The sequence below is a fragment of the Hydrogenophaga sp. RWCD_12 genome, from assembly GCF_046604225.1.
In the GTDB taxonomy this organism is placed as follows: Bacteria; Pseudomonadota; Gammaproteobacteria; order Burkholderiales; family Burkholderiaceae_C; genus Hydrogenophaga.
Genome location: NZ_JBKIXC010000003.1, coordinates 279,374 through 336,285 on the forward strand (window position 1 = coordinate 279,374; position 56,912 = coordinate 336,285).

The 56,912-nt window shown below is 68.8% G+C and carries 50 protein-coding genes and 1 pseudogene (2 of these 51 running past the window's edge); 24 read left to right on the plus strand and 27 right to left on the minus strand.

Annotated elements, in window-relative coordinates:
• The 9 genes from ACLIJ1_RS13265 to ACLIJ1_RS13305 all read right to left on the minus strand — a co-directional run.
• Positions 1-300: the start of an ABC transporter ATP-binding protein gene (locus tag ACLIJ1_RS13265; protein WP_411366009.1), read on the minus strand. The gene continues 774 nt to the left of window position 1, outside the view; 300 of the gene's 1,074 nt are visible here — the first part of the coding sequence; its start codon is at positions 298-300; the stop codon falls past the left edge of the window.
• 5 nt (positions 301-305) lie between these two features.
• A complete protein-coding gene (locus tag ACLIJ1_RS13270) occupies positions 306-1,166 on the minus strand; it encodes a carbohydrate ABC transporter permease (protein ID WP_411366010.1) in 861 nt (286 codons plus the stop codon).
• The gene (locus tag ACLIJ1_RS13275) at positions 1,156-2,034 is read right to left on the minus strand and encodes a carbohydrate ABC transporter permease (protein WP_411366011.1); all 879 of its coding nucleotides are present in this window, start codon (positions 2,032-2,034) and stop codon (positions 1,156-1,158) included. The genes ACLIJ1_RS13270 and ACLIJ1_RS13275 overlap by 11 nt, the downstream gene beginning before the upstream one ends.
• A 10-nt stretch (positions 2,035-2,044) precedes the next feature.
• A complete protein-coding gene (locus ACLIJ1_RS13280) occupies positions 2,045-3,301 on the minus strand; it encodes an ABC transporter substrate-binding protein (protein WP_411366012.1) in 1,257 nt (418 codons plus the stop codon).
• 106 nt (positions 3,302-3,407) lie between these two features.
• Positions 3,408-4,658 carry an ABC transporter substrate-binding protein gene (locus ACLIJ1_RS13285; protein ID WP_411366013.1) on the minus strand — a complete coding sequence of 417 codons (1,251 nt, stop codon included), beginning with the start codon at positions 4,656-4,658 and terminating at the stop codon, positions 3,408-3,410.
• 149 nt (positions 4,659-4,807) lie between these two features.
• On the minus strand, positions 4,808-5,788 hold the full coding sequence (gene glk / locus ACLIJ1_RS13290; RefSeq protein WP_411366014.1) for a glucokinase: 981 nt from the start codon (positions 5,786-5,788) through the stop codon (positions 4,808-4,810).
• An 82-nt stretch (positions 5,789-5,870) separates the two neighbouring features.
• Positions 5,871-6,317: a thioredoxin TrxC gene (gene trxC / locus ACLIJ1_RS13295; RefSeq protein ID WP_411366015.1), complete on the minus strand. Its 447-nt coding sequence runs from the start codon at positions 6,315-6,317 to the stop codon at positions 5,871-5,873.
• A gap of 69 nt (positions 6,318-6,386) precedes the next feature.
• On the minus strand, positions 6,387-6,581 hold the full coding sequence (locus tag ACLIJ1_RS13300) for a DUF2905 domain-containing protein (protein ID WP_411366016.1): 195 nt from the start codon (positions 6,579-6,581) through the stop codon (positions 6,387-6,389).
• 9 nt (positions 6,582-6,590) lie between these two features.
• The gene (locus tag ACLIJ1_RS13305; protein ID WP_411366017.1) at positions 6,591-7,742 is read right to left on the minus strand and encodes a class I SAM-dependent methyltransferase; all 1,152 of its coding nucleotides are present in this window, start codon (positions 7,740-7,742) and stop codon (positions 6,591-6,593) included.
• Between the two features lie 30 nt (positions 7,743-7,772).
• Here ACLIJ1_RS13305 and ACLIJ1_RS13310 point away from each other — a divergent pair, with 30 nt between their 5' ends.
• Complete coding sequence (locus tag ACLIJ1_RS13310) at positions 7,773-8,564, plus strand: SDR family oxidoreductase (RefSeq protein ID WP_411366018.1); 792 nt, start codon at positions 7,773-7,775, stop codon at positions 8,562-8,564.
• Between the two features lie 12 nt (positions 8,565-8,576).
• Positions 8,577-8,954, plus strand: coding sequence for a dihydroneopterin aldolase (locus ACLIJ1_RS13315; protein WP_411366019.1), 378 nt, complete (start codon positions 8,577-8,579; stop codon positions 8,952-8,954).
• On the opposite strand, the gene ACLIJ1_RS13320 is transcribed toward ACLIJ1_RS13315, so the two are convergent.
• The 10 genes from ACLIJ1_RS13320 to ACLIJ1_RS13365 all read right to left on the minus strand — a co-directional run bounded on the left by ACLIJ1_RS13320 (position 8,955) and on the right by ACLIJ1_RS13365 (position 18,959).
• Positions 8,955-9,794: an alpha/beta fold hydrolase gene (locus ACLIJ1_RS13320; protein ID WP_411366020.1), complete on the minus strand. Its 840-nt coding sequence runs from the start codon at positions 9,792-9,794 to the stop codon at positions 8,955-8,957. It lies immediately after the preceding gene.
• A 10-nt stretch (positions 9,795-9,804) separates the two neighbouring features.
• Positions 9,805-10,695: a transporter gene (locus tag ACLIJ1_RS13325; protein ID WP_411366021.1), complete on the minus strand. Its 891-nt coding sequence runs from the start codon at positions 10,693-10,695 to the stop codon at positions 9,805-9,807.
• A gap of 34 nt (positions 10,696-10,729) precedes the next feature.
• A complete protein-coding gene (locus ACLIJ1_RS13330; RefSeq protein WP_411366022.1) occupies positions 10,730-11,914 on the minus strand; it encodes an ABC transporter substrate-binding protein in 1,185 nt (394 codons plus the stop codon).
• Positions 11,915-11,926: 12 nt separating this feature from the next.
• Complete coding sequence (locus tag ACLIJ1_RS13335) at positions 11,927-12,691, minus strand: coniferyl-alcohol dehydrogenase (protein ID WP_411366023.1); 765 nt, start codon at positions 12,689-12,691, stop codon at positions 11,927-11,929.
• Complete coding sequence (locus tag ACLIJ1_RS13340) at positions 12,688-13,674, minus strand: branched-chain amino acid ABC transporter permease (protein WP_411366024.1); 987 nt, start codon at positions 13,672-13,674, stop codon at positions 12,688-12,690. Before ACLIJ1_RS13340 ends, ACLIJ1_RS13335 begins: the two co-directional genes overlap by 4 nt.
• Entirely contained in the window at positions 13,671-14,606 is a 936-nt protein-coding gene (locus ACLIJ1_RS13345; protein ID WP_411366025.1) for a branched-chain amino acid ABC transporter permease, read from the minus strand. The genes ACLIJ1_RS13340 and ACLIJ1_RS13345 overlap by 4 nt, the downstream gene beginning before the upstream one ends.
• A complete protein-coding gene (locus ACLIJ1_RS13350) occupies positions 14,603-15,352 on the minus strand; it encodes an ABC transporter ATP-binding protein (protein WP_411366026.1) in 750 nt (249 codons plus the stop codon). The genes ACLIJ1_RS13345 and ACLIJ1_RS13350 overlap by 4 nt, the downstream gene beginning before the upstream one ends.
• The gene (locus ACLIJ1_RS13355; RefSeq protein ID WP_411366027.1) at positions 15,349-16,080 is read right to left on the minus strand and encodes an ABC transporter ATP-binding protein; all 732 of its coding nucleotides are present in this window, start codon (positions 16,078-16,080) and stop codon (positions 15,349-15,351) included. Before ACLIJ1_RS13355 ends, ACLIJ1_RS13350 begins: the two co-directional genes overlap by 4 nt.
• A gap of 2 nt (positions 16,081-16,082) precedes the next feature.
• A complete protein-coding gene (locus ACLIJ1_RS13360; protein WP_411366028.1) occupies positions 16,083-17,390 on the minus strand; it encodes an ABC transporter substrate-binding protein in 1,308 nt (435 codons plus the stop codon).
• Positions 17,391-17,483: 93 nt separating this feature from the next.
• Entirely contained in the window at positions 17,484-18,959 is a 1,476-nt protein-coding gene (locus ACLIJ1_RS13365) for a benzaldehyde dehydrogenase (RefSeq protein WP_411366029.1), read from the minus strand.
• Between the two features lie 259 nt (positions 18,960-19,218).
• On the opposite strand from ACLIJ1_RS13365, the gene ACLIJ1_RS13370 reads away from it, so the two are divergent.
• Positions 19,219-21,036: a sigma 54-interacting transcriptional regulator gene (locus ACLIJ1_RS13370; protein WP_411366030.1), complete on the plus strand. Its 1,818-nt coding sequence runs from the start codon at positions 19,219-19,221 to the stop codon at positions 21,034-21,036.
• 69 nt (positions 21,037-21,105) lie between these two features.
• Here ACLIJ1_RS13370 and ACLIJ1_RS13375 read toward each other — a convergent pair whose 3' ends face one another.
• Positions 21,106-22,164 (minus strand): outer membrane beta-barrel protein, encoded by a 1,059-nt coding sequence (locus tag ACLIJ1_RS13375; protein ID WP_411366031.1) that lies wholly within the window; start codon positions 22,162-22,164, stop codon positions 21,106-21,108.
• A 237-nt stretch (positions 22,165-22,401) separates the two neighbouring features.
• Between ACLIJ1_RS13375 and ttcA the strand changes: the two genes are divergently transcribed.
• Positions 22,402-23,331: a tRNA 2-thiocytidine(32) synthetase TtcA gene (gene ttcA / locus ACLIJ1_RS13380; RefSeq protein WP_411366032.1), complete on the plus strand. Its 930-nt coding sequence runs from the start codon at positions 22,402-22,404 to the stop codon at positions 23,329-23,331.
• A 21-nt stretch (positions 23,332-23,352) separates the two neighbouring features.
• Positions 23,353-23,976 (plus strand): DUF4136 domain-containing protein, encoded by a 624-nt coding sequence (locus tag ACLIJ1_RS13385; RefSeq protein ID WP_411366033.1) that lies wholly within the window; start codon positions 23,353-23,355, stop codon positions 23,974-23,976.
• A 25-nt stretch (positions 23,977-24,001) separates the two neighbouring features.
• Here ACLIJ1_RS13385 and ACLIJ1_RS13390 read toward each other — a convergent pair whose 3' ends face one another.
• Positions 24,002-26,362: a PAS domain-containing protein gene (locus ACLIJ1_RS13390; RefSeq protein WP_411366034.1), complete on the minus strand. Its 2,361-nt coding sequence runs from the start codon at positions 26,360-26,362 to the stop codon at positions 24,002-24,004.
• 109 nt (positions 26,363-26,471) lie between these two features.
• Between ACLIJ1_RS13390 and ACLIJ1_RS13395 the strand changes: the two genes are divergently transcribed.
• The 3 genes and pseudogenes from ACLIJ1_RS13395 to ACLIJ1_RS13405 all read left to right on the plus strand — a co-directional run bounded on the left by ACLIJ1_RS13395 (position 26,472) and on the right by ACLIJ1_RS13405 (position 28,704).
• Entirely contained in the window at positions 26,472-27,110 is a 639-nt protein-coding gene (locus tag ACLIJ1_RS13395; RefSeq protein ID WP_411366035.1) for a histidine phosphatase family protein, read from the plus strand.
• Positions 27,111-27,132: 22 nt separating this feature from the next.
• Positions 27,133-28,200: pseudogene (locus ACLIJ1_RS13400) on the plus strand (sterol desaturase family protein); the annotation flags it as partial.
• Positions 28,201-28,242: 42 nt separating this feature from the next.
• On the plus strand, positions 28,243-28,704 hold the full coding sequence (locus tag ACLIJ1_RS13405) for a hypothetical protein (RefSeq protein ID WP_411366036.1): 462 nt from the start codon (positions 28,243-28,245) through the stop codon (positions 28,702-28,704).
• 3 nt (positions 28,705-28,707) lie between these two features.
• On the opposite strand, the gene ACLIJ1_RS13410 is transcribed toward ACLIJ1_RS13405, so the two are convergent.
• Positions 28,708-30,339, minus strand: a complete 1,632-nt coding sequence (locus ACLIJ1_RS13410) for a rhomboid family intramembrane serine protease (RefSeq protein WP_411366037.1) — start codon at positions 30,337-30,339, stop codon at positions 28,708-28,710.
• 19 nt (positions 30,340-30,358) lie between these two features.
• Positions 30,359-31,411, minus strand: coding sequence for a Holliday junction branch migration DNA helicase RuvB (ruvB, locus tag ACLIJ1_RS13415; protein ID WP_411366038.1), 1,053 nt, complete (start codon positions 31,409-31,411; stop codon positions 30,359-30,361).
• 139 nt (positions 31,412-31,550) lie between these two features.
• Between ruvB and ACLIJ1_RS13420 the strand changes: the two genes are divergently transcribed.
• Complete coding sequence (locus ACLIJ1_RS13420) at positions 31,551-32,675, plus strand: carbonic anhydrase (protein ID WP_411366039.1); 1,125 nt, start codon at positions 31,551-31,553, stop codon at positions 32,673-32,675.
• A gap of 33 nt (positions 32,676-32,708) precedes the next feature.
• Here the strand turns inward: ACLIJ1_RS13420 and ruvA are convergent, their stop codons facing one another.
• Positions 32,709-33,287 carry a Holliday junction branch migration protein RuvA gene (gene ruvA / locus ACLIJ1_RS13425; RefSeq protein WP_411366040.1) on the minus strand — a complete coding sequence of 193 codons (579 nt, stop codon included), beginning with the start codon at positions 33,285-33,287 and terminating at the stop codon, positions 32,709-32,711.
• Between the two features lie 37 nt (positions 33,288-33,324).
• On the opposite strand from ruvA, the gene ACLIJ1_RS13430 reads away from it, so the two are divergent.
• The 5 genes from ACLIJ1_RS13430 to ACLIJ1_RS13450 all read left to right on the plus strand — a co-directional run bounded on the left by ACLIJ1_RS13430 (position 33,325) and on the right by ACLIJ1_RS13450 (position 39,933).
• Positions 33,325-34,305, plus strand: coding sequence for a PhoH family protein (locus ACLIJ1_RS13430; protein ID WP_411366041.1), 981 nt, complete (start codon positions 33,325-33,327; stop codon positions 34,303-34,305).
• An 11-nt stretch (positions 34,306-34,316) separates the two neighbouring features.
• On the plus strand, positions 34,317-34,772 hold the full coding sequence (ybeY, locus tag ACLIJ1_RS13435) for an rRNA maturation RNase YbeY (RefSeq protein WP_411366042.1): 456 nt from the start codon (positions 34,317-34,319) through the stop codon (positions 34,770-34,772).
• Between the two features lie 98 nt (positions 34,773-34,870).
• The gene (locus ACLIJ1_RS13440; protein WP_411366043.1) at positions 34,871-37,750 is read left to right on the plus strand and encodes a hypothetical protein; all 2,880 of its coding nucleotides are present in this window, start codon (positions 34,871-34,873) and stop codon (positions 37,748-37,750) included.
• 10 nt (positions 37,751-37,760) lie between these two features.
• The gene (locus ACLIJ1_RS13445) at positions 37,761-38,831 is read left to right on the plus strand and encodes a ComEC/Rec2 family competence protein (RefSeq protein WP_411366044.1); all 1,071 of its coding nucleotides are present in this window, start codon (positions 37,761-37,763) and stop codon (positions 38,829-38,831) included.
• Between the two features lie 16 nt (positions 38,832-38,847).
• Entirely contained in the window at positions 38,848-39,933 is a 1,086-nt protein-coding gene (locus ACLIJ1_RS13450; RefSeq protein WP_411366045.1) for a DUF2235 domain-containing protein, read from the plus strand.
• On the opposite strand, the gene ACLIJ1_RS13455 is transcribed toward ACLIJ1_RS13450, so the two are convergent.
• The 3 genes from ACLIJ1_RS13455 to ACLIJ1_RS13465 are packed head-to-tail and all read right to left on the minus strand — an operon-like array spanning position 39,930 to position 42,347.
• The gene (locus ACLIJ1_RS13455; RefSeq protein WP_411366046.1) at positions 39,930-40,937 is read right to left on the minus strand and encodes a hypothetical protein; all 1,008 of its coding nucleotides are present in this window, start codon (positions 40,935-40,937) and stop codon (positions 39,930-39,932) included. The two genes, ACLIJ1_RS13450 and ACLIJ1_RS13455, sit on opposite strands and share 4 nt — an antisense overlap.
• A 40-nt stretch (positions 40,938-40,977) precedes the next feature.
• Complete coding sequence (gene dtd, locus ACLIJ1_RS13460) at positions 40,978-41,418, minus strand: D-aminoacyl-tRNA deacylase (RefSeq protein ID WP_411366047.1); 441 nt, start codon at positions 41,416-41,418, stop codon at positions 40,978-40,980.
• Positions 41,415-42,347, minus strand: coding sequence for a cation diffusion facilitator family transporter (locus tag ACLIJ1_RS13465; protein ID WP_411366048.1), 933 nt, complete (start codon positions 42,345-42,347; stop codon positions 41,415-41,417). Before ACLIJ1_RS13465 ends, dtd begins: the two co-directional genes overlap by 4 nt.
• Before the next feature lie 109 nt (positions 42,348-42,456).
• Here ACLIJ1_RS13465 and glgB point away from each other — a divergent pair, with 109 nt between their 5' ends.
• The 10 genes from glgB to ACLIJ1_RS13515 all read left to right on the plus strand — a co-directional run.
• Positions 42,457-44,352 carry a 1,4-alpha-glucan branching protein GlgB gene (gene glgB / locus ACLIJ1_RS13470; RefSeq protein ID WP_411366049.1) on the plus strand — a complete coding sequence of 632 codons (1,896 nt, stop codon included), beginning with the start codon at positions 42,457-42,459 and terminating at the stop codon, positions 44,350-44,352.
• Positions 44,349-46,544 carry a glycogen debranching protein GlgX gene (glgX, locus tag ACLIJ1_RS13475; RefSeq protein WP_411366050.1) on the plus strand — a complete coding sequence of 732 codons (2,196 nt, stop codon included), beginning with the start codon at positions 44,349-44,351 and terminating at the stop codon, positions 46,542-46,544. Before glgB ends, glgX begins: the two co-directional genes overlap by 4 nt.
• Positions 46,545-46,552: 8 nt before the next feature.
• The gene (gene malQ, locus ACLIJ1_RS13480) at positions 46,553-48,064 is read left to right on the plus strand and encodes a 4-alpha-glucanotransferase (protein WP_411366051.1); all 1,512 of its coding nucleotides are present in this window, start codon (positions 46,553-46,555) and stop codon (positions 48,062-48,064) included.
• A gap of 30 nt (positions 48,065-48,094) precedes the next feature.
• On the plus strand, positions 48,095-49,354 hold the full coding sequence (glgC, locus tag ACLIJ1_RS13485) for a glucose-1-phosphate adenylyltransferase (RefSeq protein WP_411366052.1): 1,260 nt from the start codon (positions 48,095-48,097) through the stop codon (positions 49,352-49,354).
• On the plus strand, positions 49,351-50,880 hold the full coding sequence (gene glgA, locus ACLIJ1_RS13490) for a glycogen synthase GlgA (protein WP_411366053.1): 1,530 nt from the start codon (positions 49,351-49,353) through the stop codon (positions 50,878-50,880). The genes glgC and glgA overlap by 4 nt, the downstream gene beginning before the upstream one ends.
• A gap of 32 nt (positions 50,881-50,912) precedes the next feature.
• Entirely contained in the window at positions 50,913-53,393 is a 2,481-nt protein-coding gene (locus ACLIJ1_RS13495) for a glycogen/starch/alpha-glucan phosphorylase (RefSeq protein ID WP_411366054.1), read from the plus strand.
• A gap of 132 nt (positions 53,394-53,525) precedes the next feature.
• Positions 53,526-55,016 carry a sensor histidine kinase gene (locus tag ACLIJ1_RS13500; protein WP_411366055.1) on the plus strand — a complete coding sequence of 497 codons (1,491 nt, stop codon included), beginning with the start codon at positions 53,526-53,528 and terminating at the stop codon, positions 55,014-55,016.
• Between the two features lie 10 nt (positions 55,017-55,026).
• The gene (locus tag ACLIJ1_RS13505) at positions 55,027-55,656 is read left to right on the plus strand and encodes a response regulator transcription factor (RefSeq protein WP_411366056.1); all 630 of its coding nucleotides are present in this window, start codon (positions 55,027-55,029) and stop codon (positions 55,654-55,656) included.
• A 135-nt stretch (positions 55,657-55,791) separates the two neighbouring features.
• Positions 55,792-56,283, plus strand: coding sequence for a GlcG/HbpS family heme-binding protein (locus ACLIJ1_RS13510; RefSeq protein ID WP_411366057.1), 492 nt, complete (start codon positions 55,792-55,794; stop codon positions 56,281-56,283).
• On the plus strand, positions 56,280-56,912 hold the 5' portion of the coding sequence (locus ACLIJ1_RS13515) for an ankyrin repeat domain-containing protein (protein WP_411366058.1). 57 nt of this gene lie beyond the right edge of the window; 633 of the gene's 690 nt are visible here — the first part of the coding sequence; it begins with the start codon at positions 56,280-56,282; the stop codon falls past the right edge of the window. Before ACLIJ1_RS13510 ends, ACLIJ1_RS13515 begins: the two co-directional genes overlap by 4 nt.

Sequence of the window (56,912 nt, forward strand, 5' to 3'; positions counted from 1 at the left end):
GTTGTCGGCCACGGTCATGGTCGGGTAGAGCGCGTAGCTCTGGAACACCATGGCGATGTCGCGCTGGGCCGGCGGCATGCCGATCACGTTCTTGCCACCGATGTGCAGTTCGCCTTCGGTCGGCTCTTCGAGGCCGGCGATGATGTTCAGCAGCGTGGACTTGCCGCAGCCCGAGGGCCCGACCAGGATCAGGAATTCGCCAGGAGCGACATCAATGTCGATCTTCTTGAGCACTTCGACCGTCTTGTCGCCCTTGCCGAACGCCTTGCGGATGCCCTTGATGTGGAGTGGTGATGCCATGAATTTCAACCTTTGACGGCACCGGCCGTCAGACCTTTGACGAAGTACTGGCCAGCCAGCACATAGACGAGCATGGTGGGCAGGCCGGCGATGATCGCCGCGGCCATGTCCACGTTGTAGCTTTTGACGCTGCTGGTGGTGTTGGCCATGTTGTTCAGGCCCACGGTCACCGGCTTGCTGTCGGCGCCGCTGAAGGCGACCCCGAACAGGAAGTCGTTCCAGATGTTGGTGAACTGCCAGATCAGCGTGACCATCATGATGGGCGTGGACATCGGCAGCACGATGCGCCAGAAGATGCGCCAGAAGCCCGCGCCGTCGATGCGCGCGGCATTCACCAGCTCGCGCGGCACGGCCGTGTAGTAGTTGCGGAAGAACAGCGTCGTACCCGCCATGCCGGCCAGGCAGTGCACCAGCACCAGACCGCCGATCGAGGAAGACAGGCCCAGCATGCCCAGCACCTGGCTCATCGGCAGCAGCACCACCTGGAACGGCATGAACACGCCGAACAGCAGGAAGCCGAACAGCACTTCCGAACCACGGAACTTCCACATGCTCAGCACGTAGCCGTTGATCGCGCCCCAGGCGGTCGAGATCAGCACCGCCGGCACCGCCATCACCACCGAGTTCATGAAGTAGGGCTTGAGGCCCCGGCAGTCGACGCCGGTACAGGCGGTCGACCAGGCCAGGGCCCAGGCTTCGAAGTTCAGGCCGTGCGGCAGGCTCAGCAGGTTGCCGCTGCGGATCTGCTCGGCATCCTTGAGCGAGGTGACGATCATCACGTACAGCGGCGCCAGGAAGAACAGCGCAGCGACCAGCAGCAGGCCGTAGACAGCCACGCGGGAGAGGGACAGGGGTTTAGCGGTCATGGGGCTTGCTCCGCAGTTCGGAATAGAGATAGGGCACCACGATGGCGGCGACGGTTGCCAGCATCATGGTGGCGCTGGCCGCGCCCAGGCCGATCTGGCCGCGCGTGAAGCTCATCGTGTACATGAAGGTCGCGGGCACGTCGGTCGCGTAACCGGGACCGCCGGCCGTGAGGGCCATCACCAGATCGAAGCTCTTGATCGACAGGTGCGAGAGCACCAGGATGGTCGAGAACACCACCGGGCGCAGGATCGGCAGGATGATGCGCCAATAGATCAGCGGCAGCGAGGCACCGTCGATCTGCGCGGCCTTGATGATGCTGTCGTCGATGCCGCGCAGGCCGGCCAGGAACAGCGCCATCGCAAAGCCCGCCGACTGCCAGATGCCCGCGATCACCACGCAGTAGATCGCGTAGTCGGACTGCACCAGCCAGTCGAAGTTGAAGGTCGCCCAGCCCAGGTCGTGCATCAGCTTCTGCAGGCCGTCGCTGGGGTTGAGGATCCACTTCCAGGCCGTGCCGGTCACGATGAACGACAGCGCCATGGGGTAGAGATAGATCGTGCGCAGCCAGCCTTCGGCGCGGATCTTCTGGTCCAGGAAGATCGCCAGGATCATGCCGACCAGCATCGAACCGCCGACGTACAGGATGCTGAAGATCGCCAGGTTCTTCAGCGCCACGTACCAGCGGTCCATCGACCAGAGCTGCACGTACTGGTCCAGGCCCACGAAGGTGTCGTAGTTGGGCAGCATGCGCGAGCCGGTGACCGACAGCACGCCGTTCCAGATCATGAGCCCGTAGATGAAGGCGAAGCCCAGCACGAAGCTTGGGGTGATCACCAGCTTGGGCAGGAGGTTTTCGAAGGATTTCATCGCGGTGTCTTCAATGCGCCGGCCGCAGGGCCAGCAGTTGTTTCTGTGCGTCGTTCACGGAGAGTTGCGGGTTGTTCCAGAAATCCGAGACCAGCTTGCGCATCGCTGCCTGCTGCCCCGGGGCCAGTGCCATGCCATGCGCCACCGAAGGCACCAGGGTGCCTGCCTTGGCGGCCTTGGAGAAGTCCCCGGAGGAGACTTTGGCGCATTCGTCGAATTTGTCCATCGCCACGTTCTGGCGCACCGGAATCGAGCCCTTGCGGAGGTTGAAGCGCTCCTGGAAGTCCTTGCCCATCAACAGGAAGGCCAGGTAGCCCTGCGCCTTCTGCGCTTCCCAGCCCTTGAGCTGGAACATGGCGAAGGAGTCGACGTTGAAGGTGAAGGCCTCGGCCGTGCCCGGCGCCGGGAAGCAGCGGAAGTCCTTGCCAGGCTGCTGGCCGGCGGCGAGGAACTCGCCCTTGGCCCAGTCGCCCATGAACTGGAAGCCCGCCTTGCCCTGGATCACCAGTTCGGTGGTGACGTTCCAGTCGCGTCCCCGCGAAGCGTCGTCGACATAACCACGCAGGCGCCGGAAGGTGTCCAGCGAACGGCGCATGGTGTCGCTGCCCAGCGCGGCGGGCTCGAGCTTCACCAGCGCACTGTCGTAGAACTTCGGCCCGCCCACGCCCAGCACCACCGATTCGAAGGTGGTGAAGTCCTGCCAGTCCTGGCCGCCATGGGCCAGGGCGATCAGACCGGCCGCCCGCACCTTGTCGGCGGCCTTGAAGAATTCGTCGAAGTTGCGCGGTGCTTCGTTCACGCCGGCCTTGCGCAGCACCTCGGCGTTGGCCCAGAGCCAGTTGACGCGGTGCACATTGACCGGCACCGCCACATAGCGGCCCTTGTATTTCATCTGGTCGGCCACGACCTTGGGCAACACCTCGTCCCAGCGGTCGAAGGACGCCATCGCGTCGAGGTTGCTCAGCACATTGAGCGACGCCCATTCCTGGATCGCCGGCCCCTTGATGTTGGCCGCCGCCGGGGGGTTGCCCGCGAGCACCCGCGCCTTGAGCACGTCCATCGCGTTCTGCCCGCCGCCACCGACCACGGCGAAGTCTTTCCAGCTGTGCCCGCGCTGGGCCATCATGCCCTTGAGCTCGGCCAGCGACTTGGCTTCACCACCGGAAGTCCAGTAGTGCAGCACCTCGACCTCGCCCGCCCAGGCACCCAGGCAGACGCTGGCCAGCAGCGACGCGACGACGCGGCGGAAGCGGTGGGACTGGGGCATGGTGGGCAAGGAAGAAGTGACGTTGTGCATCCGTCCGGCAACAGACCGCCCGCACCCCGCCGCAGGTGCGGGGTGAACAGGCAGGACTGTTGCGGGAGGGAGGGGCTTACTTGGTCGCGGCGGCCTTGGCGATGTTCTTCACACCGTCGGCAACCGAGATCTTGTCGTCGTTCCAGAACTGGCTGACGGCGTCCTTGATGGCGCCTTCGGCGGCGGGGCTGACCGCCATGCCGTGGGCGATCGAGGGCACCAGGCCACCGCTCTTGGCGGTGTCGACGAAGTCCTTGCTGGAGAGCTTGGCGCAGTCGTCGAACTTGTCCATCTTCATGCCCAGGCGGACCGGGATGGAGCCCTTGTTCAGGTTGAAGACTTCCTGGAACTCGGTGCCCATGATGGAGGCAGCCAGATCGCCCTGGGCCTTCTGTGCGGCGGCGTCCTTGAGCTTGAACATCGCGAACGAGTCGACGTTGAAGGTGTAGGCATTGGCCGTGCCAGGAGCGGCGGCGCAGATGTAGTCCTTGCCCGGCACCTTGCCGGCAGCGGTGAACTCGCCCTTGGCCCAGTCACCCATGAACTGGAAGGCGGCCTTTTCCTGGATCACCATGGCCGTGGCCAGGTTCCAGTCGCGGCCGGGAGCGGCGGGGTCGGTGTAGCCCTTGATCTTGCGGAAGGTTTCCAGCGACTTGGTCATGGTCGGGCTGGTCAGGGCCTTCTGGTCCAGCTTGATCAGCGCGTCCTGGTAGAACTTGGCGCCACCGACACCCAGCACCACCGATTCGAAGGTGGTGAAGTCCTGCCAGTTCTGGCCACCGTGGGCGACGGCGATCAGGCCGGCCTTCTTGACCTTGTCGGCAGCGGCGAAGAACTCGTCCCAGGTCTTGGGCGCGCCCGTGACACCGGCCTTCTTCAGCACGGCGCTGTTGGCCCACATCCAGTTGACGCGGTGCACGTTGACCGGCGCGGCGACGTAGTTGCCCTTGTATTTCATGACATCGGCGACCACGCCCGGCAGCAGGCTGTCCCACTTCTCGGCCTTGGCGACGGCGTCCAGGTTGGCCAGCACACCTTCGTTGGCCCATTCCTGGATGCCGGGTCCCTTGATCTGCGCGGCGGCGGGCGGGTTGCCGGCAACGACGCGGCTCTTCAGGACGGTCATGGCGGCATCACCACCACCGCCGGCCACGGCGAAGTCCTTCCAGGTGTGGCCCTTGCCCTGCATGATCTTCTTGAGCTCGCCCACCGACTTGGCTTCACCGCCCGAGGTCCACCAGTGCAGGACCTCCACCTCGCCGGCAAAGGCGGCAGAGCCGGCCATGGCGATAGCAACAGCGGTGGCGAGTTTCGAGAGTTTCATCATCATGTCTCCAGTAAAGAAGGGACGCCGGACCCGCATCTGGGCGCGGCGCGGTTCGATCCGGAGCGGCACCATGCCGCCGGATTCATTAATTTTTCATTAATTAATGAATCCGGGCATCAGGAGTAACCCTGACCCGCTGTGACAAAGTTTCAGTGGCGGCCGTCGAGCGCCCGCGCCGCACCCAGCAGGGCGGGCGACTGCGGTGACGTGATGACCCAGACCGGCATGCCTTGCAGCAGGCCGGTGAAGCGGCCCTTCTGCTCGAACCGGGCCCGGAACGGCGAGGTGTCGAACCAGGCGCCCAGGCGAGGCACGATGCCGCCGCCGACGTAGACGCCCCCGCGCGCGCCCAGCGTGAGCGCCAGGTTGCCGGCCACCGAGCCGAGCATGGCGCAGAAGAGGTTCATGGCTTCCAGCGCCTGCGGATGGCCGGCCTGCAGGGCGGCCTCGCTTACGGCTTTGGCACTGTCCAGACCGTGCGCGGTGACGCCGTCGGCCTCGCACAGGATCGCGCAGGTGTCGACCAGCCCCTGGCCGCAACACACGCGTTCGGCGGAGGCGTGGCCATAGCGCCGGATCAGGCCGTCCATGACGGTCCGTTCGCGCGCCGTGGTCGCCGGCAAGGTGACGTGACCGCCCTCCCCTTCGAGCGGCACCCAGCCACCAAAACCGTCGGGCAGCAGACCCGAAACCCCCAGGCCCGTGCCCGCGCCGACCAGGCCCATGGCCACGCCCGGCACGGCCTCGCCACCGCCGACCTGGCGCAATTCGTCGGCCGGCAGGTCGGGCAAAGCCAGGGCCAGGGCGGTGAAGTCGTTGAGCAGGCGCAGGTTGTGCAGACCGAACTCGGCCTTGACCGCCGACTGCGAGAACGCCCAGTCGTGGTTGGTCATGCGGACCATGTCACCGGTGATCGGGTTGGCGATCGCGATCGCCACCGAGGCCGGTGCGCCGCGCCCCAGTCCGTCGAGATAAGCGTGCATGGCCGCCTGCAGCGTCGGGTACTGCGCGCCGGGCAGCACGCGCACGTCGGTGATCGGTGCGCCGGGTGCCGCCTGCCAGGCAAAACGGGCATTGGTTCCACCAATGTCGGCCAGCAGGCGGGTGGTGTCGGGAGAGGTCTGGAGCATGGCATCGGGTCCGGGGAAGGTCCCGGAATTATGCCGGAGCCGTAACCAAATTACAGCCCTGGCACCGCCAGACGCGAGGTCTTCAACCCAGGTGAGACCGGGTCCAGCGCACGATGTCGGCAGCCCCCATGGCGCCGGGCTGGCGCGCCACCTCACGCCCGTTCACGAACAGCGCCAGCGTCGGAATGCTGCGGATGTTCAGCCGCGTCGCCAGCGCCTGCGCCTCCTCGGTGTTGACCTTGGCCAGGCGCACGCCAGGCTCCAGTTCGCGGGCCGCGGCCTCGAATTGCGGCGCCATCGTGCGGCAGGGGCCGCACCACGGCGCCCAGAAATCGACCAGCACCGGCAACTGGGAACGCCCGACATGCTTGTCGAAGGCCGCTTCACCGAGTTCGACCGGATGGCCGCCGAACAGCGGGCGGTGGCACTTGCCGCAATCGGGCGCCTGGCGCAGATCGTCCGCCGCGACGCGGTTGGTGGTGTGGCAGTGCGGGCAGACGACGTGCAGGGATTCGGTGGTGGTGTTCACGGGTGACTCCATGGATTCCCCTGTAGATGGGGTTGCCCGTCGACGCTTCAAGAGACACCCTGCGGGGTATCAGATGACCTGGCCGATCAGGCTCGCGATGAAGCTCAGCAGGATGGTCGTCGTCAGCGGGATGAACCACTCGCGACCGAAGGCGCGAAAGCGCAGGTCGCCCGGCAGCTTGCCGAAACCCAGCTTGTGCAGCAGCGGCGTGAACCAGCTGATCAGCAGCAGGGCCAGAAAGATGACGATCATCCAGCGGATCATGGTTCTGTCCTACAGCCGGTGGGTGCGGTCGCCGCTGGAGAACCCGATCGGATCCCAGCCCTGCGCGCTCGCTCCGGGGGCCAGACCGATCACCTTGAACAGCTCGCCCATCTCGTGTTCGTTCACCAGCTTGCCCAGCATCGCGTTCTCCTTCGGAGCGGCGTGTTTCGCGGCATCCAGCAGGCCGGCGTTGATCAGGAAACGGCCCTGCGAGGTGTAGCCCAGCACGGACAGACCCGCATCCTGCGCGGCCAGCGCGATGCCGGTGAAGTTCACGTGCGCCGTGATGTCCTTGAGGCCGAGGTCGGCCAGCGGATCGTCGTCGCTCTTGTGCGCGCGGTGGCAGATCAGCGTGCCCATGTGGCGCTGCGGGTGGTAATACTCGGCCTCGGGGAACCCGTAGTCGATGAAGAACCCTGCGCCGCGGGTCCAGCGTTCGGCCAGGGTCCGGATGAAGGCCTCACCCTGCGCATGGATTTCGGTCAGGTAGTCGTGAGGACCTTCGATGTCCAGCGGTGGCCGCAGGTCCGTTGGCCGGTCGCCCCAGGCCAGCCGGCCATCGTCGGCCAGCACCACACCCCGCTCGTGCCACACACCGTCGGACTGCCCGCCCACGCGGCGCAGCAGTTGCACCGGCATCGCGTCCAGCACCTCGTTGCCCAGCACCACCCCCTCGAAGGCCTCGGGCAGGCGGTCGGCCCAGTGCACGCGGCCTGCGTGGCGCGCCAGGGTGGCCTGCTGCCGCTCGCGCAGCGTGCCCGAGAGGTCGACGATGGTGTAGCGGCGCGGCAGTTGCCCCAATGCGTCCAGCGCATCGAGCACCTGCAGCGCCAGCGCCCCGGTGCCGGCGCCGAACTCCCAGACCTCGTCGGTTCCCGTCGCCGCCAGGGCCTGCGCGACCTGCCGGGCCAGCGTCTGTCCGAACAGCGGCGACAGTTCGGGCGCGGTCACGAAGTCGCTGCCCTGCCCCGCCACGCCCTGCGGCATCTGGCCGAACTTCGGGCTGCGGTTGGCGTAGTAGCCCAGGCCCGGCTCGTACAGGGCCATGGCCATGAAGCGGTCGAACGACAGCCAGCCGCCGGCCGCGCGGATGGCCTCGGCCACCCGGGCCCGCAGGGTGCTCGTTAAACTGGAAGACTCATTCACGGTGTCGGTACTCACCCGCCCATTGTCCTAGATCGGTCGTCCGCCATGCCCGGCACCTCCCCGCCCACCGCGTCTCCCCACCCCACCGCCCTGGTCACCGGCGCGGGCCGCCGCCTCGGGCGCGAGATCGCGCTGTCGCTGGCGCGCGCCGGCTGGAACGTGGCCGTGCACCACCGCCACTCGGTCGCCGAGGCACAAGCCACGGCCGGTGAATGCGACGCGCTCACGGGCCGCCCGGGCAGCGCGCAGCCGTTCTACGCCGACCTCAGCGACGAAGCCGGCGTGCGCGCCCTGCTGCCGGCGGTGGCGCAACACTTCGGCGCGGTCGACGCGGTGGTCAACAGCGCCTCGCTGTTTGAACACGACGACGCGACCAGCTTCGGCTTTGCCGCCATGGAATCCCACCTGCGCAGCAACACCGGTGCGCCGATCCTGCTCGCGCAGGCGCTGCACGCGCACCTGGTCGCGCGCGAGGCCGAAGGGGCGGTGGTCAACCTGCTGGACCAGAAGCTCTGGAACCTCAACCCCGACTTCCTGAGCTACACGCTGTCCAAGGCGGCCCTGGAAACGGCCACCGGCATGCTGGCCATGGCGCTGGCACCGCGGGTGCGCGTGGTCGGCGTGGCGCCCGGCCTGACCCTGACCAGCCACATGCTGTCCGACGAGAAGTTCCAGGCGCTGCACCGGCAGTCGCCGCTGGGCCGCTCGTCCACCCCCGAAGACGTGGCCGCCACGGTGGTCTTTGCGCTGACCAACCGCTCGATCACCGGCACCACGCTGCTGGTCGACGGCGGCCAGCACCTGATGCGCTTTGCGCGCGATTTTTCGATGATGTGAGGCGACACCGGCATGAACACCACGAACCACACCGGCACCCAGATCCTCACGCTGACCGGACTGCGCTTCGACGCCAGCCTGGGCATCCTGGAGCACGAGAAGACCGCGCCGCAGCCGATCCAGGTCGACGCCGAACTCAACCAGGGCACACAACCGCTGCTGCCGCACGACGACGACATCAGCCATGTGCTGGACTACCGCAAGGTGCGCCAGATCATCATCGACGAGTGCACTGCCGAGCACATCAACCTGCTGGAGAGCCTGATCGGCAAACTCACGCGGCGCCTGATGCAGTTGCCCGGCGTCATCGGCGTGCGGGTGAAGATCGCCAAGCTGGAAATCTTCGCCGACTGCGAGGTCGCGATTCGCATGGAAAGCGGTCAGTGGTGATCAGGCCGGGCTGCGCTCGACCAGTTCCCGCAGCAGGCGGTTGAACCGCTCGGGCTTTTCCAGCTGGGGCGTGTGCCCGCAGTCATCGAACACCACCAGATCCGAGCCGCGCGCGATGGCGTGGGCGCGGCGGGAATGATCGACCGGCAGCACCGTGTCGTGTTCGCCGTGAATCACCAGCACCGGCAGGCCCTGCAGCTGGCGCAGGATCTCGTGCGAACGCTGCCACACACCGGGGCGCTGACCCTTCAGGGTGGTGAGCCCGCGCAACAAGGCCAGAAAGTGCTTTCCCCCGCCTGGCCGGTGGATGTTGCGCTCGATTGCGGTCCGGACCTCGGGTGTGATCGCCGTGGGGCGGTGCACGATGGCCTTGATCTGCTGCGCCACGGCCATCGGGCCCGGCCGGTTCATCAGCTCGCCCAGCAGCGGCAGCGTCATGAGGCGGAACGCCCCGAACACCTCGGGCCCCAAGGCCGCCGAATTGGCCAGCAGCAGCGACCGGACACGGCCCGGCGCCTGCGCGGCCATGCGCAGGGACATCGCCGCGCCCAGCGAGTTGCCCACCAGGTGCGCCTGTTCGACCCCCAACTGGTCCAGCAGCTTCCAGGCCACGGCCGCCAGGCCTTCGAGATCCAGGGCGTCTGCCCGCTCATCCGACAGGCCGTGGCCGGGCATGTCCCAGGCGATCAGCCGCACCGATGAGCCGAGGACCTCGAACTGGCGGTGCCAGAACTCCAGCGACTCGCCAATGCCGTGTGTCATGAGCACCACCGGCCCGGAAGCACCGCTGTCCCGGTAGCGGATCCTCGCGCCATCCATCGATGCGAACTGATCGGTCATCGTGCTTCCTTCAGAAAGGGATGGTGGTCTTGATCCAGAACGAGGTGCCTTCGCTGCGCGAACGCACCGAGAACTCCTTGCTCAGCTTCGCGGTGATGAACCAGCCCTTGCCGCTGTCGTACTTCACGTTGGGTCCGACCGAATAGGCGCGCCCCTTGGAGCCCGGCACCGACTGCCCGTTGCGCTTGTCTTCCGACAGCTGCTGGTAGAGGTTGCCGCCCACGCCCACCACCCAGCCATTGCCCAGTCCCCAGCCCAGCGCGTAGTCGATGTTGAGTTCGCTGCCGGAGCGGTAGCCGGTGTCCTTGTTGGTGCGGTTGAAGCTCATGCCGATCTTGGTGTCGGCATTCAGTCCGTTCGGATCGATCCAGGAGACCAGGTAGGCCGGCTGGATCGACGCGTAGTTGCGGCCGATGTTGACCGGCCGCAACGCGTCGTAGCCGCCCACCGGCAGCACCACGTCCACGGCCGCGACACTGTGCAACTGGGGCGAGTGGTGCCAGGCAACGCCGGTGCCCAGACTCACATCCCCCAGACCGGAACGCGACGACGACTGGCCAGCGGCGCTGACCTTGACGTTGACCAGCGGCAGGATGGCGTGGGCCACCAGCTGACCGCCCATCACCGGCGTGTCCGTCACCCAGGCAATGCGCGTCGCGGCCGCGGTGGCCTTCACCTTGAAGCCGGGCACCGGCACGGCGTTGCCCTGACCGTCGTTGAGGCGATCGGCGCTGTAGACGTTGACGTACTCCAGCACATAGACGCCCGGAGGCGGCGCCGCGCCGGCCAGGTGGTTCTCGGCGCCGATCGGATAGCTCGATCCGCCGCCTTCGGTGGCGAAGCTCGCCGACGTGGCGCCCAGCAGGGCCAGGGCGGTCAGGGACACGGTGGTCTTTTTCATGAAGTCTCCTCTTGTGGTTGAAAAAAATGGGTGTTCAGGGTGGGCCTGCGGTCAGGGGTGGTGCCTGTATCCAGACCGGGGCGGCGATCTTCCAGAGCCCGTTGCGCCAGGCAACGGGCAGGCTGGCGCGGTTGGGCGCATGGGCCGGGGCCTGCCCGACGTGGAAGGGCATGCCCAGGAAAGAAAGTTCGGTCGGCGGCAGCTCGCGCAGGGCGCGGGCGAACGAGGCGCGGGTGACGGGCCCGGGAATCTGGCGCGCCACGCGCACGAAGAGCTGCGCCGACACGTAGCCGCCCTGCGACAGGGCGCTCAGCGGCAGGCCGCCCTCGCGCATCACGCGTTTCCAGTCCAGCATCGCCAGCGAGGCGCTCTGCCAGGGCTCGAACTCGGCCATGGCGTGCACGCGCGCCTTCGGATCGCGGATGGCCCGGGCCACCTGGTCGGTGTAGGCCGGGGTCAGAAAGATCCAGTCGGTCTCGCCCAGGCCCTGCTTCTGGGCCTCGGCGAGCCAGCGCAGCACCGTGGGCTCATGGCCGGTGAACACGATGGCATCGCAGCGCCGCGCCAGGCGCTCGCGGATGGCGCCAGCGAAGTCGGCATCGGGCGGCATGAATGCCACGTCGTCCAGGGCGGCCTTCATCGAGGGCTTGAGCCGCTCCAGCGAGCGCTGGTAGCCGGCCGCCATGCCGGGCAAGTCCAGGATCGTCACGCAGACCCGCGCCTTCTTCAGGTGCTCGACCGCAAACGCGATCGCGTTCTCCAGGCCCAGGTAGGGCCCGTTGTTCATGGGCACGATGTGCGACGAGGCAAAACACTCGGGCGCCACCGATGCCCCCTGCAGCGACACCAGCCCGGCGGTCGCGTAGGCGGCGGCGTTGACCGGGCAGTCGAACAGGCCCGAGCCGCCCACCAGGGCCACCACTTCCGGGTCGGCGATCAGCTTCCGGGCAGCACCGGCCGCGGTCTGGGGGCTGGGGCCTTCGTCCAGCGACAGGTACTCGATGCGCCGGCCGTTCACGCCGCCCGCGGCGTTGACGGCGTCGAAGTAGCGGCGCGCCGCCTGCGAGGACTCGGGGAAGCCCGCCTGCACGCCCAGCGCGCTCACGGCGCCGACGCGGATCGGGCGCTCGTTCTGGGCCGGCGCCGCCGTGGCCAGGGCGGCCAGCAGCGCACCCGCCACCCACCGCCAGGCCGAACGTACGGAAAGCAGCGACCGCACAGCCGTCTCCGCTCAGAGGTAGGTGGAAGCCAGCCCGCCGTCCACCGGCAGGTTGACACCGCTGACCCAGCGCGACGCGTCGCTGCACAGGAAGGCGATCACCGGCGCCACCTCGTCGCTGAAGGCGGGGCGCTTCATGCGGTGGGCGTCTTTCTCCACGCGCTCGCTGCCCAGCATCTGCACGAAGTCGCCCAGGATGGGCGTGAACACCGGGCCGGGCGCCACGCAGTTCATGCGCACGTTGTGCTGCATGAAGAGCTTCTGCGACTGGGTGTACGTCCAGACGATCAGCGCTTCCTTGAAGTACTGGTAGCAGGTCTCCTGCGCCACCGGATGCTGGTCCAGCCAGGCCTGGCCTTCGGCGAACGATGCGGTCTGCCCCAGCGCGCGGTGCGGCTCCAAGCGGGCCGGCCATTCGGCGCCCAGGATGGAAGCGATGTTGACCACGCTGCCACCGTCCATGCGGTCCAGCAGGTCCAGCGTGAGGTGGCGCAGGCCAAGGTAGTTGACCTTGGCCACCAGGTCCACGGGCGCGGTGCCCGGCACACCGGCGATGTTGCACAGCGCGTCGATGCGCCCGGGCAGCTGGGCGATGGCGGCGTCGATGGCCTCGGGGGTGGACAGGTCGGCCTTGACGAAGCCGTCCAGGGTCAGCAGGGGGTCGTTGCGGTCGACGCCGATGACGCGGGCGCCCTGCAGGCGCAGCAGCTTGGCGGTGTCGCTGCCGATGCCCGAGCTGACGCCGGTGATGACGATGGTTTTGCCTTGCACGCTCATGGTGTGGAACTCCTTGGGAGGTTGGTGATGGAAAGGGAGGGATCGGTTGGTTGGTGCCGGCGGGCGCGCCAGGCGTCCCAGACACCGGCCAGGCCGCGCGGCAACCAGAGCGCGAACACCATGGCGACGGCACCGAGGCCCGCGAGGTACCAGGCGCCCAGGTGGCCCAGGCTTTCCTGCAGCACGAACAGCAGCAAGGCACCGACCAGCGGGCCCCACTGGCTGCGCAGGCCGCCGACCAGGGCCATGAACAGCATCAGCACCGACCACTGCACGCCGAAGTTGGTGCGCGGCAGAAAAGTGATGGCCGACGCCAGCCAGGCCACGCCGGCCAGCGCCGCGCCGAAGGACGCCAGCACATAGACCCGGCGCCGCGTGGGCGTGACGCGCACGCCGAGCGAGGCGGCGGCCTCGTCGTCTTCGCCGATGGCGCGGGTGGCGGTGCCGACCGCGCTGCGCAGCAGCCAGGCGGTCACACCCAGCATGAACACCAGCGAGCCCAGCGCCATCCAGAAACCGAGGTTGCGGCGCAGCTCGGGATCCACCTGGTTCAGCGCCAGCAGCGAGGTACCGGTCTCGCCCTGCACGATCGGATCGAGCATCACCAGAATGCGGATCACCTCGGCCACCACCCAGGTGGCGATGGCGAACTCACCTTCCTTCAGGCGCAGCACGAAGAAGGACAGAACCCAGGCCACCACCGCGGCGCCCACGGCACCGGCGAACAAGGCTGGGTAAGCCGACCAGCCGCCGTCGACGAGGCGCAGCGCGAAGTAGGCGCCGAGACCGAAGAACGCCTGTTGGCCGACAGAGACCAGACCGGCCTGCCCCGCCAGCAGACCCCAGGTGGTCGCCAGCAGCATGAAGATGAACAGCGTCGTGAGCTTGTCAATGGTGTTGGCACCCAGCATCAGGGGCAGCGAGGCCAGCACCAGGGCCAGCGCCAGCATCCAGAGAATGGGTTGATGTGTGGAGCGCTTCATGGCTGTGCCTCCAGCGCTGTTGTCACCGCAGCGGGCGGCGTCTTCCGACGGGGCACGGGCCAGACCGACAGCCCCAGGCCGTGGCGGTACTGGCCCCACAGCCGGCCGCCCAGCACCGCCAGGAACAGCAGATGCCCGCCGAGCTGAAAGCCCTGCGGCGAGACCAGCGCGCCGAAGCTCTGCGCCAGGCCCAGCAGGATGCCGCCCAGCAGCGTGCCCCAGAGCGAGCCGATGCCGCCGATGACCACCGCCTCGAAGGCCATGATCAGCAGCAGGGGACCGGCGTAGGGTTCGATGGTGGCGCGGGTGGCCAGCATGGCGCCGGCCAGCGCCGCCAGCCCGACCGAGATCGCGGCGGCGGCCCGGTGCACGCCGGCCGCATCCACGCCGCACAGCGCGGCGGCCTCCGGGTCGGACGCCGCAGCGCGGATGGAGCGGCCCAGGCGCGTCCAGCCCAGCAGGGCCTGCAGCCCGGCCAGCACCGCCACGCCCAGCACCAGGGTCAGCACCGGCAGCTGGCCGACCACGATGTCGCCCGGCAGCGTCCAGCTGGCCCAGGACAGCTCGCCCAGCGCGTCGGCCAGCGAGCGCGCCTCGGAACCGAACACGCCGTACAGACCGTTCTGGATCAGGGCACCCAGCCCCATGGTCACCAGCAGCGGCAGCAGCACACCCGAGCACAGCGTGCGCGCCAGCACCCACTGCTGCAGCAGCATGCCGACCGCGCCCATCACGGGCACGGTCACGAGCACCGCCAGCCAGGGCGACCAGCCCAGGCCGACCAACCAGAGCACGAGAAAGGCGCCCAGCATGGCCAGGTCGCCGTGCGCCAGGTTGATGATGCGCATGACGCCGAACATCAGCGAGAGTCCGGCCGCCAGCACGGCGTAGTAGCCCCCCAGCAGGGTGCCTTGAATGAGGGCGTCGATCATGCAGCGTGCTCCATGCCGAAATAGGCGTCGGTGACGGTCTGGCGATCCAGGTCGGCGGCGGGCGCGGCGAGCACGATGCGGCCCTCGCGCAGGCACAGCACCCGGTCGGCGAAGGCCATGGCGCGCGCAAGGTCCTGCTCCACCAGCAGCAGGGTGGTGCCGGCTTCGCGCCGCAGTTCGGCCAGGTGGGTGTAGACCTCGTCCACCGCGCGCGGCGACAGGCCCAGCGAAACCTCGTCGATCAGCAGCACGGCGGGGTTGGTCATCAGCGCGCGGGCGATGGCGGCGGCCTGCCGCTGCCCGCCCGAGAGCGCGCCGGCGGGCCGGTTCATCAGCGGCGCCAGCGCGGGCAGGGCCTGCACCACACGCTCGATGGTCCAACCGGCATCGCCCTCGCGGAGCCGTCCGCGGTGCTCGCGGGCCAGCAGCAGGTTCTCGCGCACCGTCATGTCGGCAAACAGGCGCCGACCCTCGGGCACCAGGGCCAGCCCCTGCTGCACCCGGCGGTGCGCCGGCAACGCGGTCACCTCGGCGCCGGCCAGGAGGACACTGCCCCCGCCGGCGGGATGCACGCCCGCCAGGGTGCGCAGCAGGGTGGTCTTGCCCGCGCCGTTGGAGCCCACCAGGGCGACGGTTTCACCGGCCTTCAGCTGCAGCGACACCTCGCGCACGGCCATCAGCTGGCCGTGGCTGGCGCACAGGTTGCGCGCTTCGAGCAGCACGCTGCGGGACTCATTCGGGTTCATGCAGGCACCCCACCGAGATAAGCCTCGACCACACGCGAGTCGTTCATGACCGTTTGAGGATCGCCTTGCGCCAGCACCGTGCCGGCGTCCATGCAGACCAGCCGGTCCACCACCTTGAGCAGGGCGTGCAGCACATGCTCGATCCAGACCACGGTCAGCCCTTCGTCGCGCAGCGAGGCCACCAGGGCAGACAGCGTGACGAGTTCGGCTTCGGTCAGGCCGCCGCCGATCTCGTCGAGCAGCAGCACGCGCGGCTTCGTGGCCAGGGCGCGCGCCAGTTCCAGCCGCTTGCGGTCCATCAGTCCCAGGCTGGCCGCGGTGCGCTGGCTCAGGCCCGCCAGCCCGCAGCGCGACAGGCTGTGCCGCACCGCCGCCTCGGCCTCGTGCCCGCGCAGGCCGGCGCCATGCTGCGCCGCGACCAGGGTGTTCTCATACACGCTCAGGCCCAGGAAGGGCCGCGGCACCTGGTGCGTGCGCGCGATACCGGCGCGGCAGCGGCGCGCGGCATCCCAGGCGTCGATGGGCTGGCCATCGAAGGCGACGCGGCCGCTGCTGGCCGGCAGCGTGCCGGCCAGCACGCCGAACAGCGTGGTCTTGCCGGCGCCGTTGGGGCCGACCACACCCAGCGCTTCGCCGCGGCGCAGGCGCAGGTCCACACCGTGCAGCACCTGCAGGCGGCCGAAGTGCTTGCACACGCCTTCGGCTTCGAGGATGGCGGTCTCCGACACGTTCAGGCCCCGAGCTGATAAGGCTTCATCGCAGCGGTCAACGGCACCTTGGGGTGGTCGGCGTTGGAGACGATCTCCAGCCCGAACTTGTTGGCCCCGCCCTTGCCGCGCAGCCACTGCACGCCCACCAGACCGGTGGTTGCGCAGTTGGGCACCGGGCCGGCCGTGAAGTCCACCGGGCCGACCGCGGTGTCGGCCTTCAGGCGCGACATGGCCTGCGCCAGCGAGGCGCGGTCCTTGGGGTCGGCCGCGCTGCGCAGCGTGGCGACGGCGGCGTCGAACAGCGAGGCGGTGGCGCCGATCTGCTGGTTCCAGGCCTTGCCGCTGGCCTTTTCGTAGGCGTCCGCCAGCTGCGTGCTGGTCATGCCCGTGGCCGGCGACGCGAAGGGGAAGCTGCGGTGCCAGTAGGCGCCCGCGTGCAGCCCATTGCCCAGCTGGCCCAGCGCTTCCAGCTCGGCCGCGAACAGGCCGGCCTTGGCCATCTGCACCACCTTGACCTGTTTGGCCAAGCCGCGCTGGGCGGCCTGGCGCCAGAACACGGCGAAGTCGGGCGGAAACGGGAAGGTGTTGAAGATCTCCACGCCTTCCTTGCGGAACAGCGCGATCTGGGCCGAGAAGTCGGTCAGGCCGTTCTGGTACGGGCCGGCGTCGACCACGGTGAAGCCGGCCTTCTGCAGCGCGGGAATCAGCATGCCGCGGATGGCGTTGCCATCGGCATCGGCGGGCAGCAGCATGCCCACCTTCCGGTTGGTCGGCACCTTGCTCCACTGGTCGGTGTAGAGCTTGGCGAAGTTGCCCACGCCGAAGCAGAAGTGGTAGGTCCACTTGAACGGCGAGGGCTCGCCCGGCTTGGCGCCACGGCCGAAGTAGAAGGCCTCCCAGGGGCTGGTGGTCGAGAGCGCGGGCACACCCGCGGCCTCGCAGGCGTCGGCCACCGGGTTCACCGTCTCGGGCGTGGAGGTGGACAGCACGAAGTCGACCTTGTCGCTGTTGATCAGCTCCTTGGCCATGGCGGCGGCGCGCACCGGGTTGCTCTGCGTGTCCTTGGCGATGAACTCGACGCTGTAGCGCTTGCCACCGGCCTCGATGCCACCGGCCAGCTGCTTGCGCACCTGGTCGAGCACGAAACCGTCGCCTTCGCCGAACAGGGCCAGCGGGCCCGAGCGCGGGCTGACCACACCGATGCGCAGGGTGTTGCCCTGGGCCCGGGCGAGCATGGGGAAAGCGCCCAGGCCGGCGGCGGCCAAGCCGGCGGAAAGAACATGGCGGCGCGAAGCGCCACCCTCGGTACGGGGTGTCTGGAAAGTCATGTGTGTCTCCTGGCCGGTGCTTCGGGGCACCGGTCCGTGTTGTGGGAAAAGCCGGATGTCACCGCCCGGCGCGGAACCGGGCGGTGGTCAATGTCAGAACGGGAACTGCGGTACGGCCGCCTTGACCGTGACCCACTGCCAGCGCGTGTACTCGTCGATGTCGGCCGGTCCGCCAACGGCGCTGCCGTTGCCGCCCAGGCCCGGGCCGCCGAAGGGGTTCGTGCAGTCGTCGTTGACGGTCTGGTCGTTGATGTGGACCATGCCGGCGTTCAGCCGCTCGCCGATGGCCATGGCGCGGCCCACATCGCGGCTGATCACGGCGGCCGACAGCCCGCCCTGGCTGTTGTTGGCCAGGGCCACCGCCTCGTCGTCGGAGCCAAACGTCACCAGGTTCACCAGTGGACCGAAGGGTTCGTCGTCGAAGCTGCGCATGCCCGGCTTCACGCCGGAGAGCACGGTGGGCTTGTAGCAGAGGCCCTCGTGCGTGCCTCCGGCCTCCAGCGTCGCGCCCTGTTTCACCGTCTCCTGCACCAGCGCGTCAAAGCGCGCCAGTTGCCGGCTGTCGATCATCGGCCCCAGGGCGACCTGACCGCTGGCGCCATCGCCCACGGGCAGGTGCGTGGCCTTGCCGACCAGCCGGGCCTTGAGGCCTTCGGCGACAGACGCGTGCACCAGCACCCGGTTGCTGGCCATGCAGATCTGGCCCTGGTGGAACCAGGCGCCGAACGCGGCGGCGCTGGCGGCCGCGTCCAGGTCGGCGTCTTCCAGGATGATCAGGTTGTTCGCGCCGCCCAGCTCCAGCGACACCTTCTTGAGGTGCTTGCCAGCCAGCTCGCCGATGCGCCGTCCCACGTTGGGCGAGCCGGTGAAGGCGATCATGGGCACGCGCGGGTCCGTCACGAGCGCCTCGCCCGCCTCGGCGTTGCCCGGCAGCACCTGCAGAACGCCGGCCGGCAGGCCCGCTTCCTGGAACACCCGCGCGATGATGAAGCCGCCGCTGGCGGGCGTGCGCACGTCGGGCTTGAGCACCACTGCATTGCCCAGCGCCAGGGCCGGCGCCACCGAGCGCAGGCTCAGGATCAGCGGGAAGTTGAAGGGCGAGATCACGCCCACCACGCCGTGGGGCACGCGGCGCGCGATCGACAGGCGGCCGCTCGTGCTGGGCAGCACATGGCCCTGCGACTGCATGGGCATGGCGGCGGCCAGACGGCACAGCACCACCGCCTCGCGCACCTCGTGCTGGCCCTTGGGGATGATGCCGCCGGTCTCACGGGCAATCATCAGCGCCAGCTCGTCGAAATGCTGCTCGAACAGGGCGGCGGCACGCAGCAGGAGAGCGGCACGGTCGCGCGGCGGCGTGGCGGCCCAGGCGGCCTGCGCGGCGTGGGCGCGGCCGACGGCCGCCTGCATGTCGGCGGCGCTGGCCACCCCGGTGCGCCACAGTGGCTGACCGGTCGCCGGCTCCATCACGTCCTGGCTGCTGGCCAGGTGCGTGTTCCAGCCGCCGTCGAAGGCCGTGCCGTTCCAGCAGGCCGCGTCGGCCCAGTCGATGTGTTCCGAAACACCCATGTCTGTCTCCTTGTGGTTGAGGTTGGTGTGCCGGGTGTTCCCCGGCTGTGCCCTGCGTGCTTTGCAACGGGCGTACCAGTCGCGGACCGCCCCAGCGCCGCGCCCCGCCCCCAGGGCCTTCGCTTCATAGGGGAAGCTCCGGACAAACCCTGACCGGTCTCAGAAGGGTCATTGGGGCCCATTCACCGGGAAAACATCACTACAAAGAACCACAAATGAATGCCAACATTGAATGTCTACGTTCATTTCTGGTGATTTCATGCCCGGTCCCCGCATCTCACTGGCCCAGCTCCACCGCGCCACCGGCGCCACCCGACCGGCGCCGCCCACCCAGGTCCCGTTCTCCGGCCAGTGGCGCTTCGACCTACAGCAGGTCGACGGCAGCAGCCACCCGACCGTGGCCGACCTGAGCGAATGCCTGTTCTTCTCGCCCGGCGACGGCCGCATCTGGCTGCAGGACCAGCGCATGGTGCTGATGCACGCCGAGGCCCTGGGCGGGCTGCGACGCGAGCTGATCGAGACCATGGGGCTGGACAAGGCGCGCGGTCTGCTCACCCGCATGGGTTACCTCAGCGGCGCGCGCGACGCCGAGCTGGTGCGTCGCCAGTGGCCGGACGCCGAACCGCCCGTGGCCGCCGTGGCCGGCACCCGCCTGCACGCGCTGGAAGGCGTGGTGAAGGTGGAAGTGGTGCGCGTGAGCTACGACGCCGCCACCGGCGACTACCAGGGCGAGTTCCTGTGGCACAACTCCAGCGAGGACGACGAGCACATCGCGGTCTATGGCGTCGGCGGTTCGCCCGCCTGCTGGATGCAGACCGGTTACGCCACCGGCTATGTGAGCACGCTGTTCGGCAGGCTGATCCTGTTCCGCGAGGTGGCCTGCCGCTCGGCCGGCGATGCCCAGTGCCGGGTCATCGGCAAATCCGTGGAGCTGTGGGACGACCCGCAGGAAGACCTGCGCCATCTGCAGCTGGGCGACGATGGCGCCGACGCCGAACCCGCCGCAGCGCCGCTGGGGCCCTGGGCAGACCCGGGCAACAGCGGCGGTCAGGACCCCACCCTGGTCGGCGCATCGTCCGCCTTCAACGCCGCGTTCCACATGGTGCGCCGCGTCGCGCCCACACCCGCCACCGTGCTGTTCACCGGCGAGTCCGGCGTCGGCAAGGAGATGTTCGCGCGCAGCCTGCACCGCAGCAGCGACCGCGCCAGCAAGCCTTTTGTCGCCATCAACTGCGCCGCCATTCCCGAGACCCTGATCGAGTCCGAACTGTTCGGCGTCGAGCGCGGCGCCTACACCGGGGCTGGCGCTTCCCGCCCGGGTCGCTTCGAACGCGCCGACGGCGGCACGCTGTTCCTGGACGAGATCGGCACCCTCAGCCTGGTGGCGCAGGGCAAGCTGCTGCGCGCCCTGCAGGAAGGCGAGATCGAACGGGTGGGCGGCACCAAGACCCTGCGCGTGGACGTGCGGCTGGTGGCGGCCACCAACGAGAACCTGCGCGAGGCGGTGCGCCAGGGCCGCTTCCGGGAAGACCTGTTCTACCGGCTCAACGTCTTCCCCATCCACCTGCCGCCGCTGCGCGAACGGCGCGACGACATCCCGCTGCTGATGCAGCACTTCCTGCACCACTACCGCGAGCGCTACCAGCGCGACGTGCCCGGCTTCAGCCAGCGGGCGGTCAAGGCCCTCTTCAACTACGGCTTTCCCGGCAACATCCGGGAGCTGCAAAACCTGATCGAACGGGCGGTGATCATGGTGAACGACGGCGAGCTGATCGACGTGCACCAGCTCTTCCGGGGCGGAGAAGACCTCGGGGAAGGCGTGCTGTCGCTGCAGTCACCCGCCCCCGGCGACAGCGGAGGACGCCTGGTCGGTGCCCCGAACCGTGCCCCGGCCGACACCACCGCCGTCCCCGGCCAGACACTGGAAGAGGCCGAACGCCAGTGGATCGCCGCCGCGTTGCGGCGCACCGGCGGCAACATGGCCGCTGCAGCACGTCAGCTGGGCATCACCCGCGCCACCCTGCTGCACCGCGCCCGCCGCCATGGCCTGCCCATTGGCCGCAGCGCCAGGGCCTGATCATTCTTCATGGAACAAAGAAAAAGGCCCCTTGCGGGGCCTTTTTGCTTCAGGACGCCGGAAACGGCATCACTTGAAGTTGTACTGCACGCCAACGCCCAGATAGACCAGGTCCTTCCAGTGACGCGAGTCGTCGGAGCTCTTCTTCAGGAACATGTCCAGATCGCTGCGCAGCGCCAAGTTCTTGCTGAAGGCATGGGTCAGGCCCAGGCCCAGGATCGGGCGGGTCTGCGAACCTTCGACATCACCGGTGTGCTTCACGCTGGCCACACCCAGCTTGCCGAACACACGGGTGGCTTCACCCAGGTTCGTGCCGGCGGTGGCGCGCAGCCCCAGGGCGCGGACCTTGGACTCGACACCGTTTTCGAAGTCGTGGCCACGGCCGAACTGGGCAAACGCTTCAGCGCCCCAGATCTTGTTGATCTGGTAACCCACGCCGCCTTGCAGGGCCAGCTTCGTGTCGTGGTCGTCGTGTTGGGCGATGCCGGCGATCGGGCCGTTGCTGATCAGGTCGCGCTGGGCACCCAGGGTACCGAACACGTACGGGAAGGACACCACTTCGGCGGCCTTCAGGACCGGAGCGGGTGCCGGAGCCGGTGCCACCACGGGAGCGGGGGCCGGCGCGGGAGCCGGAGCCACCACCGGAGCGGGAGCCGGTGCCGGAGCCACGGCGACCGGGGTCGGGCGCGGCAGCAGGTCGGAGAAGTGGTTGTCGCACTGACGCATGGTCACGCGAACGATCTTGCCGTCCTTGTCCTTGTAGGCGTTGATTTCCATGGCCGGGCTGAACGGGATCCACTTGCCCTGCAGAGCCTTGCTCACGCCGCCGCGGCCGCGGGCCGTGGCCACGCCCTTGTCGCAGGCACCCTTGGAGTAGTTGGGGCTCAGGTCCTTCAGCAGGATCGAGGACACCGACACTTCGCCCTCGCCCAGCTTCGGCTTCTGTTTGGTCTGGGGCTTGTAGAACTTGGCCTTGCCGCTCTGAATGGCCGCATCGCAGGCTTCAGGAGAGGCGTAACCCGTGTTGCCGTCACGGTCGGTGGTCATACCGGCGGTCTGGGCGGTGGCGACAGAGGCCAGGGAAGCCAGCGCAGCGGCAACAGCAACCCGGTGAAGAACGTAGGACATAAAGACTCCAAATAAAATCAATGGCTTTCCCGCGGTCAAGCACGGATCAAGCGGATCGTGCGGCGCCCTCAAAGATGCCGCCCTCCGTCCGGAAGTGTACCTTTCGACTTATTCCGAACCTTGACCCGACACAATTTTGTGCTGCAGTGCGGCAGATTGTGCATTGCAACACGCCACCGCGCGACAAGCTGTTGCGTTTGACGCAACGCCGGCCCACCCAACCCGAGGCCCCGAACCATGACCCCAGAAAAACTCGCTTTCGAAAACAAGAAGCTCGAAAAGCGCCTCTGCCGCGAGGTCGGCCGCGCCATCGTCGACTACAACATGATCGAGGAAGGCGACCGCGTGATGGTCTGTCTCTCGGGCGGCAAGGACAGCTACGGCCTGCTCGACATCCTGATGAAGCTGCAGAAGCGCGCGCCGGTGAACTTCGAGCTGATCGCGGTCAACCTCGACCAGAAGCAGCCCGGCTTCCCGGCCCACATCCTGCCCGAGTACCTGAGCCAGCTGGGGATCAAGTACCACATCGAAACGCAGGACACCTACTCCATCGTCAAGGAGAAGATCGAGCCTGGCAAGACCATGTGCAGCCTGTGCTCGCGCCTGCGCCGCGGCATCCTCTACCGTGTGGCGCGCGAACTCGGCGCGACCAAGATCGCGCTGGGCCACCACCGCGACGACATGCTGCAGACGCTGTTCCTGAACATGTTCTTCGGCGGCAAGCTCAAGGGCATGCCGGCCAAGCTGGTCAGCGACAACGGCGAGTTCATGGTGATCCGCCCGCTGGCCTACGTGCCGGAGAAAGACCTGATCCGCTGGGCCGAGGCGCGGCAGTTCCCCATCATTCCCTGCACGCTGTGTGGCAGCCAGGAGAACCTGCAGCGCAAGCAGGTGGGCAACCTGCTGCGCGACTGGGACAAGCAGTTCCCCGGCCGGCTGGAGAACATGCTGCACGCCCTGCAGCACGTGGTGCCCAGCCACCTGATGGATCGGGCGCTCTACCCGTTCCAGACCATCAAGACCACCGGTGCACCGGTGGAAGACGGCGACCTGGCCTTCGACGAAGAACCGCTGCAGGCACCGCCCCGCGCCGTGGACGAAGACGCGGCCGAAGGGAACATTGCCGCCCCGCGCACGGTCATACCGATTGCGGCGGTCGAATCCTGACCGCCAGACACCGGGAACTCCATGCTTCGACAACTGTTCACGCTGATGCTGGTCTTGTCGCTGGCGGCCTGCGCCGGCCCGCAGCGCGTGGACAACACGGTGCAGAGCTTTGCACGCTGGGAGCAGCCGACCGGCGGAGCGACTCCCGTGGTGCCGCAAGGACCTCAGCGCTACCGCTTCGAGCGCCTGCCGTCGCAGGGCGACGGTGCTGCCGCGCAGGAACAAAGCACCCTGGAAGCGATGGCCCGTCAGTCGCTGGAGGCCCACGGCTGGACCCTGGCCGAGAAAGACGCCGACGCACGCTGGACGGTCCAGCTGTCGACCAGCACCACCCGCACGCGCGATCCCTGGGACGACCGGCGCAGCGGCTGGTCGGTGCATGGCCAGATCCTGGCGGGCAACGGGCATTTCTTCTGGGCGCCGATGTTCATGTTCCCGGCCGACCCGCCGGACACTCTGCGGCAGGTATCGCTGCTGGTGCGCGCCGCGCCGGGTGGTCAGGTGGTCTATGAAACCCGGGCCGAACACGACAGCCGCTGGAACTCGACGCCGGCACTGTGGCAGGCCATGGTGAATGCTGCGCTGAAGGATTTTCCCAAGCCCCCGGCCGGTCCGCGCCGGGTGGAGGTCGATCTCCAGCGCTGACCCGGCGCCCGCGGGCCTGGCGCCGTCAGCGCGAGGGCTTCTCCATCAGGGCGCGGACGGCCTCGGCCAGCGCGTCCATGCTGTCCTGTTTGCCCAGCACGTCGGACACGCCAGCGGCGGTTGCCGCCGTGATGAGCTGCTCGTTGACATGCCCCGAGACGATGGCCACGCGCTGCCCCGGCCGCAGGCTCCGCACCGCCTGCGCCAGCTCGACACCGCTCAGCCCCGGCATGTTCTGGTCGGTCACCAGCAGGTCGACCGGGTCCGGGTTCGCCTGCAACCAGGCCAGCGCCTCTTCGCCGGAGACGAAGGTGGTGACGCGGTAACCGTGCTTGCGCAGCAGCCGGCCGGCGAGGAACGACAGCGCTTCGTAGTCGTCGACATAGACGATGTGGTGGTGCGTCGCGGCTGGCGCCGGGGCCGGCTCGACGGCCTTCACCGGTGCGTGGACGGTCTCTTCCGCCGCCGCCAGCGGCAGGTAGACATCAAAGCGGGCCCCTTCGCCCGGCGCGCTGCGGATCGCGATCGCGCCGCGGTGCGCCTTGACGATGCCGTGCACGACCGACAGCCCGAGACCGGTGCCTGCACCGGGTGCCTTGGTGGTGAAAAACGGTTCGAAGATCCGGCGCTGGGTTTCCAGGCTCATGCCCGGACCATCGTCACTCACGCTGATGCGCACGTGCTCGCCCGGTGTCAGCCCTTCCAGCCCCATGGCCGCCGGGTCGTCCAGCCGCACCGCGTCCAGCCCGACGGCGACCTGGCCCGGGCTCTTGCCCATGGCCTGCCAGGCGTTGGTGCAAAGGTTCATGAGCACCTGCTGCACCTGCGTCGCGTCGGCCATCACGGTCAGCGGTGCGTCCTCCAGATGGGTGACCAATTGCACGCCGGCCGGCAGCAGCGACCGCATCAGCGCCAGCGTCTCTTCCACCAGCGGCCGCAACGGCTGGTGCCGCAACTCCTGCGACTGGCGCCGGCTGAAGGCCAGGATCTGCTGCACCAGCTGCCGGGCGCGGATGGCGGCGCGGCTGATTTCGGCCAGGCTCTCCTGGGCCAGGTGCTCGGGCCCCACGTCTTCGCGCGCCAGCGCGAGGTTGCCCAGGATCGCGGCCAGCAGGTTGTTGAAATCGTGCGCCACACCGCCCGCCAGCGTGCCAATGGCTTCCATCTTCTGCGACTCGCGCAGCTGGGTTTCAAGCAGCCGCTGCTGGGCTTCGGCCTGCTTGAGGTCGGAGATGTCGGTGTGCGTGCCCACCATGCGCAGCGGTTTGCCCAGTTCGTCGCGCTCGATCACCATGCCGCGCGAGAGCACCCATTTCCAGCTGCCATCCTTGCAGCGGATCCGGTGTTCGTTGCGGTACAGCGGCGCCCGACCCTCGAAATGGGCCTGCCGGTCAACCCGCATCTGGGCCACGTCGTCCGGGTGGGTGCGTTGGTCCAGATCCAGCGGATGGCTGGCAATTTCACCGTCGGTGAAACCGTACATCGCCTTGATGCGCGGGGAGACATATTCCTCACCGGTGAGCATGTTCCAGTCCCACACGCCATCGCCCGCACTGTCCAGCGCCAGCTTCCACAGCGCCTCGCTCTCGCGCAGCGCCAGCTCGGCCTCCTTGCGGGCGGTGATGTCCAGCAGGATGCCGACCCGGATCTGTGCGCCCGGCTCCCGGGCCACGGTGTCCGAGCGCCGGTACAGCCATCGGATGCTGCCATCGGGCAGCACGATGCGGAACTCCAGGCCGTGGTCTTTTTCTCCGGCATGGATGCGTCGGATGTGGTCGGCAAAGCGCTGGGCGTCGTCCGGATGCCGGTAGCGCGCCAAGATGCCCGTTTCAGCCAGCACCTCTTCCGGCGAGAGCCCGTAAATCTGCCGCACGCCTTCGCTGACAAAGCGGTAGCGGGCCTCGCCGTCGTCGGTGACGCGAATCACGAAGGCCATGCCGGGGAGCTGCCCGGTCAGCAGGCGCAGCTGCGCCTCGCTGTCCTGTTGCGCCTGCTGGGCCGCCATGCGGTCGGTGATGTCTTCGACCGTCCCTTCGTAATAGATCAGCGCGCCCGCCGCGTCGAACACACCGTGCGCGTTCTCGCTGACCCAGCGGTGTTCTCCGTCCTGGTGCCGAACGACTTCGGAGATGAACCCCCGCACGAAGCCGTCGCGCTCCAGCAGCGCCCGAAACGCGGCCCGCCGCCCCGGCTCGACATACCAGTCGCTGTCGGCGTGATTGACGTCGGCCAGCATGGCCGGTTCGTCCTCGTAGCCGTTGAGCTGCACCAGCGCCGGATTGGCACGCAGCATCAGCCCCTGGGGCGAACTGCGGTACGCACCCATGGGCAGGAACTGGAAGAGCGAGGAAAAATCCGCAGCCAGCGCCGCGTTGAGCTCGTTCATTCCGGCATTGTCCCGCCCTGCGCCGAAAGCCGATCCCCGGAACTGCCCGTGGTCAGCCCGCCAATCCGGCGCTACAGTGACTTATTGCCAGTTTCCGAGGTCCATTGCCTTGCACATCACCCGCATCCTCGCCGTGCGCCACGGCGAAACCGACTGGAACCGCGACACCCGCATCCAGGGCCACACCGACATCGCGTTGTCCGACAAGGGCCGCTGGCAGGCCGAGCGCCTGGCCCAGGCGCTGCGCGACGAGCCGATTGCCGCCTTCTACGCCAGCGACCTCTCGCGTGCCTTCGAAACCGCCGCCACCACCGCGCGCGCGCATGGCAAGCCGGTACAGGCGCACAAGGGCCTGCGCGAGCGCGCCTTTGGCCACTTCGAAGGCCTGACCTGGGCCGAGATCGAGGCGCACCACCCGCAGGACGCGCTGGCCTGGCGCAAGCGCGTGCCCGACTTCGCGCCGCCCGGCGGCGAATCGCTGCTGCAACTGCGTGAGCGCGTGGTGGCCGCCGTCGACGAGATCGCGGCGCGGCACCCGGGCGAGCAGCTGATGCTGGTGGCCCACGGTGGCGTGCTGGACATCCTGTACCGCGCCGCGACCCGGCTGGAGCTGCAGGCGGCGCGCACCTGGGACCTGACCAACACCGCCGTCAACCGCCTGCTCTGGACGCCCGAGGGCCTGAGCCTGGTCGGCTGGGCCGACACCAGCCACCTGCAGGACGCAGCGCTGGACGAGAGCACGGCCTGAGCCCATCCCTGATCGAGCGTCCATGAGTCCGAACCAGGTCATCGTGCTCGCCATGCCTGTGTTCCTGCTGCTGATCGCGGTCGAGTTCGCCGTCGGCCTGCGGCGTGGCCGCAACACCTACGCGCTGGCCGACACGCTTTCCAGCATTGGCCTGGGCATGCTCAGCCGGGTCGCTGACGTGTTCACGCTCGCGCTGCGGCTAGGCATCTATGTCTGGGTGCAGGACCACACGGCGCTGTGGAGCGACGACGGCTTCTGGACCTCCCCCGCCGGCTGGCTGCTGGCGCTGGTCGTCTACGACTTCCTCTACTACTGGAACCACCGCATCGGTCACGAAGTCGGGGTGTTCTGGGCGGCGCACGTGGTGCACCACCAGAGCCAGCACTACAACCTCTCCACCGCGCTGCGCCAGCCCGCCAGTTACGCGCTGCTGGGCTGGGTGTTCTACCTGCCGATGGCCCTGACGGGCGTGCCGCCACTGGTGTTCGCCGTGGTGGGCCTGGTCGACCTGCTCTACCAGTTCTGGATCCACACCGAGCAGATCGGTTCGATGGGCCGCTTCGACCGCTGGTTCGCCTCGCCCTCGAACCACCGAGTGCACCACGCCGTCAACGACCGCTACCTCGACAAAAACTACGGGGGCATCCTGATGCTCTGGGACCACCTGTTCGGCACCTTCGAACCCGAAGACCCGGCCGAACCCTGCGTGTACGGCACCCGAAAGCCGCTGCAGAGCTGGGACCCGGTCTGGGCCAACGCCGAGGTCTACGCCGGGCTGGCCCGCGACAGCGCCCGGGCGAAACGGTGGCGCGACAAGCTGCAGGCCTGGCTCAGGCCGCCCGGCTGGCGACCGGCCGACGTGGCGGCGCGCTGGCCGGTGGCGCCGTTCGAGATCGCGGCGGTGCAGCGCTTCGACCCACCGGCCTCCCGGGCCGCACAAGGCGTCGCCGTCGTCCTGTTCGTGGCGCTGCTGGGCGGCATTGCGTACTTTCTCTGGACCGCCGACACGCTGGGCCTGCGCGCCCAGATCGCCTGGGCCGCCGGCCTGACCACCGCCCTCTGGGTGCAAGGCGCCCTGCTGCAAGGCCGGTTCTCAGACCGCCCACACGTCTGAGCCCGCACCCGAATCGCCATGCTGCACTACATCGTCCACACCGGCAGCGTGCCCTGGCAGGAACAGCTGCGCTGGATCGCCGGCATCCTGCTGGTCATCGCCGCCGTGTTCCTGTTCTTCTGGTGGCGCCGCCGGGCAGGTCGGCCTGCCCGGGGTGACTTTGCCGCCCTGGCGCAGGCGCCAGAGATACAGGCCGCACTCGCCGCCCAGCAGACCACCGCGGGCCAGGACGCCGCCGCGGCCTGGCAACAGACACAGACCACCCTGCAGACGGTGCGCCGCGGCACCGAACGCGGCCTGGCCCTGGTGTTCTGCCTGCTGGCCGCGATGGCCTGTTTCTTCACCGGACTGATGGCCGCGATGTCGCTCACCGACGGCTGGAGCGGCCTGGGCTGGGGGACCTTGATGCTCTGGGGCCTTTGCGTGCTCTGCGGCTGGTTCGCGCGCGTGCAGTGGCGGGAGTTCCGCGGCCAGGCCTGACGGTCAGGGGGCGGCGCCCTGCGCGCGGTTGAGTTCGTTCAGGCGCCGGTTCAGCGCCGCCACGCGCTCGCGGACGTGCTGCGGATCGACCGTGCCGCGCGCCCGGCCCACTTCCAGCTCCATCATTTCCAGCACCGCGCCTTGCCGCTCGCGCAGGTTGTCCAGCGGCGGGATGGGGGGCTCGGGACGCAGGCCCTGCAGCGTCTGCCCCACCGCGCGGTAGGCCGGGATGTGGCGCTGCTCCAGCGCGACGATGAACTGGTCGCCGGTCAACCGGCCTTCCTTCTGCCCCTTGGCGTCCTCGTGCAGGGCCTGCTCGGCCGCGCGCATCGCTGGCAGCACGGTGCGCAGGGCGGCCTGGGTGCGGAACAGTTCGCGGTGGTCGACCCCGGGTCGGGCGGTCCACACCAGCGCGGCCACCGCCATCGCGGCAACCCCGGTCGCCAGGAGGCGGCGCTGGCGCCGGTGCGCCGCGCTCGCCTGGGTTTCCACCCGTTCGACCAGCAGCCAGGCCATCACCGCGCCCGCCAGCAGGCCACCGACGTGGGCCGCGTTGTCGATGCCTTCGCGCGCGAAGCCCTGCCCGAGCATGATCACCACGAACACCGCCTGGCTGGTCATCAGCCGCGAGAACACGCCCTTGGGCACCCGGTGGCGGTGCTGGTACACGCCCGTGACCAGCGCGCCGAGCACGCCAAACACCGCGCCCGACGCCCCGACCGAGACCGCCTGCTGCGACGAAAAGTGCAGGCTCAGCGCGCTGCCCGCCAGCGCCGAGACCCCGTAGATGAGCAGGAACTGCCCGTTGCCGTACCAGCGGCCGACCTGCCGCCCGGCGTCCCACAGCGCCCACATGTTCAGCGCCAGGTGCAGCACGCCCGCGTGCAGCACGGTCGCAGTCAGCAGACGCCAGAGTTCGCCGTCGCGCACCACCGCCGTGGCCGAATTGGCCCCCCAGGCAAACAGGTCGGCCGACAGCGGCTTCATCGGGCTCAGTCCACCCATGACGGTCGCCAGCCAGACCGCGCCGTTGAGCGCCATCACCGCGTAGAGCGCCCAGAGCGAGGGCGTGACGGCCTGCAGTTGCTCCTCGAACGCCTCCTCGGCCACCGCATCGTCCATCAGCGCGCGTCCGGCCGCCTGCGCCTGCGGGCCTGCATGCCGACGGAATCCCTGCATGGCCGCGCCGATGGCTCGCTCGCGGTCCGCCGTGCGCAGAGCGCCCAGGCTCAGGTTGCGCTTGAGGCCGAAGCCGAGCATCGGCCGGGTGCGCGCCAGCCAGGGCGAGCCAGGCCGCAGGACAAAGGTCAGGATGTGCTGCCCCTGCACGCTGCCGTACTGCACGTCGGAGATCTCGGTCCAGGGAATGGTGTGGCCGTTGAACAGCCGGGCCGTGACGCCCGCCGGCCCGACAACCAGCAGCGGCGCCGGGCCGACGAGCTGGCGCAGAAGCACGGCACCCACAAAGCCGAAAAACGCGGCCATCCCCCCCAGCAGCAAGGCCTTGGTGCCCATCGACATCGCAGCCGCGCCCATCAGCGCCGCCATGCCGATCGACAGCAGCCCCAGATTCAACGACCCGCTGCGCCAGGAGGCGTGGAATGCCTCGGCTCCAGATTGGGTTTCCGACGCCATGCCGAACCGCCCGTGCGGCTTATTCGCTGAACAGCGCGCCGTCGTTGGCTGGCGGCGCCACACCCAGATGGCGGTAGGCCGCCAATGTGGCGATGCGCCCGCGCGGCGTGCGCTGCAGGTAGCCCTGCTGGATCAGGTAGGGCTCGATCACGTCTTCGATCGTGTCGCGCTCCTCACCGATGCTGGCCGCGATGTTGTCCAGCCCGACCGGCCCGCCGTCGAAGCGGTGGATCACGGCTTCGAGCAGCTTGCGGTCCATCAGGTCGAAGCCCTGCGGATCGACGTCGAGCATGGCCAGCGCGCGGTTGGCGATATCGCTGGTGATACGACCGTTGCCCTTCACGTCCGCGTAGTCGCGCACGCGGCGCAGCAGGCGGTTGGCGATGCGCGGCGTGCCGCGCGAGCGGCGCGCAATCTCGAAACCGCCGGCCTCGTCCATCGGCGCATTCAGCAGGCCGGCGCTGCGCTTGACGATGCGCGCCAGCTCTTCGGCGGTGTAGAACTCCAGCCGCGCGACGATGCCGAAGCGGTCGCGCAGCGGGTTGGTCAACATGCCGGCGCGTGTGGTGGCACCCACCAGGGTGAAGGGCTGCAGGTCGAGCTTGATCGAGCGCGCCGCCGGGCCTTCCCCGATCATGATGTCGATCTGGTAGTCCTCCAGCGCGGGGTAGAGGATTTCCTCGACCACCGGGCTGAGCCGGTGGATCTCGTCGATGAACAGGACGTCGTTGGGTTCGAGGTTGGTCAGCAGCGCCGCCAGGTCCTTGGGCTTTTCCAGCACCGGGCCACTGGTCTGGCGCAGGTTCACGCCCAGCTCCTGCGCAATGATGTGAGAGAGCGTGGTCTTGCCCAGGCCGGGCGGGCCGAACAGCAGCACGTGGTCCAGCGCCTCACTGCGCTTCTTGGCCGCGCCGATGAAGATCTCCAGCTGCTCGCGCACCTTCTGCTGGCCCACATATTCGTCCAGCAGCTTGGGGCGCAGCGCGCGCTCGATCGCCTCTTCCTTGGGCGAAACGGCGGCGGCCGACACCACACGGGGTGCGGGGGCGAAATCGTCGGTCTGGATGCTCACGGCGGTGGGTTCGGTCGGGGGTCTCAGGGGTGCCTGGAAGGGTCGCACGACTATACCCGCCGATGCGCGGCCTCAAGTCCGGCGCGGACGGGTCCGATATGGCAGACAGGCCCTTTCTGCAGCTCCCCGAAGAACCGCCATGAACACCCGTCCGACACCCGCTCTCCTGCCCTCGTTGACCCTGCTGGCCAGCCTGATGCTGACCGCCATGCCCGCCAGTGCGAACAGTGGTCACGAGGCCCCTGCCGCACCAGCGCCTCGCGCGGCAGCGCCAGCCGCCGCAGCCCATGGGGCCCCGGCCGCCGCTCCGGCAGCACCCGTCGCCGCCGAAGCCGCACGGCCGACCTCCTCGCTGGCACAACAGGTCCGCGCCGCCGTGACCGCACACCAGGCGGGCCAGGTGAAACAGGTCTCGCTGGTCATCAACCCGGCCGACGCCGCCCGCACCGCGCCCCACGCGGCCCGCGTCGCGGCGGCCCAGAGCGGCCACGGTGCCGCCTCCGGCAGCAGCCGCGAGTACATCCGCGCCAAGGCCGCCGCCCTGGCCGGCCATGGCGCGGCAGCCGGCGGCGGTGGCCATGAGGCCCACTGGGACTACGCCGGCGAAAACGGGCCCGAGCGCTGGGGCCAGATGAAGCCCGATTTCAATGTCTGCGCCATCGGCAACCGCCAGTCGCCGATCCACATCCAGACCACCGACGCCGTGCCCGGCCCGGCCGAACCGATCGAGTTCCGCTACGGCCCCAGTGGTGGCAGCGTGGTCAACAACGGCCACACCATCCAGGTCGACGTGACGGGCCACAACTACATCAAGGTGCGCGGCACGCCCTACAAACTGGTGCAGTTCCACTTCCACCACCCGGCGGAAGAAAAGGTGAACTACAAGGGCTTCGCCATGGTGGCGCACCTGGTGCACAAGAACGAAGCCGGCCAGCTCGCCGTGGTTGCGGTGCTGCTGGACGTGGGCGCCAACAACCCGTTCATCCAGAAGGTCTGGACCCGCATGCCGCTGGACACCAACGACCGCGTGCAGCTGCCCGACGACCTGCTCAACCTCAACGAGTTGCTGCCGACCGACCAGCGCTATTACCAGTTCATGGGTTCGCTGACCACGCCGCCCTGCACCGAAGGCGTGCTCTGGCAGGTGCTCAAGCAACCCGTCACGCTCGGCCCCGACCAGCTCAAGCTGTTCACCAAGCTGTTCCCGATGAATGCCCGCCCGGTGCAGGCGGTCAACGGGCGACTGGTTCGGGAGGGCACGTAACCTCCCGCGCCGCCGCTGCGCGGGTCGGGGCGCCTATTTCGCCAGCGACTTCAGCGCCAGCTTGATCCCCTCGCTCACCCCCACGCCCGCCGGCAGGGCCTTCAGGGCGGCGGCGGCGTCCTTCTCGTTGTAGCCCAGCGCCATCAGTGCCTGCTGGATGTCGCTCGCGGCGTCACCCACAGCAGCGGCACCGCCGGCCAGAGGCAGGTCGGCGCCCAGCTTGCCCTTGAGTTCGAGCAGCAGGCGCTCGGCGGTCTTCTTGCCGATGCCCGGCACCTTGACGATGCGACCAGCTTCCTGCGCCGTCACCGCCTGCGCCAGTTCGGCCACCGACAGGCCCGACAGCACCGAGAGCGCGGTGCGCGGCCCGATGCCGCTGATCTTGACGAGCTGGCGGAAGGCCTCGCGCTCGCTGGCGGTGCCAAAGCCGTAGAGGATCTGCGCGTCCTCGCGCACCACGAAGTGCGTCAGAAGCGACACTTTTTCACCCGCCGCCGGCAGGTTGTAGAAGGTGCTCATGGGCACATCCACCTCGTAGCCGACGCCGTGGCAGTCGATCAGGATCTGGGGCGGGTTCTTTTCCAGCAGCGTGCCGGTCAGCTTGCCTATCATTGAGGACCTTTCTGCAATCAGCCCGGGATTATCCGTTTTGCTCCTCCGCCACACCTTCTCTCCGCCCGACAACACCCGCATGGCCCACCTGTGCGGCCCGATGGACGGTCACATCCGCAGCATCGAGGCGGCGCTGCAGGTCAAGATCGCGCACCGCTTCGAGCAGTTCCGCATCGAGGGGCCCAAAGCCAAGGCCAACCAGGCGCTGGAGGTGCTGCAGGCGCTGTACGAGATGGCCAAGAAGCCCATCGCCGAAGAGAAGGTGCAGCTGATGCTGGCCGGCGACACGGCGCTGCCGACCGTTCCCGGTGAAGCGGCGGGCGTGCAGACCAAGCGCGGCGAGGTGCGCGGGCGCACCACCAACCAGGCGCGTTACCTGGAGAACATGTCCACCCACGACATCACCTTCGGCATCGGCCCGGCCGGCACCGGCAAGACCTACCTGGCCGTGGCCTGCGCGGTGGATTCGCTGGAGCGCAGCGCGGTGCAGAAAATCGTGCTGACGCGCCCCGCCGTCGAGGCCGGCGAAAAACTGGGTTTCCTGCCCGGCGACCTCGGCCAGAAGGTCGACCCCTACCTGCGCCCACTGTACGACGCGCTGTACGACCTGATGGGTTACGACAAGGTGATGAAAGCCTTCGAGCGACAGCAGATCGAGATCGCGCCGCTGGCGTTCATGCGCGGTCGCACGCTCAACCACGCCTTCGTGATCCTGGACGAGGCGCAGAACACCACGCCCGAGCAGATGAAGATGTTCCTCACCCGCATCGGCTTCGGCAGCAAGGCCGTGGTGACCGGCGACGTGAGCCAGATCGACCTGCCGGCCACGCAGCTCTCGGGCCTGATCGACGCCGAACGCGTGCTCAAGCGCGTGACCGGCATCGCCTTCAACCGCCTGACCAGCGCCGACGTGGTGCGCCACCCGCTGGTGGCCCGCATCGTCGACGCCTATGAGGCGCGCACCGCTGGCGTGGCCGAGGTACCTGCCGCCCGCGCACCGCGCCGCAAGAGCGTCTGAGGAAAAGCACCATGGCCCTGCCCGCCCTTTCTCTCTCGCTGCAGTTCGGCGACATCAAGGATGCCGCGCGCCACCGCGCGGCCCTGCCGCGCCATACCGTCATCCGCTGCATCCGCCATGCGCTGGACGCCGACGCCGAAATCACGGTGCGCATCGTCGACGCCGACGAAGGCCAGGCGCTCAACCGCGACTTCCGCAAGAAGGACTACGCCACCAACGTGCTGACCTTCGACTATGCGACCGAACCGGTCGTGATGGCCGACCTGGTGCTCTGCGCCCCGGTCGTGGCCAGGGAAGCGAAGGAACTGAAGAAGACGCTGGCCGCCCACTACGCGCACCTGCTGGTGCACGGCACCCTGCACGCCCAGGGCTGGGACCACGAAACCAGCGAAGCCGACGCGGAAGAAATGGAAGCGCGCGAGATTCAGATCCTCGCCGGCCTGGGGCTGAAGAACCCGTACCGCTGAATTCTTCTCCCCCGTTGTCTCCCCCTTTGGGTGATTGACGGCACCACCGCCGCGGCATACAACCCGCGCAGGGCCAAATGCCCTGCGGAGGATGGAACATGGCGGGCAAGGCGGTGGGGACACCCGAAACAGTCTTCGATCCGGATCGGCGCCTGCCGGCCTCCGCGCTGGCGCGTTTCGTGGCACTGGCCGGCGCTATGCCGGACACGGTCGCTCCGATGCTCGCGAGCGATGCGCCCGCCTCGACACCACCGGAGCTCTCGGCAATGGGTGACGCCTGGTGGCACATCGACCTCGACCAGGCGGCTGCGCTGGGCACACGGCTTGAAGCGGTGCCAGACATCGGCGCGTTCTGCACCGGGCTGGACCAGCTGTGGTCGCAAGCCGCCGCCGCAGGCCCGGTGCGCGGTCTGCTCTCGGGTGGTCCGGCGGATCTGGACGCCGTCTGGCTCACCCAGCTCCTGGCGTGGCACGGACCGATGGGCGCCGTGACTTTCGACCATTCGCAGTGGCGCGCGCCGCTGTTCGACTGGCCACTGAACGTCGGGTTACCGCCGTCGGCCGAAGGGCGATCGCTCGCGCAAGTCCTGCAAAACGGCTGGTTCCGCGAACTCTACGAGCCCTTGGTCGTGCGCGGCGGAGAGGCACTGGACGTCCTGCTGTATCCCGGACCGCTGTCTCAAGCGCTGCGCTCGGCACGCCGCAGCACGCAGCGCTGCGCGGGCCTGGTGGTGGTACTGGGTCCGTTCGACCAGGCGGCGGGAGCAGACGCGTTGCGCGAACTGGCGCAGTGCTGGTCCGCGGCTGCGGTGGTGGTGTGCGGGCTGGACGCGTCGCATTGGTCGCCGTGGTTCTTCGAGCTGGTCGCCGCGCTGTCGCACAACCTGCCAATCCCGCAGGCGGTGTTCGAGGCCCAGCGGCGGGCGCTGCCGCAGGCAGACCCGTCCCTGCCGGTGGTGCTGTGCGATGTGGGCTACGCCGACCACAGCCGCCCGCTGGAGGTGGCCAGGCGCCTGGCCGACGTGCTGCGGCGGCAATCCGACGACCGTCCCTTGACCGCACCGCCCGAGGTGGGTCCGGTGGCGGAGGCGACACCCGAACTGAGCGCGGCCAGCGCCATTGCCAATGCCCTGGAATCGGCCGCCGAACAATGGCCCTGGACCAGCGAAACCCAAGGCACCACCCTGCTGGTGCGCACCCGGCGTGCGCTGGAACAGCAACTGGGGCCGATCGAGCTGCGGCGCGATCCACGCTTCCACGCCGCCACGGCCAGGATGGAGCCGCCCGAGGCCATGACCGGCGACGAGCCGCCGCCGACGGATGCCCCAGCCGAACCGGCACCACCGCGGCACGTGAAATTCGATCTCTGGCCCGTGGATGCGGCCGAGGCACCCCGCGAGCCCATGCCATTGACCCCCGAGGCCGACCATCGGCTGGAAGTGTTCATCGCCGAGCTGGGCGTGGCCGCACAGGGCACGGCCGACGCGCCGCTGGACGAACGCCTGCTGCCGCCCAGTGCCGACGGCCACGAACTGACCATCGTGTACTGCCCGCTGTCTCCGACCGATGAGTTCGAAGGTAAGTCCCACACCCCCGCGCCAAGCATGGCCACGCTGCACCTGCCGCCACGCGGCACCAGCACTCGGGCGGTGTTCACGCTGCGATGCGGCGCAGCGGTCGCAAGCTTCCGCGCGCGCCTGATCGTGCTGCACGCGCAACGGGTCATCCAGTCACTTCTGCTGTTGCCCGACGCCACGGGCGGGCTCACGCTCTCGGTCGAGAACCGCTACGCACCCGGCCTCGACAGCCCCAGCGCCGACCACCCGGCCGACCTGGCTTTCCTGATCAACGACAACGCCGACGGCGTCTCGGGGCTCACCACCATGGCGCCCGACCGGGCCTCGTTCCTCACGCCAGACGGCATGAAGGAATCGATCGCGCAGATGCGCAAGATCCTCAACGCCGCGGTACAAGCCGAGGCCGGCAACACCGACCAGCGGCTGGACCGCCCCGAGCTGCTCGACCTGATGCGGCAACTGGCCAACCACGGCGCCGTCATCGTGGAAGAGCTGTCGATGCAGCACCCGCTGGCCTTGCTCGACGCCGCGCGACGTGTGCAGGTCGTGGAGGCGGTGGACCAAGCCTACTTTCCGGTCGAGTTCCTGTACGCAGGACCCGCGCCCGAACCCGGCGCTGCGCTGTGTCCGAACGCCCGGGCCGCACTGGCCGATGGCAGTGGCGCGGTGCACGACCAGTGCCCGCACCGCCTCGACGAAGGTCATGTGTGCCCGGTGTCCTTCTGGGGCTTTCGCAAGTGCATCGAGCGCCATGCGCCCAACGGCGATGCGGCCACCGTGGTGTCGGTACCGGTGCCCGGGCAGGAGCGGCTGGGTCCGTTCACCTCGGCCCTGCTGGCCGCGAGCGACCGCGCGCACGACGAGATGGAAGGGCCGGATGGCCTGCCGGCCGCCGTGGCGGCGCGGGTGGCAGACGTGACCACGGTGACCACCTGGGCCGACTGGAAGGCGCAGGTGATGGCGCGCCCGCGCGACCTGCTGCTGCTGATGCCGCACTCGGACAAGTCCAGCGTGTTCGCCGGCATTCCCTCGCTGGAGGTATCGAAGGACGAACTGGCGGCGAGCAACCTGAGCGAAAAGTACGTCTACACCGGCACCGCGCACGGCCCGCTGGTACTGCTGCTGGGCTGCAGCACCAGCTTCGCCGACCTGCCCTTCCTGAACTTCGTGCGCCGCTTCCACCTCAAGGGTGCCCCCGCCGTCGTGGGCACCCTGTCGGTGGTCCACGCGACCCAGGCCCACCGGATCGCCCAGCGGCTGCTGGCGCTGGCCCTGGCGCCGGAGCCGCAAGCTCTGCGGCTGGACGAAGCCCTGCTGCAATTGCGCCGCGACCTGCTGGCCGAGGGCAACGGCGTCTCGTTCACGCTGATGGCCTACGGCCACAGCGCCTGGCGACTCTGAGGAGAGACTCATGTTCACCATCCAGATGCTCAACGCGGCCCATGGCGACTGCCTGTGGATCGAGTACGGCGACGCGGTCGGGCCCCACCGCATCCTGATCGACACCGGACCGGCCGCGACCTACAACGCGTCGCTGGCCGACAAGGTGCAGTCCGTCGTCGATGCCGAGGGACAGTGCGTGTTCGAGCTGCTCGTGATCACCCACATCGACGACGACCACATCGGGAGTTCGCTGCGCTTTCTGGACGAACTGAACTTCGACACGGTGAAGATCAAGGACGTCTGGTTCAACGGCTACTTCCACCTCTCCAACCTCCTGCCGGCCCAGCTGGGCGCGCTGCAGGGCGAAATGCTGACCGAGCTGATCCAGCGCGGGAAATGGCCCTGGAACCGGCAGTTCCAGCGCAAGGCAGTGATGGTGCCGAAGTCGGGCCCGCTGCCCGTGCACGATTTCGCGGGCATGCAGCTCACGCTTCTGTCGCCCAGCTTCGAGCGGCTGCAGGCGCTCAAGCCCGAATGGGAGAAAACGATCCGCGAAGCCGGCCTGGTGCCGGGCGAGGCCTTCCACGCCCAGGAGACCGTGCTGCCCCACGGCTTTCTCGGTGGCGATGTCGAGGAGATGGCGGCCGAGCCGTTCAAGGAAGACAAGACCCACCCCAACGGTTCGAGCATCGCCTTCCTGGCCGAGTTTGAGGGCACGCGCGTGCTGTTCGGTGCCGATGCCCACCCGTCGGTGCTGCTGGAAAGCCTGCAGCGCGCGCCCTTCCACGGCCAGCCGCAGACGATCGACGCCTTCAAGCTGGCGCACCACGGCAGCACCCGCAATACCTCGCTGGAGCTGCTGGAAGCCTTCCCGGCGACACACTACCTGATCTCGACCACCGGCGCCAAGTTCAAGCACCCGGACGAAGAAGCCATTGCCCGGGTGGTGGTGTCGGCGCGGGAGCGCTCACCGGTGCTGCACTTCAACGTGGAGAGCGAGTTCAACAAGGCCTGGCGCAGCGCTTCGCGGCGCAGCGACTTTGGCTACCGCTGCGAATACGGCACACCGGAAGACGGCTTGCTGGTGAAGCTGGCCTGAACACCAAGGAGTCGCCATGAAGCGCATCGTGATCTGCTCCGACGGCACCTGGAACATCCGGGACCAGGTCGACAAGGCCTCGGGCAAGCGCCGGCCCACCAACGTCACCAAGCTGGCGCGCGGCGTGCTCGCGCGCGACGGGCAAGGTGTCGATCAGGTGGTCGCCTATTTCGACGGCGTCGGTACCGCCGGTGGCCTGGACCGCTTCACCGGCGGCGCCTTCGGGCGCGGCATGGAAGAGAACGTGCGCGCGATCTACCGCTTCCTGATCTACAACTACGTCGAGGGCGATCAGATCTATCTGTTTGGCTTCAGCCGCGGCGCCTTCACCGTGCGCACGCTGGTCGGCTTCATGCACAAGGTCGGTCTGGTGCGCAAGGGCGAAGACTATTTCGTGCCCGAGCTGTACGCGCTCTACGAAAGCCGGCAGGGCCAGAACTCCGACACCTGGGCGCAGGCCTTCCGCAAGATCAGCCAGCCCCGGCCGGCGCCGCCGGTCACCCTGCTCGGCGTCTGGGACACGGTGGGTGCACTCGGCGCGCCGGGCCTCCTGGGCCATCTGTTCAACGGCCGCAAATACGAATACCACGACGTCGGCCTCCATCCGGAGGTGCGCAACGCCTGCCACGCCATGGCGCTGGACGAACGGCGAAAACCGTTTGCCGTCAACCTGTTCCAGCGCCCCCACGGCTGGCGCGGCACACTGGAACAGGCCTGGTTCGCGGGTGTGCACAGCGATGTCGGCGGCAGCTACCGGCCCGACGGGCTGGCCAATGAGGCGCTGCACTGGATGGTCGAGCGCGCCGAGCGCCTGGGCCTGGCCTTCGACCACGACTACCTGGCCTTCTTCCTGCCCTGCTTCAACTCGACGCTGCACGACTCGTCGTCGTGGTTCTACCGCCTCATCGGCGAGAGGGTGCGACGGGTCGGCCATCACCGCGACCACGGCGAATGCCTGCACCGCTCGGTGCTCGACCGGCGGGCCCACGCGCCCAGCGCCTACCGGCCGACCAATGTGCCAGACCCGAACGGTCCCGCGGCCTTGCCGGTAGCCGACACGGGCCGCATCGCACGCGGCAAGCCCTGCGAGGCGCTGGACTAGGCGGGCAGCCCCCGCAGCGCCTGCCCCTCGATCTCGACCAGCAGGTCGCTGCGGCAGACGTCCGCCCGCACATACACCACCGGAGCCCCGCCCAACCGGCTTTCCAAGACATCGCGCACGGTATCCAGGTCGGCCGGATGACGCACATAGGCGCGGTAGCCCAGATCGCCCAGCGCATACGCCCCGCTGCGGGATTTCGCCGAGGCCTCGCCCAGCACCGCCACGATGTTGTCCAGGCTCTCGGCCGTCTGGGCGCGCACATCGCCCGCGTGCACCGTCTGGTGCCCGACGATGCTGGCGGTGCCGGAGACGAACAGGATTTCCTGCCCCGGCGGATGCGCCACCGCGGCGCGCGAAAACGTGGGGCTGCGCGGACCGTAGCGGTCGGGGTAGAGAAAGGCACTGACCTGGCGCGGGTTCTCCACCGGCACGATGGGCGTCGGGCCGGCCATGAAGGCGATCGTCAGCGGGCCGCTCGCCACCCCGAGCGCACAGGCGGCCGGCACCCGCCCGACCACGCTGCGCGCGCCGGCTTCAAAGGCATCGCCCCGGCCCATGTTGAACTGCCGGTAACGCTCCAGCCCCTGGCTCTCGCCGTTGATGTCGGCCATGTAGTTCCACAGCCGCCACAGGTGCGGCAGCCCCTGCGCATCAAGCAGGCGGAAGATGCGCGCGTAGGCGCCGAACGCCGCCTGCTGCAGCGGTGTGTGCGGCGCCTGCGCCGTAACCGTCGCCTCGTCGATCGCGATCACCCCGAACAGCAGGTCACCGCCCCGGCGCCAGGCAATGCCCTCGCTCTCGCCGGCATGCACCGGCAACGCACCCTGCAGCACCCAGCATTCCTGCGACAGCGGGTGCGGCGCGAGTACCGGGGTCTGCAGGCATTGCCGCGGCCAGGCCGCACGGGATTCGGGCAGATCGGCACCGACCCAGGCGCCCCCCAGCACCGCAGCGGTATCGACGGGAAATGTCGGCAGACAGGAAGTCAGGAGCGACAGGCTCATCTCGGACTCATCCACAAAATGAAAACAGGGACCGGTGCGCTCAGGCCATGCGCATGGGGATCGTCACCGGACCGTCGTTGGTCAGGTGCACCTGCATGTCGGCGCCGAAGCGCCCGGTCGCGACCACCGGGTGCTGCTCGCGCGCCAGCGCCACGAAGCGGTCGTACAGCGCCTCGCCCAGCGCGGGCGGCGCGGCGCCCGTGAAGCCGGGCCGGTTGCCGCCTTTGGTGTCGGCGGCCAGCGTGAACTGGCTGACGATCAGCAGGCCGCCGCCAACGTCCTGCACGCTGCGGTTCATCTTGCCCTGCTCGTCGGAAAAGATGCGCAGCTTCAGGATCTTGGACAGCAGCTTCTGGCCGGTGGCCTCGGTGTCCTCGGGCTCGGCGCAGACCAGCACCAGCAGGCCGTGGCCGATCTGCCCCACGGTCTCGCCAGCGATGTCGACGCGGGCCTGGGACACCCGTTGCAATACCGAGATCAAATCAGGTCCTTCTCGTCGTGCAGGTGGGCCTCGACGTCGGTCGGCAGCAGCTGGATGCTGGCACGCAGCCCCGGCACTGCGCTCATCAGCGCCTGCTCGACGCTGATGCGCAGCGCCGCGGCGCGGCCCAGGGTCCAGGCCGCGGGCATGTGCATGTGCATGTCGACAAAACGGCGCTGGCCGGCCTTGCGCGTGCTGACGTGGTCGAACCGGATGATCGGCGTGTCGCCCCGGCTGTGCGCGAACCCGGCCAGCGTTTCCTCGATGGTCGCCTGCACATCGGGCTCGACCGCCTCGTCCATCAGGCCCTGGGTCGAGCGCCAGATCAGGTGACCGCCCTCCTTGAGGATGTTCAGCGCCACGCCAATGGCGACCACCGCGTCGAGCCAGAGCCAGCCGGTGAAATGCACCATCGCAATGCCCACGACCACACCGGCCGAGGTCCACACGTCGGTCACCAGGTGCTTGGCGTCGGCCTCCAGCGCGATCGAGCGGTGCTGCTTCGCGGCGCGGAACATCACCCAGGCCAGCAGGCCGTTCAGCGCCGAACTCGCGACCGACAGCGCCAGGCCCCAGCCCACCTGCTCCAGCGGCTGCGGATCGAACAGACGGTGTCCGGCGGTCCAGACGATGCCCAGCGCAGCCACGATGATCAGCACACCCTCGAAGCCGGACGAAAAGTACTCGGCCTTGTGGTGGCCGTAGGGGTGGTCGTCGTCGGCGGGCCGCGCGGCAATGGTCACCATGACCAGTCCGAACACCGCGCTGGCCAGGTTGACCAGCGACTCCATCGCATCGGACAGCAGGCCGACAGAATCGGTGATGTACCAGGCCAGGGTCTTGAGCGTGATCGTGATGGTGGCGACCACCACCGAGGCCATCAGCATGCGGCGCGGGGTCAACCAGGAAGAAGCTTTGGAAGCAGGCATGGAGCGATTGTCGCCCGGCGCAAACCTGAAACCAGCGCGCCGGGGTCATGTAATTTTGTAACCACTCGGTATCCGATCGGTGCCAGAATGGGTCGAGAGTGAGACAAAAATGCATACACAACCCTCCCCCGAAGACCTGTTCTGGATCGGTCAGACCGATGCCTGGCTGCTGGCCGAGGGCAAGCATTTGCGCCCCTGGCAGAAGCTGGGCGCCCACCCGACCACCCTGGACGGACAGGCCGGCGTGGCCTTCGCCGTCTGGGCGCCCGCCGCGCGCCACGTCGCCCTGACCGGTGACTTCTGCGGCTGGCAGCCGCAATCCATGCGGCTGCGGCCCGAATGCGGCGTCTGGGAGCTTTTCGTGCCCGGCGCCGCCGTGGGCCACTGGTACAAGTTCCAGGTCGAAGGTGCCGACGGCCACACGGTCATGAAGACCGACCCCTATGCCCGCGAAACCGAGCTGCCGCCGGGCAATGCGGCCCGCGTCTGCGGGCCGCTGCGCTCCGTCACAACACCCGCCGCCCCGCACCAGCGACCGGCCGTGCCGATGGCGATCTACGAAGTGCACGTCGGCTCCTGGAAGCGCCCCGGCGGCTGGGACGTGATGCCGACCTGGGACGACCTGGCGCAGCACCTCGTGCCCTACGCCGTCGGGCTGGGCTTCACCCACCTGGAACTGCTGCCGGTCAGCGAGCATCCGTTCTATGCGTCGTGGGGCTACCAGCCGACCGGCCTGTACGCGCCGACTGCCCGCTACGGCACGCCAGAGGGTTTCCGCCGCTTTGTCGACGCGGCCCACGCGGCCGGCCTGAAGATCATCCTGGACTGGGTGCCGGCCCACTTTCCGACCGACGAACACGCGCTGGCCCGCTTCGACGGCACCGCGCTGTACGAACACGCCGACCCGCGCGAAGGTTTCCATCGCGACTGGAACACGCTGATCTACAACTTCGGGCGCCATGAAGTGAAGAACTTCCTGGTCGGCAATGCGCTGTACTGGATCGAGGAATACGGCATCGACGGCCTGCGCGTCGACGCGGTCGCGTCCATGCTCTACCGCGACTACAGCCGGCCCGAGGGCGAGTGGGTCCCCAACCGCGACGGCGGGCGGGAGAACTACGAGGCCATCGCCTTTCTGCGCGAGGTCCACGAAGTGCTGCAGCGCGAAGCGCCGCAGGCGACCACGATCGCCGAAGAGTCGACCGCTTTCCCCAAGGTGACTGGCGCGGTGCAGGACGGCGGCCTGGGCTTCGATCACAAGTGGAACATGGGCTGGATGCACGACACCCTGGCCTACATGGCGCAGGACCCGGTGCACCGCCGCTGGCACCACCACAAGATGAGCTTCGCGATGATGTATGCGTACAGCGAAGACTACGTGCTGCCGCTCTCGCACGACGAGGTGGTGCACGGCAAGGGTTCGCTGCTGGCCAAGATGAGTGGCGACCACTGGCAGAAGCTGGCCAACCTGCGCGCGCTCTACGCCTGGATGTACGCGCACCCGGGCAAGAAGCTGCTGTTCATGGGCGCCGAGCTGGCGCAGCCGACCGAGTGGAACCACGACGCCGAGCTGCCCTGGCACCTGCTGGAGCAGCCGGGCCACGCCGGCGTGCAGAACCTGGTGCACGACCTCAACACGCTCTACCGGAGCCAGCCAGCCCTGCACGCGCGCGACAACGATCCCGAGAACTTCCGCTGGCTGGTGGTCGACGATGCCGACCAGTCGGTGATGGCCTTCGTGCGCTTCGGACGTGCGCTGGAAGACACCCTGGTGGCGGTGGCGAACTTCACGCCGGTGGTGCGGCACGATTACCGTGTCGGCCTGCCCCACGACGGCGCCTGGACCGAACGCTTGAACACCGATTCCAGCCATTACGGCGGCAGCAACGTCGGCAACCATGGCCGCGTGCTGGCCGAGGCCCGGCCGATGCACCAGCAGGAATGGTCGGCGGGACTGACCCTGCCGCCGCTGGGGGTGTTGTGGCTTCAACCCGTCAAGACATGACGCTCGCGGCAGTACCGGCTCTTGGCGCCCACCTCGTTCGGCTGAACGGCGCCGACGGTGTGCGCTTTGCTGTCTGGGCGCCCGAGGCCACTGCCCTAGAGGTGCAGCTGTTCGATGGCGATCGCCAGCCGACCGGCTTGGTAGCGCTGGAGCCACAAGGCGATGGCCTGTGGTCGCGCTTCGTGCCGGGTCTGACCGCAGGGCAGGCCTACGGCCTGCGGGCACACGGGCCCTGGAATCCCGCCGCCGGCCAGCGCTTCAATCCGGCCCGGCTGCTGATCGACCCCTGGGCGCTGGGCCTTTCGGGCGACACGGCGCGGCTGGCCCTGCAGGTCGGTCATGCGGTGGCCGACCCGCTCAAGCCCGACCAGCACTGGGCACAGCACCGCCCCGAACCGGCCGACAACGCGGGCGCCATGCCGCTGTCCCTCGTGGTGGATGCGGCCGCCGAGCTGGCGGCCGGCGCCGCGATCGCACCGCGCCCGTCGATCGCGCCCGACCGCGTGGTGCTCTACGAAGCCCATGTGAAGGCGCTGACCCGCCTGCACCCGGCCGTGCCACCTGCACAACGCGGCACCTATGCCGGCCTGGCGCACCCGGCCGTGCTGGCGCATCTGCAACGGCTGGGCGTAACCACGGTCTGCCTGCTGCCGGTGCACACCCACATCAGCGAACGCCACCTGCTGGCGCGCGGCCTGGTCAACCACTGGGGCTACAACACGCTCAGCGCCTTTGCCCCCGACGCCGGCTACGCGGCCTGCACCGCCGGACGTGATCCGGTCGACGCGGCCGAAGCGCAGGCGGTGCGCGGCGAGTTCCGCGCCATGGTCGACGCGCTGCACCGCGCGGGCATCGAGGTGGTGCTGGACGTGGTGTTCAACCACACGGCCGAGAGCGACCTCGACGGCCCCACGCTGTCCTGGCGCGGCCTGGGCCAGAACCACTGGTACGCGATGGCCGAGCACGGCGTGCCGCACAATTTCAGCGGCTGCGGCAACAGCCTGAACGTGAGCGAACCGCGCGTGGTGCAGTGGGTCACCGACAGCCTGCGCTGGTGGGTGCAGGCCTACGGGGTCGACGGCTTCCGTTTTGATCTGGCGGTGTCGCTGGGCCGCGTGGCGGCACAGGAACACGGCTTCGACCGCCACGCGCCCTTGCTGACCGCGATGCGGCAGGACCCGGTGCTGCGCGACGTGCGCCTGATCGCCGAGCCCTGGGACATCGGGCCCGACGGCCACCGCACCGGCGGCTTCGCGCCCGGCTGGCTCGAATGGAACGACGCCTTCCGCGACGGTGTGCGCGCCTTCTGGCTCGGCCATCCGGCCACACGCAGCGAACTGGCGACCCGCGTCTGCGGCAGCGGCGACAAGTTCCGCCACAGCGCGCGCAGCCCGCTCGCCGGCGTCAACCTGCTGACCGCGCACGATGGCTTCAACCTGGCCGACCTGACCGCCTACACACAGAAGCACAACGAAGCCAACGGCGAAAACAACCGCGACGGCCACGGCCACAACCTCGGCGCCAACGGCGGTGCCGAGGGCCCGAGCAACGACCCGGCCGTGCTGCACCGGCGCGGCCTGTGGCGCCGCGCCCTGCTGGCCACGCTGTTCTGCGCCAAGGGCACGCCACAGCTGCTGGCCGGTGACGAGATCGGCCACAGCCAGCGTGGCAACAACAACGCCTATTGCCAGGACAACGCCCTGACCTGGCTCGACTGGGTCCAGGCCGACGGCGCGCTGACCGCCTTCGTGGCCGGTCTGACGTCCCTGCGTCGCCGCCACCCGGGCCTGCGCCATGCGCGCTGGTTCGACGGCCCGGCGCCCGCACCGGGCCAGGTGCCGGACATTGTCTGGAGCGACCTCGACGGATCGCCGCTGCCGGACCACGCCTGGCACGACCCGGCCCACCGCAGCCTGGTCGCACGCACCGTGGTCGGTGAATCCGGTGAGGTGGCGACGGAAGAGCTGCTGATGGTCTGGCACACCGGCGGCCGTTGCACGCTGCGGCTGCCGGCGGGCCAGTGGACTCTGCGCCTGGACAGTTCGACGGCCCTGATCGCCGGACTGGATCAACCAGGGCAACAGGGCGTTCAGGGGGCTCAGGGACAATGGCTTGAAGGCCAGCTGCCCCTGGATGCGCCCACGGTGTGCGTGCTGGTCCGGGCCTTGCATGGCCCGAACGACCACTCTTGAACCGCCCCATGAACGCCTCCGTCCACCCCCTTCTCGCGCGCCGCACCAGCGGCGTGCTGCTGCACATCACCAGCCTGCCCGGCCCCCATGGCTGCGGCGACCTCGGCCCCGCCGCGCGCCACTTCGTCGACTGGCTCGCCGCCGCCGGCCAGACCCTATGGCAGGTGCTGCCGCTCTCGCCCGCCGGTCCCGGCAACTCGCCGTACCAGAGCGTGTCGGCCTTCGCCGGCAACCCGCTGATGGTCGATCTCGACGACCTGGTGCAGCAGGGCTGGCTGCCCTGGACGCCCCGCCAGGGCTTCGACCACCACCGCAGCGACTTCGAGCGCGTCGCGCCCTGGCGCATGGCTTGCCTGCGCAAGGCCTGGAACGGCTTTTCCGAACGCGCCAGCGACGAATGCCGCGCCGCGCTGGCCGAGTTCTGCGCCGAGCATGCGCACTGGCTCGACGACTACGCGCTGTTCATGGTGCTCGACGAGCGCTACGGCGGCCCCTGGTCACGCTGGCCCGAGGGCCTGGCCCGGCGCGACGCCGCCGCGCTGGACGAGGTGCGGGCGCAGTCGGCCCACGGCCTGGGTTTCTGGCGCTTCGTGCAGTGGCGGTTCTGGGTGCAGTGGCAGGCGGTGCGCGACTACGCACGCCACCACGGCGTGCAGATCGTCGGCGACGCGCCGATCTTCGTGGCGCACCACAGTGCCGACGTCTGGGCCCACGCCGACGAATTTCTGCTTGACGAACGCCTGGAGCCACACGTGGTCGCCGGCGTGCCGCCCGACTACTTCAGCGCCACCGGCCAGCGCTGGGGCAACCCGCTCTACAACTGGGACACCATGGCCCACCGCGACTTCCGTTGGTGGAAAGACCGGCTGGCGCACCAGTTCAGGCAGGTCGACATCGTGCGGCTGGACCACTTCCGCGGCTTCGAGGCGCACTGGGAAATTCCGGCCAGCGAACCAACCGCCATTGCCGGCCAGTGGCAACCCGGCCCCGGCCTGCGTCTGTTCGAGGCCATCAGCGCCGAGCTGGGGCCGCTGCCCATCATTGCCGAGGACCTGGGCCTGATCACGCCCGAGGTCACCGCGCTGCGCGAGGCCTGCGGCTTTCCGGGCATGCGCATCCTGCAGTTCGCCTTCGGCAGCGGGCCCAAGAACCCTTACCTGCCGCACAACCTGGAGCGCCACGCCGTGGCCTACACCGGTACCCACGACAACGAGACCACCATCGGCTGGTGGGCCAGCGCGCAGACCGGCGAGAAGGCCGCGGCGCGCGACTACCTCGGCCCCTGCATCGACACCGAGCCGCACTGGACCCTGGTCCGCGCGACCTCGCAGTCGGTCGTCAACACCGTGATCATTCCGTTCCAGGATGTGCTGGGTCTGGACACCCGCCACCGCATGAACACCCCCGGCATGGCCACTGGCTGCTGGGAGTGGCGCTTCGAATGGAGCCAGGTGAACCACGAGCCGGCCCTGCGGCTGGCTGCCATGACCCGCGCCCACGGCCGATGGCCGGAACACTGACCACTTTCCCCCCAAAGACAGGAGACACGCATGGACAAGCACTCCCCCCAATACCTGGCCAAGCGCACCATCGGGCTGGTGCTCGCCGGCGGGCGCGGCTCGCGGCTGAAGGCCCTGACCGACCGCCGCACCAAGCCGGCGGTGTACTTCGGCGGCAAGTTCCGCATCATCGATTTCGCGCTGTCCAACTGCCTGAACTCCGGCGTGCGTCGCATCGGCGTGCTGACGCAATACAAGTCGCACTCGCTGCTGCGCCACCTGCAGCGCGGCTGGAGCTTCCTGCGCAACGAGTTCAACGAGTTCATTGACCTGCTGCCGGCGCAGCAGCGCATGGACGATGAGAGCTGGTACCTGGGCACGGCCGACGCGGTCTACCAGAACCTGGACATCCTGCGTGCGCACAACCCCGAGTACATCCTGATCCTGGCCGGCGACCACATCTACAAGATGGACTACGCCGAGCTGATCGCCGACCACGTGGCGCAGGGCAAGAAGTGCACCGTTGCCTGCATCGAGGTGCCGATCGAAGAGGCCAGCGCGTTCGGCGTGATGGCGATCGACGGCGAACGCAAGATCACGCATTTCCTGGAGAAGCCCGAGAACCCGCCCGCCATGCCCGGCAAGCCGGGCGTCTCGCTGGCCAGCATGGGCATCTACGTGTTCGACGCGCAGCACCTGTTCGCCGCGCTGGAAAAAGACGCCGCCACGCCCGGCTCCAGCCGCGACTTCGGCAAGGACGTGATCCCCGCCATGGTGGCCGAGGGCCAGGCCGTGGCACACCCGTTCGGCATGTCCTGCGTCAAGAGTTCGCCCGAAGCGCCCGCCTACTGGCGCGACGTCGGGACGGTGGAGGCCTACTGGGCCGCCAACCTGGACCTGACCAACACCCTGCCCGAGCTGGACATGTACGACCGCGACTGGCCAATCTGGACCTACCAGGAACAGCTGCCGCCGGCCAAGTTCGTGTTCAACGACGACGGCCGCCGCGGCAGCGCGGTCGACTCGCTGGTTTCGGGCGGCTGCATCATTTCGGGCGGCTCGGTGAACCGCTCGGTGCTGTTCTCGAAGGTGCACATCCATTCCTACGCCGAGGTTGAAGAAGCGGTGCTCCTGCCCGAGGTCGACGTCGGCCGCGGCTGCAAGCTGCGCAAGGTGGTGGTCGACAACGGCTGCGTGATTCCGCCGGGCATGCAGATCGGCTTCGACGCCGCCGAAGACGCACGCCGCTTCTACCGCTCCGAAGGCGGTGTGGTGCTGGTCACGAAAGCCATGCTCGAAAACCTGTCATGAACCTGCGCGTCCTCTACGTCTGCTCCGAGGTTTTTCCGCTGCTCAAGACCGGCGGGCTGGCCGACGTGAGCGCGGGCCTGCCGCCGGCGCTGGCGAAGCAGGGCGCCGACGTGCGTCTGCTGTTGCCGGCGTTCCCGGCGATCGTTGCAGGCGTCACGCCCGAAGGCCCGAGCCTGCTGGTGCCCGCGGGCGGCAGCATGGGACTGCCCGCCGGGCTGGGGCCGCATCCCGGCACGACTCCCGGCCCGACGCCCTGGCTGCAACGCGGGCGCATCGAAGCCACCGGCCAGCCGGTGATGCTGCTGCACGCACCCGGTCTGCTCGACCGGCCGGGCAACCCGTACCACGACGCCAAGGGCCACCCATGGCCCGACAGCGCCGAGCAGTTCGCCTGGCTGGGCTGGGCCGCGGCGCTGCTGGGCACCGGACTGGACAGCGGCTGGGTCCCCGACGTGGTGCATGGCCACGACTGGCACACCGGTCTCGCCTTTGCCTACCTCGACCGCCTCGCGGCAGCCGGCCAACGCCGCCCCGCGACTGTCTTCACCATCCACAACCTGGCCTACCAGGGCGTGTTCGATGTCTCGACGCGCGACCGCCTCGGCTTGCCCGACCCGCTGTTCCGCATCCAGGGTCTGGAGTTCCACGGCCACGTCTCGTTCATGAAGGCCGGACTGCACTATGCCGACGCCATCACCACCGTCAGCCCGACCTACGCGCGCGAGATCACCGGCGTCGAACAAGGCTGCGGGCTCGACGGCGTGCTGCGAGAGCGGCGCGACCGGCTGCACGGCATCCTCAACGGCGTCGACGACGCGGTCTGGGACCCGGCGAACGACGCTCTGGTGAAGCCCGGCTTCAGCGCCGACGACCTGCGCGGCAAAGCCGCCGCCAAGGCGCGGCTGCAGCAACGCCTGGGTCTCAAGGCCGATCCCGACGCGCTGCTGTTCTGCGTGGTTAGCCGGCTGACCGAGCAGAAAGGCCTGCACCTGCTGCCCGGCGTGATCGACGAGCTGGTGGCCCGCGGCGGCCAGCTGGCCGTGCTCGGTGCGGGCGACGCGCTGATCGAACAGGCGCTGCAGCACGCCGCCCAGCGCCACCCTGGCGCGGTCGGCCTGCACATCGGCTACGACGAAGCGCTCGCACACACCGTGATCGCCGGCAGCGACGTGATCCTGGTGCCCTCGCGCTTCGAGCCCTGCGGCCTGACCCAGCTCTACGGCCTGCGCTACGGCACGCTGCCGCTGGTGCGCGCCGTCGGCGGCCTGGTCGACACCGTCACCGACAGCAGCCTCGAACACCTGGACGACGGCAGCGCCAGCGGCTTCGTGTTCCACGACCTCAGCGAAGCGGCCCTGCTGTCGGCGCTGCGCCGCGCCTTTGCGCTGCGCCGCCGCGAGGCCGACTGGCACGCGGTCCAGCGCCACGCGATGTCGCTGCGCTTTGACTGGGCGCGCGCCGCCACCGACACCCTGCGGGTCTACGCCCTGGCCCGCGCCGACGCCACTGGCACAGCTTCTGCTTAAGCCATCTCTCCCACTGCTTTTCCCGCACCCACATGCCCAACACCCCCTTGACGCCCACCGTTGGTACCGCCACCGCACCGTTTGAGTACGACCACCTGGAAAACAGCGTCGCGGCGCTGCGCAAGTCGATCGCCAACCGGCTGGTCTACGCCGTCGGCAAGGACCTGCGCTCCGCCACCCGCCGCGACTGGCTGTTCGCCCTATTCCACGCGGTGCGCGACCGCACCATGCACCGCTGGCGCGAAACCCTGGCCGTCTCGCAGGACAGCGACGCCAAGCGCGTCTACTACCTCTCGATGGAGTTCCTGACCGGCCGGGCGCTGACCAACGCGCTGCTGGCGGTCGGCATCTACGACGACGCCAAGGAAGCCTGCACCCAGCTGGGCGCCGACTTCGATGCGCTGATCGATCTGGAGACCGACGCCGGCCTGGGCAACGGTGGTCTGGGGCGGCTCGCAGCCTGCTTCCTCGACTCGATGGCCACCGTCGGTCTGCCCGGCATGGGCTACGGCATCCGCTACGACTTCGGCATGTTCGCGCAGCGCATCGTCGATGGCCGCCAGGTCGAAGAACCCGACTACTGGCTGGTCAACGGCAATCCCTGGGAATTCATGCGCCCCGAGTTCAGCTACCCGGTGCAGTTCGGCGGCCGGCTGGTGCAGGAGGGTGAGCATGTGCGCTGGGTCGACACCGACGACGTGATCGCCACCGCCTACGACAGCGGCGTGCCGGGCCATGAACTCAGCAGCGTCTCCACGCTGCGGCTGTGGACCGCGCGTGCCACCAGCGGCATCAACCTCGACGCCTTCAACAAGGGCGACTACATGCGCGCCGTCGAGGCCAAGAACGAGTCGGAAAACGTCTCGCGCGTGCTGTACCCCGACGACTCCACCGAACACGGCAAGGAACTGCGCCTGCGCCAGGAGTACTTCTTCGTCAGCGCCTCGCTGCAGGACATCCTGCGCCGCTACCTCAAGACCCACGGCAGCTTCGACCAGCTGGCCGACAAGGTAGCGATCCACCTCAACGACACCCACCCGGCGCTGGCCGTGCCCGAGCTGATGCGCCTGCTGGTGGACGAGCACCACCTGGAGTGGGACGCCGCCTGGGACCTGTGCCAGCGCATCTTCAGCTACACCAACCACACGCTGATGAGCGAGGCGCTGGAAACCTGGCCGGTGGAGATGATGGGCCGGCTGCTGCCGCGCCACCTGCGCATCATCTATGACCTCAACGCGCGTTTCCTGGCCGAAGTGCATGACCGCTTTCCCAATGAAAACGACCTGCTGCGCCGCATCTCCCTGATCGATGAAAGCGGGCAGCGCCGCGTGCGCATGGCCTACCTCTCGGTGCTGGCCAGCCACAAAGTCAACGGCGTCTCGGCGCTGCACAGCAACCTGATGGTCGAGACCATCTTTGCCGACTTCGCCCGCCTGTGGCCCGAGCGCTTCAACAACAAGACCAACGGCATCACGCCGCGCCGCTGGCTCTCGCAGGCCAACCGGCCGCTGTCGGCGCTGATTGACGCGCGCATCGGCACCACCTGGCGCCGGCACCTCGACGAACTGGCGCAGCTGCGCCCGCTGGCCGAAGACGCCGAGTTCCAGAGCGCCTTCCGCCTGGCCAAGACGCAGAACAAGAAGCGCCTGGCCGAGCGCATCGCCAAGGAAACCGGCATCGTCGTCAACACCGACAGCCTGTTCGACGTGCAGATCAAGCGCATGCACGAGTACAAGCGCCAGCTGCTCAACGTGCTGCACGTGGTCACGCGCTACCAGCAGATCCTCGCGCGCCCCAACCACAACTGGGTGCCGCGTACGGTGATCTTCGGCGGCAAGGCGGCCTCTGCCTACTACATGGCCAAGCTGGTGATCAAGCTGATCAACGACGTGGCGCGGGTGGTGAACAACGACAAGCGTGTGGGCGACAAGCTCAAGGTGGTGTTCCTGCCGAACTACCGCGTGTCGCTGGCCGAGGTGATCATCCCGGCGGCCGACCTTTCAGAGCAGATCTCCACCGCCGGCACCGAAGCCTCGGGCACCGGCAACATGAAGTTCGCGCTCAACGGTGCGCTGACCATCGGCACCTGGGACGGCGCCAACATCGAGATCGCCGAGAACGTCGGGCTGGAGAACATCTTCATCTTCGGCAACCGCACCGAACAGGTCGCGGCCCTGCGCGCCAGCGGCTACAACCCGCGCCGCTACTACGACCACAACTACGACCTCAAGACCGCGATCGACCGCATCGCCGAGGGCGCCTTCAGCCCCGAGCAGCCCAACCGCTTCCACGACATCACCCGCACCCTGCTGGAGTCGGACTACTACCTGCTGCTGGCCGACTACGCCGACTACATCGCGACGCAACAGAAGGTCGACGAGCTGTACCGCCGCCCGAACGAGTGGGCGCGCCAGGCGATCCTGAACGTTGCCGGCATGGGAGCGTTTTCGTCGGACCGCACGATCCGCGAATACGCCGACGACATCTGGAAGGTGAAACCGCTGTTTCAGTAGCCCCCACGCTCCGCCGCTGCGCGGGTCGCTGCCCCCCGAGGGGGCTGGGCCTGCCTTGGGGCGGCCCGGCGGCTGGCCCGCTGGAGCCCCCACGCTCCGCCGCTGCGCGGGTCGCGTGACAGAATCCGTAGCATGCGTAACACGCGGTCGGGTCTTTGGTGGTGGGTCGGCGGGACGGTGGTCTCGTTGGCGGGCGCCGTCCTGCTCGCCCGCCAGTCCATCGACGAGCAGCGCGCGCTGTTCGAGACCGACGCCCGCATCGTCCACCGCCTGCTGAGCCAGCAGGTGGTGCAGCACGATGCGATCCTCGACACCCTCGCCCTGCTGCAACCCGGGCCGGAAAGTGCCGGCGCCACCCCGCCGGAGCAGCGCCTGCCCGCGCTCTACCCTCACATCCTGTCGGTGCAGCGGCGCGACCGCGGCACCGCCTGGCCCGAGGCCGCGTTGACCGACGCCGAAGCGCGCTCCCGGAAGAGCCGGCGCGCCGCGCTGGCCGGCCTCGATCTCGCTTCGGGACGCTACCGGCTGGTCTTGGCGGCCGAGCCCGCGTCCTACGCGCTGACCATCGACCTCAAGGGCATGGTGCCCTGGAGCGAATGGCCGATGAAGCCCGACACCAGCCCGGTGCAGGTGCGGCTGGAACACGAGGGCCAGCAGTTCGATTTGCAAGCCGGCGACGCCAGCGCGCTGGCGGCCGCTGGCGGCTCGATGTTCGAGTTCCACAAGCACCTCGCGGCCGCAAGCCAGCCTTTCGATGTGGTGGCCCGTCAGCGCATGGGCTGGTCGCGTCTGCCCTGGGGCCTGATGCTGGGATGGAGCGCCGCGGTGGCCGGCGTGCTGGCCCTGCTGGCGCAATGGCAACGGCAGCGCACCGCACGCCGCCGTGCCGAAGAGCTGCTGCGGCTGGGCCAGGTCGCGCGCCTGAACACGCTGGGAGAACTCGCGGCCGGCATGGCGCACGAACTGAATCAGCCGCTGACGGCGGTGCTGGCCAACACACAGGCCGCGCAACGCCTGCTGGCCGACAATCCGCCCGAACTCGACACCGCCCGCCAGGCCATGGCCCAGGCCGCCGCACAGGCGCGCCGCGCCGCCGATGTGGTGGGGCGCCTGCGCACCGCGGTTGAACGGCCGAAACACCAGAGCGGCGTCGAGGCCACGGATGGTGTGGTGGACCTCGCCGAAGCACTCGGCCGGGCGCTGCACCTGCTTGAACCCGAATACCGCCGGCGCGGCGTGACCCCGACGCTGCAGGCGCCGGAAGCGGTGCTGGTCACCGCCGACCCGGTGGCCGTGGACCAGATCGTGCACAACCTGCTGATGAACGCCTTGCAGGCGATGGAAGCAGTAGAACCGCCGCAGCGCGCACTGACGCTGTCGGTTGGCACCACCGGCGGCGACGGCGAACTGTCCGTCGCCGACCGCGGCCCCGGCATCGCGCCCGAGGCGCTGCCTCGCCTGTTCGAACCCTTTTTCTCGACCCGCGAAGGTGGCCTGGGCCTTGGCCTGCCACTGTGCGAGACGCTGGCGCAAGGCATGGGCGGCTCGCTCAGCGCCGCCAACCGGCCCGACGGCGGTGCGGTGTTCACGCTGCGCCTGCCGCGGTCGAAGGGCGCAACATGAGGGTCGTCCAGTGAGCCCCACCCTCTCGCCCACCATCCACCTGATCGACGACGACGCGGCCGTGCGCGAAAGCCTGGCGCTGCTGATCGGTACGGTCGGCCTGCGCGTGATCCCCTGGGCCGAGCCGCAGGCCTTTCTTGACGGCTTCGACCGTGAGGCCATCGGTGCCATCGTGCTGGATGTGCGCATGCCCGGCATCAGTGGCCTGACGGTGCTAGACACCCTGGTCGCGCAGGGCGTGGACCAGCCGGTGATCATGCTCACCGGCCACGGCACGGTGGACATGTGCCGCCGCGCGTTCAAGGCCGGTGCCGCCGAGTTCCTGGAAAAGCCGGTCAACGACGAGCTGCTGATCGAAGCGCTGCAGAACGCGGTGCGCCAGCACGTGCGTTCGCGCGAGCGCCACCAGGCCGACAGGGAAGCGCGCGAACGCTACGCGCAACTCTCCGAGCGCGAGCACGAGGTGCTGGGCCTGATCGTCGCGGGCCTGACCAACAAGGAAATCGGCCGCGCGCTGGACCTCTCACCGCGCACGGTCGAGACCCACCGCGCCAACCTGTTCGCCAAGCTGCAGGCTGAGTCGCTGGCGCAGCTGATCCGGCGCTACGCGGCCCTGGTCGACGAACACGACGCTGGCTGAGTCGGCCCCCCGGTTTCCAGCCACTCCGTAGTTCTACGGAGCCCCGCGCGTAACCGTCCGAATGGTGCAAGCCGACGCGAATTTCTACAGTTCTCCCACGGTTGATCGAACCGCCAACACCCGAAGGAGAACCCCATGAAAGCCATCGTTTCCGCCTCTGCCATCGCCCTGTCCCTGATCGCCAGCGCCGCCAGCGCGCAGGCCGTGCGCACCGAAAAGAACATGTCGCTCGAACTGGCCAACCAGATCGCCGCCGCCACCGTCGCCGCCTGCAGCGCCAGCAACTACAACGTGACCGTCGCCGTGGTGGACCGCGCCGGCACCCTGCGCGCCCTGCAGCGCGCCGACAACGCCGGCCCGCACACCGTGGGCGCCGCACAGGGCAAGGCCTTCACCTCGGCCTCGGCCAAGGCCCCGACCACCGCGATGCTGGAGAACGTTCAGAAGAACCCTGGCGCTGCGACTCTGGTCGACATTCCCGGTTTCCTGATTCTGGGCGGCGGCGTGCCGGTCAAGGTCGGCAACGAAGTGATCGGCGCTGTCGGCGTGGGCGGTGCACCTGGCGGCCACCTGGACGAGCAGTGCGCGAACGCCGGCATCGCCAAGGTCGCGGACCTGCTGAAATGAACGCGCTCAGGGTCCTTGCGCTGGCCCTGCCGCTGGCACTCGGCGGCGTCATCGCCCAGGCCCAGGTCGCGCCCAGCGCGGCCGAGGCCGCCGCCTATACCGGCCTGCACATGGCCGCGCACAAAGGCGACGTGGCCAAGATCCAGCGGTTGGTCGCGTCGGGCGCGGCGCTGAACACGACGGACGGCTACGGCCGCACGCCGTTGCATGTGGCGGCGTTCGCGCGGCAACGGGAAGCGATCCGCGCGCTGGCGAAGGCTGGCGCCGACCTGGACCGGCTGGAGAACGACCGCTACGACGGGGTCACGATTTCAGCGGTGGCGGACGACGAAGAGACGCTGAAAGTGCTGTTGCAGCTGGGCGCGAGCGCGAAGCAGACCACCAGCCGTTACGACGGGACAGCCCTCATCGCTGCGGCGCATCTGGGGCACGACGGTGTGGTGCGGCAGCTGATCGCGGCTGGTGCTCCGCTGGACCATGTGAACAACCTGCACTGGACTGCCGTGATCGAGTCGATCGTGCTCGGGGATGGTGGGGCGCGGCATCAGGCGACGCTGAAGGCATTGATCGATGCGGGGGCCAATCTGCAGTTGGCGGACCGAAGTGGTCAGACGCCTTTGGCGCTGGCG

Coding starts and splice junctions, on each gene's coding strand:
- ACLIJ1_RS13280 (WP_411366012.1), bottom strand. CDS start 3,301: ATGCCCCAGTCCCACCGCTTCCGCCGCGTCGTCGCGTCGCTGCTGGCC.
- ACLIJ1_RS13320 (WP_411366020.1), bottom strand. CDS start 9,794: ATGACCGATCAGTTCGCATCGATGGATGGCGCGAGGATCCGCTACCGG.
- ACLIJ1_RS13340 (WP_411366024.1), bottom strand. CDS start 13,674: ATGAAGCGCTCCACACATCAACCCATTCTCTGGATGCTGGCGCTGGCC.
- glgX (WP_411366050.1), top strand. CDS start 44,349: ATGACGCTCGCGGCAGTACCGGCTCTTGGCGCCCACCTCGTTCGGCTG.
- glk (WP_411366014.1), bottom strand. CDS start 5,788: ATGCTCCAGACCTCTCCCGACACCACCCGCCTGCTGGCCGACATTGGT.
- ACLIJ1_RS13270 (WP_411366010.1), bottom strand. CDS start 1,166: ATGACCGCTAAACCCCTGTCCCTCTCCCGCGTGGCTGTCTACGGCCTG.
- ACLIJ1_RS13420 (WP_411366039.1), top strand. CDS start 31,551: ATGAACACCCGTCCGACACCCGCTCTCCTGCCCTCGTTGACCCTGCTG.
- ACLIJ1_RS13390 (WP_411366034.1), bottom strand. CDS start 26,362: ATGAACGAGCTCAACGCGGCGCTGGCTGCGGATTTTTCCTCGCTCTTC.
- ruvA (WP_411366040.1), bottom strand. CDS start 33,287: ATGATAGGCAAGCTGACCGGCACGCTGCTGGAAAAGAACCCGCCCCAG.
- ACLIJ1_RS13510 (WP_411366057.1), top strand. CDS start 55,792: ATGAAAGCCATCGTTTCCGCCTCTGCCATCGCCCTGTCCCTGATCGCC.
- ACLIJ1_RS13405 (WP_411366036.1), top strand. CDS start 28,243: ATGCTGCACTACATCGTCCACACCGGCAGCGTGCCCTGGCAGGAACAG.
- ACLIJ1_RS13360 (WP_411366028.1), bottom strand. CDS start 17,390: ATGACTTTCCAGACACCCCGTACCGAGGGTGGCGCTTCGCGCCGCCAT.
- ACLIJ1_RS13445 (WP_411366044.1), top strand. CDS start 37,761: ATGTTCACCATCCAGATGCTCAACGCGGCCCATGGCGACTGCCTGTGG.
- ACLIJ1_RS13385 (WP_411366033.1), top strand. CDS start 23,353: ATGCTTCGACAACTGTTCACGCTGATGCTGGTCTTGTCGCTGGCGGCC.
- ACLIJ1_RS13450 (WP_411366045.1), top strand. CDS start 38,848: ATGAAGCGCATCGTGATCTGCTCCGACGGCACCTGGAACATCCGGGAC.
- ACLIJ1_RS13345 (WP_411366025.1), bottom strand. CDS start 14,606: ATGATCGACGCCCTCATTCAAGGCACCCTGCTGGGGGGCTACTACGCC.
- ACLIJ1_RS13440 (WP_411366043.1), top strand. CDS start 34,871: ATGGCGGGCAAGGCGGTGGGGACACCCGAAACAGTCTTCGATCCGGAT.
- glgA (WP_411366053.1), top strand. CDS start 49,351: ATGAACCTGCGCGTCCTCTACGTCTGCTCCGAGGTTTTTCCGCTGCTC.
- ACLIJ1_RS13365 (WP_411366029.1), bottom strand. CDS start 18,959: ATGGGTGTTTCGGAACACATCGACTGGGCCGACGCGGCCTGCTGGAAC.
- ACLIJ1_RS13495 (WP_411366054.1), top strand. CDS start 50,913: ATGCCCAACACCCCCTTGACGCCCACCGTTGGTACCGCCACCGCACCG.
- ACLIJ1_RS13285 (WP_411366013.1), bottom strand. CDS start 4,658: ATGATGAAACTCTCGAAACTCGCCACCGCTGTTGCTATCGCCATGGCC.
- ACLIJ1_RS13315 (WP_411366019.1), top strand. CDS start 8,577: ATGAACACCACGAACCACACCGGCACCCAGATCCTCACGCTGACCGGA.
- ACLIJ1_RS13275 (WP_411366011.1), bottom strand. CDS start 2,034: ATGAAATCCTTCGAAAACCTCCTGCCCAAGCTGGTGATCACCCCAAGC.
- ACLIJ1_RS13335 (WP_411366023.1), bottom strand. CDS start 12,691: ATGAGCGTGCAAGGCAAAACCATCGTCATCACCGGCGTCAGCTCGGGC.
- malQ (WP_411366051.1), top strand. CDS start 46,553: ATGAACGCCTCCGTCCACCCCCTTCTCGCGCGCCGCACCAGCGGCGTG.
- glgB (WP_411366049.1), top strand. CDS start 42,457: ATGCATACACAACCCTCCCCCGAAGACCTGTTCTGGATCGGTCAGACC.
- ACLIJ1_RS13465 (WP_411366048.1), bottom strand. CDS start 42,347: ATGCCTGCTTCCAAAGCTTCTTCCTGGTTGACCCCGCGCCGCATGCTG.
- ACLIJ1_RS13410 (WP_411366037.1), bottom strand. CDS start 30,339: ATGGCGTCGGAAACCCAATCTGGAGCCGAGGCATTCCACGCCTCCTGG.
- ACLIJ1_RS13350 (WP_411366026.1), bottom strand. CDS start 15,352: ATGAACCCGAATGAGTCCCGCAGCGTGCTGCTCGAAGCGCGCAACCTG.
- ACLIJ1_RS13500 (WP_411366055.1), top strand. CDS start 53,526: ATGCGTAACACGCGGTCGGGTCTTTGGTGGTGGGTCGGCGGGACGGTG.
- glgC (WP_411366052.1), top strand. CDS start 48,095: ATGGACAAGCACTCCCCCCAATACCTGGCCAAGCGCACCATCGGGCTG.
- ACLIJ1_RS13325 (WP_411366021.1), bottom strand. CDS start 10,695: ATGAAAAAGACCACCGTGTCCCTGACCGCCCTGGCCCTGCTGGGCGCC.
- ACLIJ1_RS13455 (WP_411366046.1), bottom strand. CDS start 40,937: ATGAGCCTGTCGCTCCTGACTTCCTGTCTGCCGACATTTCCCGTCGAT.
- ybeY (WP_411366042.1), top strand. CDS start 34,317: ATGGCCCTGCCCGCCCTTTCTCTCTCGCTGCAGTTCGGCGACATCAAG.
- ACLIJ1_RS13370 (WP_411366030.1), top strand. CDS start 19,219: ATGCCCGGTCCCCGCATCTCACTGGCCCAGCTCCACCGCGCCACCGGC.
- ttcA (WP_411366032.1), top strand. CDS start 22,402: ATGACCCCAGAAAAACTCGCTTTCGAAAACAAGAAGCTCGAAAAGCGC.
- ACLIJ1_RS13300 (WP_411366016.1), bottom strand. CDS start 6,581: ATGATCCGCTGGATGATCGTCATCTTTCTGGCCCTGCTGCTGATCAGC.
- ACLIJ1_RS13310 (WP_411366018.1), top strand. CDS start 7,773: ATGCCCGGCACCTCCCCGCCCACCGCGTCTCCCCACCCCACCGCCCTG.
- ACLIJ1_RS13375 (WP_411366031.1), bottom strand. CDS start 22,164: ATGTCCTACGTTCTTCACCGGGTTGCTGTTGCCGCTGCGCTGGCTTCC.